A 57,119-nucleotide genomic window follows, 5' to 3' on the forward strand; every position below is an offset into this window, starting at 1 on the left:
AGCTGGCGAGAAGCAAGCTGCCCGCGCCAGACGTGGAGAGTCTGCGGGGCGCGGCGCCCTTCGTGGCACCGAGAGACGCGCTGGAGGTGCAACTGGCGGAGGCCTTCGCGGCGGTGCTGAAGCTGCCGCGCGTCAGCGTCACCGACAGCTTCTTCAGCATGGGCGGCCACTCCCTGCTGGCGACCCAGTTGGTGTTCCGCCTCCGGAATCAACTCAAGGCGGAGGTCCACCTCAAGACGTTGTTCGAGGCGCCCTCCGTCGCGGCGCTGGCCCGGCGCATCGAGTCCACGCCGCGCGAGCCCTTGAGTGTGCTGCCTCCGCTGGTTCGTGCCTCTCGCGGTTCACTCCCGCCGCTGTCCTATTCGCAGGAGCGACTGTGGCGGTTGTTCAAGGCGAACCCCACGTCCACGGCCTACAACCAGCCCGCGGCCTACCGGTTCAAGGGCGCGCTGCAGGTGGAGGCGCTCCGGGCCGCGGTCCAGGGGCTGGTGGATCGCCACGCGTCGCTGCGCACCACCTTCACCGAGGAGGACGGCAGGCCCGTGCAGAAGGTCGCCGCGTCGATGCGAATCGACCTCCCGATGGAGGACTTCCGGGGCCGGGAGGACGCGGAGACGGAGCTGCTCAGGCGCATCGCGGAGGATGCTCGCCGGCCCTTCGACCTCACCCGGGGGCCGCTCGTGCGCGGCTCGCTGATACGCCTCGCGGACGACGAACACCTGTTCATCTTCAGCAAGCACCACATCCTCTCGGATGGCTGGTCGGAGAGCATCATCACCCGCGAGGTGGTGCACCTGTACTCGGCCTTCGCGCGCGGGGAGACGCCCTCGCTTCCGCCGCTCCACATCCAGTACCCGGACTACGCGGCCTGGCAGCGTCGCTGGCTCTCCGGCGCGGAGCTGGAGGCTCGGCTGGGCTACTGGCGTGGGGCGCTGGCGAAAGCCCCGAAACTGCTGAACCTCCCCGTCGACAAGCCCCGTCCGACCACGCGCACGTTCAACGGCACGTCGATCTCCGTCGCGCTCGGGCGCGCGCGCAGTGATGCCCTCAACCTGCTCTGCCAGAAGGAGCGGGTGACGCCGTTCATGGCGCTGCTGTCGCTCTTCGGCACCTTGCTCTGCCACCGGGCGCGCCAGGAAGAAATCGTCATCGGCTCGCCCATCGCCAACCGGGCGCTCCCGGAGCTGGAGTCGCTCATCGGCCTCTTCGTCAACACCGTGGCGCTGCACGTGGACCTGCGGGGCAACCCGAGCTTCCGACAGCTCCTGTCACGGGTTCGCGATGTCACGTTGGGCGCCTACGCGCACCAGGAGGTGCCGGTCGACCAGGTGGTGGATGCCCTCGTCCCCCAGCGACAGCCGGATCGAGCGCCGCTCTTCCAGGTGATGTTCGTCCTCCAGAACACGCCCATGGAAGCGCTGGTGCTCCCGGAGCTGACCCTGGTCCCCATGCCCGCGGACCGGGGCGCGTCCATCTATGAGCTGACCTTGTCCTTGCAGGAGCGGGGGGATGGCTTCTCCGGCCTGCTGGAGTTCAACACCGACCTCTTCGAGCCGGACACTCCGCGACGTCTCCGCGACGCCTTCGTCGTGCTCCTCGAGCGCGTGCTGGCGTCGCCGGACCTGGCGGTAGGAATCGATGCGGTCGTCCCCGGATTCGAAGTGCAGGAGTGAGCCGTCATGGAACTCAAGAATCGCTATCGCAACACGGAGTCGATGATTGGCCACGGCAATCCCTCCTTCACCGCCGCCAAGGAGGCGGGGTTGTTGGACTTGTCCGTGCACAACACCGGGCACGGCTCGCTGTCGCTGCCGGATGGACGTGAGTTCTTCAACACCTGCTCGTGCTCCTACCTGGGACTCGACTCGCACCCGGACGTGCTCCAGGGCGCCATCGAGGTCCTCCAGCGAGAGCGGACGATGACCATGTCCATCTCCCGCCTGCGCGTGCGGCTGGCGGACCTGGATGCGCTGGAGGAGGAGCTGACCGCGCTCTGGCGCGCCAAGACGGTCGTCACCAACTCCGCCAGCTCCGCGAGCGCGGGCCTGTTGCCCCTCATCGCCTCCGGGCACCTGCTGCCGGATGGCCAGAAGCCCATCCTCGTCTTCGACAAGTCCGCGCACTTCTCGATGAACCTCATCAAGCCCATCTGCGCCGATGAGACGCACGTCATCACCGCGCCACACAACGACCTGGACTTCCTCGAGGACCTCTGCCGCAAGCACGCGCGCGTCGCCTACGTCGCGGACGGGTTCTACTCGATGGGCGGCGTGGCCATCGTGAAGGACCTGTTCGCCCTCCAGGACAAGTACGGGCTGTTCCTCTACTTCGATGACTCCCACTCGCTTTCCATCTACGGCGGCGCGGGAGAGGGCTACGTGCGCGCGATGATGGGCGGGGAGGTCAACCCGCGCACCATCATCATCGGCTCGCTGGGCAAGGGCTTTGGCACCGCGGGTGGCGCCATCATGCTCGGCCCGGGGCAGCACGCGGACCTCGTGGGCCGCTTCGCGGGACCGCTCGGCTGGTCGCAGAGCCTGGCGATTCCAGCCATCGGCGCGAGCCTGGCCTCCGCGCGCATCCATGGCGGGCCGGAGCTGGCCGCGCGTCAGCAGACCCTGCGCGCCAACGTGCGCTACTTCGACGAGCGCGTTCCCACGCGAACCGCCGGCGAGGACTTCCCCATCAAGATCATCGACGTGGGACCCGAGACGGCCGCGGTGGAGCGCTCGCGGAAGTTGATGGAGCGGGGGTTCTACGCGTCCGCGGTGTTCTTCCCCATCGTCCCGAAGGGACGGGCGGGGCTGCGCATCATGCTGCGCTCCAACATCTCCCCCGAGGACCTCCAGCGGCTCTGCGATGCCGTGGTGGAGCTGTCCTCGCCTGAGTCCTGAGCGATGGAGCCAAGCGCATCATGACCATGCCATTGCAGTGCAGGTCCTTCCTGGTGACGCCCGCCATCGACCCCATGCGCTTCGACAAAGCGGTGGAGGTGGGGGCGGACCTGGGATTGCTGGACCTGGAGGACGGTGTCCCGGAGACCCTCAAGTCCGAGGCGCGTCGACTGGCCATCTCCTATCTGTCCTCGTCGAGGCCCCGCGGCCCCCTGTGCCTGCGCATCAACAGCCTTCGCACCGAGGCGGGTCTTCGCGACGTGCTCGCCCTCCTGGACTCCAACGCCCGGCTGGACGCCTTGCTGCTGCCGAAGGTGGAGTCCCCGTCGGAGCTCCACCAGGTGGAGGCGCTGCTGGGGGATCGCTTCCCGGAGCTGGCGCTGCTGGCCATTATCGAAACGGCGCGCGGCGTGGAAGCGGTGGACGCCATCGCCATGGCCACCCCCCGGTTGCGGGGCCTCATCTTCGGCGCCGCGGACCTGTCCGCGCAGCTGGGGGTGCCCCTGGCCTGGGAGCCGCTGCTCTACGCGCGCTCACGCATCGCCATGGCGGCGGCCATCGCCGGGGTGAATGCCATCGACTCGCCGTTCTTCGACCTGGAGGACCTGGCGGAGCTGGAGGACGAGACGCGCCGGGTCTGCGCGCTGGGCTTCACCGGGAAGATCGTCATCCACCCGGACCAGGTGGGCGTCGTCCACGCGGCGCTGCGGCCCACCGCGCAGATGGTGGCCCACGCGCGTCGCGTGCTGGCGCAGGCGGGGGATGGAAAAGGCGGCATCCACGTCGTCGGAGGGAGCATGATTGGTCCTCCGCTGGTGACGGTGGCTCGGCGCGTGCTGGCCAGCGTCCAGCTCGAGGAGGCTCTGGCACCCGTCCAACTCCGGGCGGGTTCCAGGAGTGGAGACTCATGAAGAAATTGGTGGCTGCCCACAAGAAGGTGGGCAAGCAGCGCTACCGGGAGACCCACGGCCTCTTCTACGAGGACTTCGAGGTGGGGGATGTCTTCGAGCACCGTCCGGGTAGAACCATCACCGACGTGGACAACATGTGGCAGTCCCTGCTGAGCCTGAACACGCACCCGCTCCACATCGACGCCGTCTACGCCAGCAAGACGGAGTGGAAGCAGCCGCTCATCTCCAGCCTCGTCACCCTGGCCATCGTCGGGGGGATGAGTCTCAACAGCACCAGTGCCAAGGGCGTGGCGAACCTCGGGTGGGATCGCATCCGGTTGACGGCCCCCGTCTTCGTGGGGGACACCCTCTACGCGGAGAGCCGGGTGCTGGCGAAGCGAAGGTCCCGCTCTCGCGCGAAACAGGGAGTCGTCACCGTGGAGACGAAGGGCCTCAAGGCGGACGGCACCGTCGTGATGACCTTCGAGCGCTCCTTCCTCGTGCCCTTGCGGCGCCATGGCGTGGACGTGGATGCGAACTACTGAAGTGATGACGGCGGTGGTGGTGCGGCGTCCAGGCGGTCCGGAGCAGCTTCATCTGGCGGAACTTCCTCGCCCGGTTCCGGGCCCTCACCAGCTCCTCGTCAGGGTGCGCGCCTCCGCCCTCAACCGGACGGACACCACGCAGCGCGCCGGGGGCTACGCGCTGCCTCCGGATGTCACCAGTCCGTTGCTCGGGGTGGAGGTCTCCGGTGTCGTGGAGGCCGTGGGAGTGGCAGTTCGTTCCTTCGCGCCCGGCCAGCGGGTCTTCGGGCTGGTGGACGGCGGCGGCTATGCGGAGGCGTGCCTGATGGAAGAGGGCATGGCGGTCCTCATGCCGGAGGGCTGGTCCTTCGTCGAAGCCGCGGCCACGCCAGAGGCGTACTGCACCGCGCATGAGTCCCTGCTGGAGCTGGGCGGTCTGGGCCCGGGCCAGTCCGTGCTCGTCCACGCGGGGGGCAGCGGGATTGGCACCGCCTGCATCCAGGTGGCGCGCGCGGTGGGCGCACGCGTATTCGTCACCGTGGGCAGCGAGGAGAAGAAGCGCCGGTGTCTCGAACTCGGCGCCGACGCGGGCGTGGTGCGCACCCAGGAGGACTTCGCGCCGGTGCTCGCGCGGTGGACGGACGGGCGCGGCGTGGACCTGGTGGAGGACTTCGTTGGCGGCGCGGCGCTGGAGCGCAACCTCGCTTCGCTGCGCCTGGGCGGATGCCTGCTGCTGGTGGGGCTGATGGATGGGATGCGCGGAGACGTGGACCTGAAGCAGGTGGTGCTGCGCCGGCTTCAAATCAAGGGCATGGCCCTGCGCCCGTTGCCGCTCGAGGCCAAGGCGGCCGTCACGCGGCGCTTCCAGGCGCGGTGGCTGCCGGAGTTGGTCGCCGGCAGGGTCCGCCCCATCATCGACTCCACCTTCCCGCTGGCGCGCGTGGCGGAGGCTCACCGCCACATGGAGTCCAACGCGAGCTTCGGGAAGATCGTCCTGGAGGTCTGAGGCTCAGCTCCCCGTGGCGCGGCGGAGGTCGCGCACCGGCGCGGCGTCCGGCTCGCGCAGCAGGGCGTAGGGGTCCAACGCGTCGCCGCCGACCGTCTCCAGGCCCACGGACGTGCCCAGCCCCAGCCGCTCCGCGTGCCGCAGCATCAGCGCGGTGACGACCTGGTCCTCCAGCGCGTAGCCCGTGGAGTCGAACACGGTGGAGCGCTGCCGCCACGACTCGTACACGTCCGGGTTCTTCACCAGGGTGGTGAGGTCCGGGCCCACCTGCTCGGGGCGAATCTGCTGGCACTCGCCCTCCACCAGGCACTGCACGAGGAAGTCCGGGCACACCAGGCTGCTCTCGAGCAGCTCCTTCGGCAGCTCCGTCTTGCCGGGCAGGTCCGAGCCCACGGCGTTGATGTGGACGTGCGGCTTGAGCGCCTTGCCGGAGATGACCGGCCCGCCTCCCACGGCGACGGAGGTCGCGGTGCAGATGATGTCCGAGCGCTCCTCCAGCTCCGCCAGCGTCACGACCTTCACGTCCAGCCCCAGGAACGCCGTGCGGCGCGCGAGCGACTGCTGCGCCTCCGGATTCGTGTCGAAGGCCAGCACCTCGTTGATGGGGAACACGCGTCGGATGGCGTGCAGCTGCGTGACAGCCTGGGCCCCGCAGCCAACCAGGCCGATGACGCGGCTGTCCGGCGAGGCCAGCGCGCGCGTGGCCACCGCGGAGGCCGCGCCCGTGCGCAGCGCCGTGGCGAAGACGCCGTCCATCAATGCAATCAGATGGCCGGTGTTCACGTCGTAGAGGCTGTTGGTCGCGATGATGGTCGGCAGCCCGTGAGCCTCGGGGTTGAACGGGCTGTAGCTCACCATCTTCACCGTCACCGCGCTGCCCCGCTGCATCACCGGCATCCACTCCAGGCAGCCTGGTTGACGCGGGTGATCCAACAGGAAACCGTCACGCTTGCGCACTTCCGTGAGCTCGCCGTCAAACGTGCGCAGCGCTTCGGTCAGTGCACGGATGAGCTCGTCCATCAGCGCGTCCGCGCCCAGCTCCTCCACGATGCAGCGCAGGTCGGACCGAGTCACCAACAGTGTCCGTGTCGCGTCGCTCTTCACTCGTAATACCCCTGGGCTGATTCACTGTTTCAGCAGTTGGCGAGCGAAACAGGGCCTGCTGATAACACAGGTCTGTAGTGGGAGCGCAAACTAGCAGGGCTTTCATGTTCGCGACCAGGGGGTGCCCAAACCGGCGGAAACTGGCGTGTTTGCCGCGGTTCCATCCAACGGCTCGTGGTTTCGGAGGATGCGTCACTTTTCTGGAACACGGACGAGACATCGGAATCCGATGTGTGTGGTTCCACTGTCCACGGCTTGCGGAGAACGTGCGGCGGGTCGGTAGCGCAAGCAGTAGTTGGACGCGCACAGGTGGCTTCCGCCCTTGAGGACGCGGCGCGGAATCTTCACCTGTGGCGTGCAGGGGTCCAGGCTCTTGCCGCTCGACGGAGGGCCCCGTGGATTGACGGGGATGCAGCACGCCTTGCCCCCGTTGCCCTGGTGCCGCTCCTGGAACCAGTCCGTGGTCCACTCCCAGACGTTGCCCGCCATGTCGAACAGGCCGTACCCGTTGGGTGGGAAGGTCCCCACTGGCGAGGTCCCCTCGAAACCATCGGTGTTCAGGTTTTGCCAGGGGAACTCTCCCTGCCAGATGTTGGCCATGTGCTGGCCTCCAGGGGAGAACTCGTCGCCCCAGACGTAGACCTTGCGGTCCAGTCCCGCGCGGGCCGCGCGCTCCCACTCCGCTTCGCTGGGCAGGGCCTTTCCGACCCAGGCGGCATAGGCCTCCGCGTCCTCGTAGGCGACGTGGAGCACGGGATGCGACTCGAGGCCCTTCCAGGTGCTGCCGTGTCCCTCCGGCTGCTTCCAGCAGGCGCCGGGGGTATAGGCCCACCACTGGGACAGGTCCTTCAGGTCCACGCGTTGGGCCGCCTTGCGAAACACGAGCGAGCCGGGCACGAGCAGCTCCGGGGCCGCGCCCGGGAAGTCGTCCGGATTCAGCGGACGCTCGGCCACGGTGAGGTAACCCGTTGCCTCCACGAAGCGCGCGAAGTCGGCGTTCGTCACCGTGTGGCGGTCCATCCAGAAGCCGCTCACCGTCACCTGATGCGCGGGCCGCTCCTCCGGATAGTGGTGGTCCGAGCCCATCCAGTACGTGCCACCGGGGATCCACGCCATGCCCGGGAACGGTGCGTCTCCGGGCGCCGCATCCGTGACGACCTCGTTGCCGGCGCGCGAGACGCGCGCCTCCAGGGGCGTGGCATCACCAACGACCTCCGTGCCGCTCATTCGTCGCCTCGCTCCTTGGAACCCCGCCAGGAGGGAACGTGTCCGGTCCCCATGGGGCAAGCTGGGTGGCGCCGTTCCGGACGACAAGCCGGCCCTCCAGGGCGGGGCTCGCGACGTGCCGCCGCGGTCGAGCACCCGGACCTGCGAGCGCCCGGCGCGAGTCCTCGCGTGGATTGGCGGCCTGTACACGCGTGGACAAAGTCCTCTCGCCAACGTGGTTCGACCCGAACCGACAGCACCCAAGCCGGTGGGGCGTCGCAGGAGCGAGACGGATATGAGCACGGAGACGACGACCGAGACGCAGACGGGCGCCCCACGGGACGCGGATGCCCCCGACACGCAAGAGCTCCGCAAGCTCAGTCCGTTCGAGCTGAAGGACACGCTTATCGAGCTGGCGGATGAATCCGCGAAGACGCGAGCGGCGGTGATGCTCAACGCGGGCCGCGGCAACCCCAACTGGATTGCCACCACGCCCCGCGAGGCGTTCTTCCTGATGGGACAGTTCGCGCTGCGCGAGTCCCGCCGCACGTGGAACGAGCCGGACGTGGGGCTCGCCGGCATGCCGAAGTCCCCGGGCATCGCCGCGCGGCTGCGCAAGTTCCTCGACGAGAGCGAGGACAGCGCGGGCATCCGTCTCTTGCGCGACGCGCTCGACTACGGCGTCTCCACGCTGGGCTTCGATGCGGACAAGTTCGTCTGGGAGCTGACCGACGCGGCCATCGGCGACAACTATCCGGTGCCGGACCGGATGCTCGTCCACTGCGAGCGCATCGTGCGGGCCTACCTGGCCAAGGAGATGTGTGACAGCCGTCCGCCGCCGGGGCGGTTCGACCTGTTCGCCGTCGAGGGTGGCACCGCGGCCATGACGTACATCTTCCGGTCGCTGATGGTGAACGGCCTGCTCCAGAAGGGCGACACCATTGCCCTGGGCACGCCCATCTTCACGCCCTACCTGGAGATTCCGCGCCTGGAGGAGTTCGGCCTGCGCACGGTGGACATCCGCCAGAGCGCGATGACGGAGGAAGGCCGCCACGCGTGGCAGTACCCGGATTCGGAGCTGCGCAAGCTGGAGGATCCGCGCATCAAGGCGTTCTTCGTCGTGCATCCGGGCAACCCCGGTGCGACGGCCATGCGGCGTGAGTCGATGGACCTGCTCGTGGACCTGGTCCGGAAGAAGCGGCCCGACCTGCTGATCCTCACCGACGACGTGTACGGCACCTTCGTCGAGGGCTTCCGCTCCCTGGCGGCGGAGCTGCCGCACAACACGCTCCTGGTCTACTCCTACTCCAAGCACTTCGGCTGCACGGGGTGGCGCCTGGGTGTCGTCGCGCTCCACGAGGACAACATCGTCGACGCGATGATCGCCCGGCTGCCCGAGGCCCAGCGGGAGATGCTCAACGAGCGGTATGGCTCCATCTTGCTGGAACCGGAGCGCCTGAAGTTCATCGACCGGATGGTGGCCGACAGTCGTGCCGTCGCGCTGAACCACACCGCGGGACTGTCCCTGCCGCAGCAGCTCCAGATGTCGCTCTTCTCGCTGTTCGCCTTGCTGGACAAGGACGACACGTACAAGAAGCGCTGTCGGAAGATCTGCCGGGACAGGCTCGCGGCGCTGTATCAGGGGCTGGACATCGACCTGCCCGACGATCCGCTGCGCACGTCGTACTACCAGACGCTCGACCTGGACGTGTGGGCGCGCAAGCACGTGGGGCAGGCCTTCGTCGAGTACGCGGAGTCGCGGCACGATCCGCTCGACATCGTGCTCGCCCTGGCGCGCCAGCATGGCGTGGTGCTGCTCAACGGCAGCGGCTTCGAGGGGCCGGAGTGGTCGGCGCGCGTGTCGCTCGCGAACCTGGATGACGACGACTATCCGCGCATTGGCCAGAGCCTCAAGGACATCGTCATCCGCGCCATCCAGGAGTGGAAGGGCACCCGCCTGGACTCCTGAGCTTCCGTGACGCCAACCCCCAATCGAGGTCCACCATGAACGGTTCCAAGAACACGGTGCGAGGGCTGCTGGCCGCGCTGGGCTTGCTGCTGACAGGCGCGGGAATCGCCGCGCAGGAGGGGCGGCCGCCGACGAACTCCAGCGAGTCGCAGGGCACGTCGGGCTCGAGCGGTGCCCAGGCGACGCCAGGGAAGGCCCCCAAGGAACTGGCGTCCGTGCGCATCCTCGCCACCGGCGGCACCATCGCCGGGGCGCAGGCCAATCCGCAGGGGTATGGCTACAAGTCCGGAGCCTTCAAGGTCGAGGACCTCATCAAGGCCGTCCCCAACCTGGACAAGGTGGCGAAGCTGACGGGTGAGCAGGTGGCGAACATCGGCAGCCAGGACATGAACGACTCGGTGTGGCTGAAGCTCGCGAAGCGCACCAACGAGCTGCTCGCTTCGCCGGACGTGGACGCCGTCGTCGTCACGCACGGCACCGACACGCTGGAGGAGACGGCGTACTTCCTGGACCTGGTCGTCAAGAGCGACAAGCCCGTGGTGCTCGTGGGCTCCATGCGTCCGGCCACGGCCATCAGCGCGGACGGGCCGGGCAACCTCTACAACGCGGTGGCGGTGGCCGCGTCCCCGGAGGCGAAGGGGCGCGGGGTGCTGATTGTCATCAACGACGAAATCCACACCGCCCGCAACGTCACCAAGACGAACACCACCAACGTGGAGACCTTCCGCAGCCCGAACCGGGGCCCCGCGGGGGTCGTCAACACCGGTGACGTCCACTGGTTCGAGAGGATGGACAAGAAGCACACCGTCGACTCCGAGTTCTCCGTCACCGGCAAGGACACGCTCCCCCGCGTCGACATCCTCTACGCCCACGCCAACATGAGCCCGGACCTCATCGACTCCGCCGTGAAGAATGGAGCCAAGGGGCTGGTCATCGCGGGCGTGGGGGATGGGAACATGACCCAGCCGGCGCTCGACACGCTGGCCAAGCACGTGAAGAGGGGCCTGGTGGTGGTGCGCAGCACGCGGCTGCCCAGCGGACTCGTCCTCCGCAACAATGAAATCAACGACGACCAGAAGGGCTTCGTGGCCTCCGGAGAGCTGAACCCGGCGAAGTCGCGCGTGCTGCTGCAGCTGGCCCTGCTGGAGACGAAGGACCCGACCAAGGTGCAGCGGATGTTCGAGGAGTACTGAGGACCGGGGATTGAGCCTCCGGCCCCATTCATCATGGCCGACTCCCACACACTTCCCGACTTCTCCCTGGTGAGGGGTGGGCCGTTCTTCGAACTGGAGCGCGGCCTGCGCATCATCAGGCCGCCGGGGTTCAACGCCGTTTGGGCCGCGGTCTCCGTCACGTTGGTGACGTGGGTGCCCCTGATGCTGCTCGCGCTGCTCCAGGGGCCGGAGAGCACCCGCCTGCTGTTCTCCGAGCTCCAGGTGCATGCGGAGCTCCTGCTGTCGCTGCCCGTCATCGTCGCGGCCGAGCCATACATCGATGGCCGCGTCTGTGTGGCGGCGCGTCAGTTCCTCCGCGCCAACCTGGTGGAGGACCGGAGCCGTGAGTCGTTCGAGGCCTGTGCCCGGAGCCTGACACGCTGGCGCGACGCTCGCAGCATCGAGCTGATGCTGCTGGGCATCGTCATCGCGCTCGCGATCGTGTCCCCGCCGGACCCGGCGCGGGAGTGGTTCTTCGTGTCGGACCCCACGCCCAGGCTTTCCCTCCCGGGAGGGTGGTACCAGTGCGTGAGCCAGCCCCTGGTGCGCTTTCTCGCGTTCCGGTGGGCGTGGCGCGCCATCGTATGGGGCGTCTTCCTCTTGAGGGTCTCACGGCTCCCGCTCCGGCTGGTTCCCACCCACCCGGACCAGTCGGGCGGGCTGGGGTTCCTCTCCATCTGCCAGGGCAGCTTCGCGCCGGTGGTCTTCGCGGTGGCGGTCCCTGTCGCGGCGTATTCGTTCCGGACGAATGCCTCGGCCATCACCCAGACTCCGCTGGAATACATCATGCCGCAGGTCCTCTACGCCGTCCTCGCGTGCATCGCAGTGTTCGCGCCCCTGGGGTTCTTCTCCTGGCAACTGGTGCACGCCAAGCGGCAGGGAGACCCGTGGTTCTCGGCGGTCGCCGCGCACCACTCGCGACGGTTCGAGGATAAGTGGTTCCGTCGGGCGCCGGACGCAGACCCTCTGGGCTCACCGGACTTCTCCTCCCTGGCGGACCTGGGCACGTCCTTCATGGTCGCCCGGAGGATGAAGCTGTTCCCGTGGGACCAGCGCTCGCTCCTCTCGGTGGCCGTGGCGGCGACGGCGCCGCTCATCATCCTGCTGATTTTCGATCGCCAGTTCCTCGCGGTGGTGCACCAGCTCCGTCAGAGCGTGAGCTGAGCGGTCGCGGGCCGGGGCAGGCGCCCGGGTGCCCGGGTGCCCTGGACTCCCTCGACGGGGCAGGGGTGGAGATACCTGTGCGGGGGCCCAGTCACGCGCCGCCCGCAGAGGAGGCGAGCATGCTCAGGTCCGTGGTCGCATTCGTGCTGGGCAACATCGTGACCCTCTTCATGTTCACCGAGGGACTGGCGCGCCGTCCCGGAGAGATTCGACACGTCCTGGAGCGCCCCGCGCTCTACGTGCGCTCCCTGCTGGTGGTGCTGCTGGTCGTGCCCCTTGTCGCCCTGGCGGTGGTGGAGGTCTTCCGACTTCCGACGGTGGTGGCCAGCGCCATCCTGTTGATGGCGGTCTGTCCAGGCGCGCCGCTGCAGGTGAATCAGGCGAAGGCCCTGGGCGCGAATCCCTCAACGTCCATCAACCTGCTGCTCCTGCTCAGCGTGTTCGCGCTCATCTCGGTGCCCGCGTGGGTCCTGGGCGTGGACCGCCTGCTCGGCGTCGAGTTCAAGGCGAACCCGGAGCTGGTGTTCCGCCTGCTGGCGGTGAAGATCCTCCCGCCGCTCGCGGTGGGCATCGCCGTGCGGTACTACGCTCCGAACGTGGCCAAGGCCCTGGCTCCGTGGTGCAGCCGGGTGTTCAGCGTGCTGTTGCTCTGCGTGGCCGTGGTCCTGCTCTTCATCGTCGGACCCCGGCTCATCCACATCGCGTGGCTCGCCATCCTCGCGCTGGTGGTGCTCGTCTCCATCTCCATCGTGCTCGGACACTGGGCCGGGGGACCCCGGCTGGAGGACCGCAAGGCGGTGGCCCTGGCCACGGCCTTCGCGCACCCGGTGCTGGCGATGACCATCATCATCCAGAGCTATCCGAACTACCGGGCCCTGGAGGTCGCGGGCGTGGTGGGGGCCTACATCGTCATCCGCCTGCTCGCGCTGACGCCCTACAAGTTCTGGGTGAAGCGACAGCGAGACACGGAGTCCTCGCGGCGCGTGCCCCCGGGCGGCGTCCCAGCCTGAAGTGTCCCTTCAGCGCTTGATCCGCGCGGAGTCCTTGGGGTTGATGCTCACCTTCGCCCAGATGAAGCCCAGGTTGCCCCAGTCCTGGACCTCCTTGACGGTGACGTGCTGCCCGACGCCGAGGGCGCCCAGGGGCTTGCCGTACGCCGCCGGCTCTCCCGTCGCGGGCTCGTCCCTCAGGAGCGAGGGGACGGTGCTCTCCAGCGTGCTGCCCACGAACTGCTGCGGCGACAAGGACCACTCCGTCTGGGAGGGCTTGCAGTAGAAGCAGGTGCGCCACGTGTTGGAGCCGGGCAGGTACTGGCCCAGGTAGACCCACGCGTCCTTGCGGCCATCCCCCAGGCTGGTGGCGAGGTCCGGTGCGCTCGCGTCGACCTGGGAGAAGACCTGCACGGCCGGGGCGTCGGGATTGTAGAGGCGAGCGGTGCCTTGTCGCTGCAGGGAGACCTGGTCCTCGACGAGCTGTCGGGTGATCTCCGCGGCGAGCTTCCTCGCGAGCGGGTCCTTCAGCTTCTCCATCAACGGATGGGCGTGGATGGCGACGGGGTCCTGGATGGCCCCGAACGCGACGGTGCGCTGCGTCTGGGCCGCGCCCCGGAGGTTCTTGATGTGGCTGGCGATGAGGTTGCTCGCGCTCTCTTCCTGCCAGAGGAACTGGCCCAGCAGGCGCCCCTTGTCCTTGGGCCCCAGGGCCCAGGCTGTCATCACCTCGTCCTGGTTCTCCTCCACGCACTCGCGCTGTGCCTTGCTCGCGTCCTCCGACAGCCGCACGTCCCCGTAGTTGTAGCGGGTCTGCATCATGGGGACCTGCTTGCTCGCGAGGAGGCGACCTATCTCCGCCTTCTGGTAGTCGGCCATGTCGCGCGCGAAGGCATGGCTGGCGCGCGAGAGGGCGGACAGTGGGGTGCCGATGGCATCCACGGAGGCCTCGCGCTCGTCCAGCGACGGCGGCTTCGCGCCCGAGTCGATCTCCACGAAGAGGACGCCGCGGTCCGTGAGCTGCGTGAAGAGCTGGTCGATGGCGGCCCGCGCGGCGGGGTTCGTCTTCCAGCGCTCCGGGTCGGTGAGCCCCCGCAGCAGCAGGACGAAGGTGTCCAGCCCGGTGTTGTCGAAGACGCCGCCGTCGATGAGCGGCTCGCGGTGCTCCTGGGCGTCAACGACCTCCGGAAGGTCGACGACGAAGGGGAAGTTCGCGGAGGCGCGGACCGCGTCGGCGAGCGCGATGTCTCCCGTCGTCGTCAACTCGCTCGTGGATCGCGCCTGGGCCTCCGGCTGGGTGCCGTCACTCACCAGCCGGCCGGGCAGGGGCGGCTTGCCCGTGACGATGCGGCCTCCGGTCCGAGCGCTGGCCGTGTTGATGAAGAGCAGGGGGACGCTGCCGTCGTCGGGGAGGCTCGCGGGCCAGCCCAGGTAGTCCGACCAGAAGGACGCGAGCCCTCCGCCACGGCTCACCCCCGGCATCACCACGCCGCGCAGCAGGGGCGCGTTGAAGTCCACGAACATGTCATCCAGGGTGTCGCTGCTCAGCGGCCACAGGCGCTCCGCCTTCAGGCCACACGCCCCGTTCATCAGGTGGGAGGCGAGCTCCTCGCGAGGCGCGTGCTTGAGCGGAACGTCCGCGGGAACGGTCGCCCCCAGGGTGCCCGCGGCCAGTCGGTGGGAGAAGTGCGCGCTGGCGACGCTGCCACCGGAGACGCTGCTGATGAAGAGGACATGGTCGGCCAGGGACTGCGCGCGGCAGCGCTCCGTGGTGGCGTCGGGGGCCTTCACCTGCATCCGGCTCAGGCTCTCCAGCGTGAGCATGGCGAAGATGGCCGCTCGCGAGCCGCCTCCCGCGGCGGAGACGAAGACGACGGGGCCGTCGCACATCAAGTCGAGTCTTCGATTCGCCGTGTCGACCCACCGGGTGAAGAGGGCGTCCTCACTCATGGACTTGCCTTCGGCCAGGGGCAGGGGCTGGAGGGATTCCTGCCGGTCCAGCAGCCCCACGACGACGACTCCGGAGCCCAACAGCGCGAGGGCGAGCACGGCGCGTTGGACCACGTTCTCCACCAGGTCGAGCGCGCGCGCCGCGCACAGAATCACGAAGAGCAGATGGTAGATGGCCCAGATGGTGTAGAGCCGGAAGCTGGCCTCGGGAATCGTCGGGATGAAGAAGCCCCAGAGCAGCTCCGCCAGGAAGTACGAGCCCAGCGACATCACCAGTCCCCGCGTGACGACCTCCGCCAGGACGCGAAGCGAGGGCCTCCAAGCGAGGATCCTCGGGCCGAGCAGCCCGAGCAGGCCCACCGCCACCGTGAGCGCGGCCACGAGGCCCGGCCCCGAGTCACGCGCCTTCCACGGCGCCGGCAGCAGCCCTAGAAAGCCCACGAGTCCCAGCGCGAGGCCCGCCACGACAAAGCCGCCGTACAGCAGGGCTCGCGGCGTCCGGCGCTCCGGGGCGGGGAACGCCAGGGGGAAGCGGGCCCACGCCACCAGCCTCCGACACAGCGCGAGCGTCGCCCGGCTGACGAGGTTCCGGTGCTCCATCCACCGGGGAAAGCCCTCGCGCGGAACGAAGACCCACATCGCGCTCAGGAAGAAGAAGGCGCCGAGCAGCACGACATACGCCCAGAACGTCACGGCCATCAGCGCGGAGCCGCCCGCCCGCAGTGACGCCATGCCCGGCAACTGGAGCACGATGTTGTGGACCTGCGGCAGGTTGGTCAGCGCGAGGCCCGCCGCCAGCAGCGCGATGACCGTCGCGAGCCGCTTCTCGAGATAGGTGACCCACGCGGGGGCGCGCGGTGCGTCTCGCGTCACGCCCGGCACCGTGAGCAGGACGTCGTTGGTTCCGGCGGCGGCACCCGAGGGCAGGGCGGCCCCGGCTCGTTGCTTCATCGCGTTTTGACTGCGCTGGCTCGGGCGTCGCTTGCTCATGGGCCCCCTCGGTGGACAGGCCGGGCCGTCCGATGAGTTCTGGCTAGTACGACCTGTCCAGAATATCACCGTTGCGTCTGGGAATGCGTCCCAGGGGGCGGCCGTGAGGAGGGCGGGCGACTACTCGCGTGACGATGAGCCGTCGTCAATCCGAGCCAGCTTCTGGCGCAGCGCTTCCAGCCGTCGCCGGTCGCCGTCTTCCTCGGCTGCGGGGATGGCCTCTTCCACCAGGGCATTCAACCGATGGAGGCCGTCTCGCACGAGCGACCATTCGGCCTTCGCGTGGTGGGTCCGATGTGACAGGTACTCCACGACGCCGTTCAAGGTCTGCGGGTGGATGTTCTTCGCGCCGATGTGCTCCGTCACGCCGGTCCGGTCCAGCATGCGCTGGGTGGGCCCGAGTACGCGGGAGAGCATCAGCGTGATTTCGCGGTGCTCGAGTGATTCCTTCAGCGCGGCGAGCATGTCCGCGCCGGGCACGTCGAGGTCCGCGGTGACTTCCAGGTCCAGCAGCACGGCGTGAACGGGCGAGGTCGCGCTGTCCACCCGGCCGATGATGGCGTCCCGGAGGGACGTGGCGTTGGCGAAGAAGATGCCCTCGTTGGGGCGAATCATCAGCAGCCCGGGCACGGTGAGCGGGGCGGGGTCACGCCGCACGTCCGCGAAGTCCAGCGTGCCCGGCGCGCGTCCCAGCTCGCTGACGCGGGGCTGGCTGGCGCGCCAGACGAGGAGCGCCACGGAGAGGCCCACGGAGACCAGCAGGCCTGGCAGCACCTCGAGCACGAGTACGCTGAGGAGCGCGCCCGCCGCGAGGAAGAAGTCCGTGCGGCGCAGCTTGAAGAGGCGGCGCATCTCCTTGACGTCCATCATCCCCACGGTGGCCAGCACGACGATGGCGGCCAGGGTGGCCTCCGGCAGCGTGCGGAACAGCGGCGTGAAGAAGAGCGCCACCAGCGCGAGGATGGCGGCCGCGAGCAGGCTGGACATCTGCGTGAGCGCCCCCGCCGCGTCATTGGCGGCGGACTTGGACAGGCTGCATCCCACGGACAGACCGCGGAAGAGGCCGGCGCCCAGGTTCGCCGCGCCCAGGCCGATGAGCTCCTGGTTCGGGTCCACTTCATAACGGTGCTTCGACGCGAGCACCCGGGCGGGTCCAATGGCCTCCGCGAACGCCACCAGCGCGATGCCGAACGCACCGGGCATCAGCTTCAAGAGGTCTCCCAGGCCCACGTCTGGAATGGAGGGGCCCGACAGGCCGGAGGGAATGTCGCCCACCACCTTCACGCCCCGCCCTTGAAGGCCGAGCACCCCGACGACCACGGTGCCCAGCACCAGCACGACGAGGGACGCGGGCAGGCGCGGCAGCAGCTTGCCCAGGAGGACCAACACCGCGAGGCTCGCCACGCCGACGACGAGCGTGAGCGGGTGTGTCTGGCCCAGGTGGGTCACCAGGTTCCACAGCCGCTCGAAGAAGTTGCCGCTCCCGGCTTCGAGGCCGAGCAGCTTGGGCACCTGTTTGATGGCGATGACCAGGGCGAGACCGAAGACGAAGCCGGTGAGGACCGACTCCGAGAAGAACTGCGCGATTCGCCCGAGCTTCAGCACGCCGGCGAGGATGGAGATGAGGCCCGCGAGCATGGCCAGCGCGGCGGTGAGCGCGATGAAGCGGGGCGTACCGGAAGGCGCGAGCGCGGCCACCGTGGACGCGGAGAGCACGGCGACGGTGGCGGAGATGGCGACCACGAGCTGGCGTGACGTGCCCAGCAGGGCATAGAGTACCAGGGCCACCGGGCCCGCGTAGAAGGCCGCCTGCGGTGGCACTCCCGCGAGCTCCGCGTAGGCCATGGCCTCTGGAATCTGGAGCGCGGTGATGGTCAGCGCCGCCGCGACGTCCCGCTTGAGCGAGCTCGGCCGCCACTTGGGAAGCCAGGATAGGAATGGCAGGAAGCGTGCGACGGAGTGGGCTGCGGCGCTGTGAGGATGATGGCTCTCCGGCATGCGTGGCGCTCCGGCTGTCGTGTCCCGCACACGTTGCTGAGCGTCGGGGTGTCTGACAATCGAGGCGGGGGAAATCGAAGGATTCGATGAGGTCGACAGTCCTGTCCTTCGAGGCCGGGCGAGGGGACGAGCAAGCCTCTCGATTCGGGGCGGGTGGGGCTGGACCAGTCGTCCGCAGCGGGCGCCTTGCCACCGGTCCTCTTGGACTGTTGCGTGCGAATCAGCCCCGGCCCAGGTTGCCGGACGTGAGCCAGCCGCGCGGGCGAGGGCGCTGACCTCGTCACGCCAGGAGAGGTGCCATCATGTTGGAGTCATCGACGTCGGGACTGACGCCCCAGGAGATCCAGGACCTCGCGCGCGACGCCTATGTCTTCGGCCTGCCCCTGGTGGAGCATTACCGCCTGTTCGCCCTGGGCTTCCTGCCGGACTCACCGCAGGTCCGGCCGGCCAATCGCTTCCTGCACTTCGCTCGGCTGTTCACTCCGAAGGACCGCGACGTCGTCTCCCCGAACAACGACACGCTGTACTCGGAAGCGAACCTGGATTTGCGCGGTGAGCCCGTGGTGCTGGACACGCCCGAGCTGAGCGGACGCTACTTCTGCGTCCAGTTGGTCGACATCACGACGAACAATCTGCCGTACATCGGGACGCGGGCCACGGGGACGGACCCTCGGCGCTTCGTCATCGCGGGACCGGACTGGGACGGTGTGTTGCCCGACTCGCTGCGCGACGCGCTCGTCATCCGGTCCGCCTCGATGTTCGTGGCGGCGCTGCTGCGCATCGGCGTCAGTGGACCCGAGGACCTGTCCTCGGCGGTCGCGCTCCAGCAGCGGTTCCGGCTGACGCCGCTCCATGAACTCACGAAGCAGGCGGCGCCGAAGCTGCCCGCCGTGGCGTGGCCTCCATACTTCGACGACAAGGCGGACGCATCGCTGAAGGCGTTCGAGTACGTCAACTTCATGATGCAGTGGCACCGGTTCACGGAGGCGGAGCAGTCCTTGCTGGCGCGCTTCGCGCGACTCGGGGTGCGGCCCGGGGCACGCATGAATGCACAGGGGCTCTCGCCAGCCGTGCGTGACGCGATGCTGGAGGGGGTGAAGGAGGCACGCCGCGCCATCCAGCAGCGCCCCGTGCTTCATCGCGGCTGGGAGTTGCCCGACCCGAAGGTGGGCGCGTTCGGCGACGACTACCTGCTGCGGGCGCGCGTCGCCTGGAACTACATCTACGCGAACTCGGCCGAGGAGGCCGTCTATCCCATCACCCACCTGGATGGTGAGGACCGCCTGCTGGACGGAAGCCGGAGCCGGTACGTGCTTCGCTTCACCGCGGACGCGCTGCCTCCCGCGCGGTTCTTCTGGTCGCTCACGGCGTACGACAGTGAGACTCGCATGCTGGTGGAGAATCCCATCCAGCGGTACTCGATGGGGGACAGGTCTCGTGACTTGAAGAAGTCGAGCGATGGCTCGATTTCCTTCTTCCTCCAGCACGAAGCGCCCGAGCCCCACCGCGTGGCCAACTGGCTGCCCATCCCTGATGGGCGCTTCTATGTCCTCCTGCGCATCTACGGCCCCACCGAGTCGGCGATGCGAGGTGCGTATGTCCCGCCCGCGATCGATGCGCTGAGCGACTGAGCGCGTCGCCTTCCCGGCGAGGGTTGCCAACGCACGGTCCAAAGCGGTGCGCATGCCCCGTGGGGAGGCTTCCATTGCCGGGCCGCCCACCGATGAACATCCCCTTCGGTGCCATTCCTGGCACGGGGCGGGGGCACATGCGAGCACCGAGGGCGGGTCGAGGCGGGGCGTTGGCCGTGATGCTGCTGCTGTCGGCCCCACTGCTTTCGTCCGCGGAGGAGCAGCAGCCTCCCTCGCCGCCAGGAGGAGATGCGGATCAGCAGGAGCTGGCCAAGGCGGTGCAGAACCCGGTGGCCTTGCTCATCAGCGTGCCCCTCCAGAACAACCTGGACCTGGGGGTGGACCCTGGGGACCGGGTCCGCAACACGCTCAACATCCAGCCGGTGGTGCCGTTGCCGCTGACGCACGACTTCAACGTCATCGTGCGCCTCATCGTGCCCATTCTCTATCAACCGGACCTGGCGGAGGGGAGTGGGGGGACGTTCGGTCTGGGTGACACGTCGGCCACGTTCTTCGTGGCGCCGAAGGAGCCAGGCCTCTTCATCTGGGGGATCGGCCCGGCATTCCTGCTGCCCACGGGGACGGCGGATGCGCTGGGCACGGGGAAGTGGAGTGTCGGGCCGTCCGTGGTGGCGCTGGTTCAGCCCTCTCCCTGGTCCATTGGAGTGCTGGCGAACAACGTGTTCTCCGTGTTCGGTGACGAGGAGCGGGAGACGGTCAACCAACTGCTGCTCCAGTACTTCATCAGCTACAACCTTCCGAAGGGTTGGTATGTGACGTCCGCGCCCATCCTCACTGCGAACTGGGAGGCGCCCTCGGGAGAGCAGTGGACCATTCCCTTCGGCCTGGGGGCGGGCAAGGTCTTCACCGTGGGCAAGCAGGCCCTGAATGGCTCCGTGTCGGCGTACTACAACGCCATTCGGCCCGACCTGCCGGGCGCGGCCGAGTGGCAGCTGCGCGTCCAGCTCTCGTTTCTCTTCCCGCTGAACAAGAAGCACTGACGTCGAGTGGACGCGTGCTGGCATGCTCCCGGACGGGCGAGCCTTGACCCACATGCTCCGTCAGCCCTGGGGAAACACCTGGTTCCAGTCCGAGCGCATGCTCACCACCGTCCACCCGTCCTTCCCCGCGACATCCAGTGCCCGGTCCAGTCGTCCCGTCTTCGCCTCGCGGTCATACGCGTACTCCCGCTCCGCGTCGTCGTGGTGGAGCAGCAACCGCAGCCGAGGTCCATCTCCCGAGCCCGCGTACTGCAGCATCTGGAGATCCCCGTCCGAGTTGCCGAACGCCAGCACCGGCCGCTTCCCGATGTGCAGGTGGATGTTGATGGGCTTGCCCTCGCCATCGTCGAGGCTGGTGAGGCCAGGCAGCTTCACCAGCACGGGCTGGCCGTCCCGCAGGTCGAAGTGTGTCTTCCCGCTGCTCCCAATCACATGCGACGAGGGGATGCCGTACGTCTCCTCGCTGAAAGCCCGCAGGAAGTCGATGCCACCACCCGAGACGATGTGCAGGTCGAACCCATGCGTCCGCAGGAGCTCCAACAGCTCCAGCATCGGCTGGTAGATGCAGTGGGTGAAGGGCCGCTGGAAGCGCGGATGCTTCGCGGTCGCCAGCCACGCCTTCGCCGTCCGGGAGAACTCCCCCGTGGTCATCCCCGCATGGGTGGCCGCGACGAGCGCCGCGGCGTCATGCTCCGTGAGCTTGCGCAGCGCCTCTTCGTCCCCCTCGATGAGCGCCTGGAAGGGTTGCTGCTTGCGCCACTCCGGATGTGCGGGCACCAGCTCCCGGACCCGGTCCACGACGAAGTGGGCCTGCACGTACATGGGCTGCTCCGACCAGAGCGTGCCGTCGTTGTCGAAGACTGCGACCCGGTCCTCCGGCCGAACGAAGCTGGACGCCCCGTCCGTGGTCACCGCATCGACGAAGTCCAGCAGCGCCCTGCGCGCCGCGCCGTCATTCCAGGAGGGAAGGGGAGCGCTCATGGCGTTCTCTCAGCCCATCAGGGCGAACATGTAACAGATGAGGGTGAGCAGCAGGTTCGAGATGGCGAACGTCACCGGATAGCCGATCGCCGGGACGATGCTCTTCGACGCCTCCTGTGCGGCCCTCATGCCGGCGCTGTTGCAGCGCGCTCCGGCGATGGCGCCCATCAACACGGCGCTGTTCATCTTGAAGATGTACTGGCCCACCATCCACCCGATGATGGGAGGAACGAAGGCCGCGATGGAGCCGATGACGAGCGTGGGCACCAGCAGACCGCCCGCGATGGCGTGCGCCACGCCTGCTCCCGAGTTCAACCCCAGGATGGCGATGAAGACGTTCAGCCCGACATCCTCGAGCAGCTGACGCGCGGACTCCGGGAACGGACCGCCGAGCGCCGGGTTGTGCGTTCGCAAGATGCTCAACCCGATGCTGACGACGAGCAGCCCCACCGCGGAGCCCAGGCTGAACTGGATGCCGAACATGGGGACCGTGATGGCGCCCAGCAGCGCACCCGCGGCGAGCCCCAGGCCCAGCGTGATGATGTCCGTGGACAGGCTGGGCTTCACCGGCGGCCCCAGCACCTTGCCCAGCTCCGCCACCCGCTTGGGGCTGCCGGTGATGCGCAGCACGTCACCCTTGTTGACCGCCTGGTCCTGGCTCACCGGAAGCTGGTCACCCGCCCGGAAGAGCGCGTTGAGGTAGATGCCTTGGCCCATCCGCAGCGCCAGCTCCCCCAGCGTCTTCCCGATGACGTCCTTGTTGTGGACGATGAACTCCACCGTGTCGAACTTCACGTTCCGCAGCTTCGAGTCGTCCACCTCCGGCCCGATGCGCGGCCCGCCCGCCAGGAGCAGCGAGACGGGGCCGAGCATCGCCACCTCGTCACCGCGACTGAGCACCAGGTCCGGCGGCGGGTTGTAGACGCGCCCCTTGTGGTAGATGCGCTCGATGGCGACCCGCGGATGCGCATGGTCCAGGTCCGCCACCGTGCGCCCCTCCAGCGCCGGGTTCTCCACCCGGAAGACCCGCAGGTCCAACGGCATGTAGCCCCGGATGAACGAGTCCGCGGTGCCCGGCAGCGGCGCGGAGTCCTCGCCCGCCAGCTCCTTCTCCATCGCCTTGCCGTCCGCCACCGCGTCCTTGCCGAACATCTTCGGCATCACCGACATCAACACGGTGAAGACAACCATGCTGATGCAGTAGAGGAACGCGTAGGACGTGGTGAGGTTGCCCGGTGCCTGGCGCGCGGCTTCCCCGGACAGGGCCGCGGAGCCACTGGCCAGCGCCGCCTGCGCCGCGCCGAAACCCGGGGTGGCCGTGTTCGCACCCGAGAGGATACCCGCCAGCAACCCCGGCGCCAGGTGCGTGAAGAAGCGCGACGCGTAGACGAGCGCCGACGACAGCAGCGGTACCAGCAGCGCCAGGATGATGAGGTGCTTGCCCTCCCGGTGGATACCGCCGAGGAACTGGGGCCCCACCTTCATGCCGATGGCGAAGATGAAGAGATTGAAGAACACCGTGCTGGTGAACTCCGGCAGGGTGTACTCGATGTTGTAGGCCTGGAAGGCCCAGAAGCTGACGATGAGGGCGAGCAGCAAGGTCGCGGCCGTGGAGCCCATGCCCACGCCCTTCACCTTCACCTCACCGAGCGCGTAACCCGCGGCCACGACGAGGAACAGCAGGATGAAGGGCTGACGGCGCAGGTAGTCCAGGATGGCGCCGAAGACGCCGTGGGGATGCGGCTGCATGGCAGGCGGCGGCTGTCCCTGTGCGAAGGCGATGACAGCCAGCCCGACGACGGCGGCTCCTGCGAGAATGGCGGCATGGCGCGCTTGGCTTCTCATGCGAGCGTCCCTCCAGATATCAATCCAGGGTAGTGCGTGGCCCTCCTCTCAGGAGGAGCCCCGCGGGGGGAGGCGGGCGTGGAATCGTGCGCCCGCCCCGGGAGGCCGCCGGGGACGCCGGGGCCTCCGGGGCGTCATGGCGCGGGCCTCAGAAGCGGACGCCCAGGTTGATGGGCAGGTACTGGCCGTTCGCCCGTCGCGAGCCCGTCGGCGTGTCGTACTCAGGGCCGAAGATGTAGTGGTAGCGCGCTTCCAGATAGACGCGCATCGGGCCGTAGACGCGATAGGAGACGCCCACACCGCCGTTCAACCCGAAGTCCGTCGTGCTGCGCGAGCCGATGACGGTGTCCACCGGGACGACGTCGCTGGTGCAGTAGAGCAACCACGGGTCGCAGACCGGGACGAGCGCCGCGCCCGCGAACTGGGTGAGCTCCACCTTGCGGTAGTACAGGCCCGGGCCACCGGTGATGTAGAGACCGAACCGTCCTTTCGGCGCGACGCCGATGAGCAGGTTGAGATCTCCGTACTGCATGATGTGGTCGCCGGAGAGGCTGGTGTCCGCCAGCAGGCCCTCTTTCACGTCGTAGTCGCTGTACTGGTATTCCGCGTGGAGGCTGACGCGCTCGGTGAGGTGGTAGCCCGCGCCGAGCAGGAATCCCCAGCCCTCCTTGAACCGGCTGTGGGTTTCAAAGAGTGGGAAGACGACGCCCACGCCCAGGTTGAACGTGAAGCTGCCAGCCACGGGTGGCTCCTGTTCGATGAAGTCCTCCTTGGATTCGGCCGCCTGTCTCAACGCACCTCCCAGGGCGGGCGGAGCGGTGAGCAGCGTGGTCAGCATCAGGGACATGACGAAGAACCGAGACATGAGACGTCCTCCTGACTGAGTCGGATGAAGCTGGGGACGTGGCCACGCGCGGGCCCGGAGCGCTTCGGGCTCGTCGCTCCCTTACGTGGGGCTTGTCCGTCGTCCTTCGAGCAGAAGCCCCGCCGGGCGCCTGCCCCTCCCCGGAAGCCCATGCGGACGATTCACGGGCGACGCACCGTCAGAGCGCGGGTTCCCACCGGAGCGAGACGAGACGATGAAGCTCACGGCGACAGACGGATGGCGAAGCGCGCGGCGGTTCGTTCCGGGACTGAGCTGGGTGCGGGGCTATCAGAAGTCCTGGCTGCGTCCGGACCTGCTCTCCGCGCTGACCATTGGCGCCATGCTGGTGCCACAAGGGCTGGCCTACGCGCAGATCGTCGGCGTCAGGCCTGTCGCCGGGTTGTACGCGGGCGCCATCGCCATGCTGGCCTATGCGCTGTTCGGGCCCTCCCGACACATGCTGCTCGGACCGGAGGCGGGTGCCGCCATCATCGCCGCGAGCGCGCTGGCGGGTGTCGCGGGCACGGACCCCGCCCGCTACGCCTCGCTCGCCGCGCTCCTGGCGTTGATGGTGGGCCTCATCAGCCTGGCGGCCGGGCTGTTCAAGACGGGCGCGCTCGCGGACTTCCTCTCCAAACCCATCCTCATCGGCTACACCAACGGCGCGGCGCTCATCATCATCGGCAGCCAGCTGGCGCGGATGTTCGGCCTGGAGCGCAAGGCCAACGACTTTCCGGGGCAGGTGCTGGAGGTGGGGCAGAACCTGGGAAAGACGCATCTGCCCACGCTGCTGCTCGGGCTGGGAATCATCGTCGTCCTCGTGCTCCTGCGGCGCTTCCTGCCGAAGCTGCCCGGGCCGCTGATCCTCGTGGTGCTCACCACCGTGGCCGCGGAGGTGTTCCAGCTCCATCACGGAGGGGTGAAGGTCGTCGGGCCCGTCGCCGCCGCACCGCCGTCCCTGGGCCTGCCCTCGGTGGGCTTCTCCGATGTCCGGGTCCTGCTCCCGGCAGCGCTGAGCCTCGCGCTGGTCAACTACGCCGGCTCCGTGCTCACCGGCCGCCTCTACGCGGACAAGCACCGGTACCACCTGGACGGCAACCAGGAGTTCCTCGGGCAGGCGGCCGCGAACCTGGCCAATGCCTTCACGCAGGGGTTCCCGGTGACAGGGAGCGACTCGCGCACCGCGGTCAATGACGCCATGGGCGGCAAGTCACAGCTGGTGGGGGTCGTCGCCGCCGTGCTGGTCACCGTGTTCGCGCTCTTCCTCACGCCGCTGCTCAAGAACCTCCCGCTGGTGACGCTCGGGGGCATCGTCATCGTCGCGGCGGTGTACCTGATGGATGTGGCCGCCGTCGTCGCGCTGTGGCGGGTGCGGCGCGTGGAAGCGGTGCTCGCGGTGGTGACGACGCTCGGCGTGTTGGTACTGGGCATCCTCCAGGGCATCCTCATCGCCGTGGCGCTGGCCCTGGGCGACCTCATCCGTCGCGCGGCGCACCCGCACGACGCCGTCCTGGGCGAGCGTGAAGGCGTGCCCGGCTGGCACGACGTCAGCCGACACACGGGCACGCACACGATTCCGGGCCTCCTCGTCTATCGCTTCGACGCGCCCATGTTCTTCGCCAATGCCCGCCACCTCCGGGAGCAGCTTCGCGCGCTGGTCGCTCGGGCGAAGCCCCCCGTGCAGGAAGTCGTGTTGGACGCGAGCGCGGTGTTCGACCTGGACGTCACCGCCGCCGACGGCCTGGAGAAGCTGCGCCGCGAGTTGGAGGCCCAGGGCATCGTCCTGGTCATCGCGGATGCGAACGCGCCGCTGCGCGGGATGCTGCGTCGCACGGGGATGATGGAGCGGCTGGGCGAGGAGAACGTCTATCTCACCGTCGAGGCCGCCGTGGCCCGCTTCCAGAAACGCGGACCAGGCACGAGCCCCGAGTCCGAGCCACCTTCGCCCCCCGCCTCCCACTGACGCGCGGCTCAGCGGGGCCTTGGTTGGCTGCCCGCCTGGCGCGCGCTGAAGGGCTGCCCGCCTGGCCCGGGGCTTCTTATCTAGAAGAGGGCATGTGGACTCCTCCCTCCCATCCCGCCTTCCCCCTGCGTGAGAAGCACCCGGCGCAACAGGGCGACGGACGCGGCGGACTGCCTCCTCGACGTGAGCAGTTGCTGCAGGCCCGCATCAAGGACCTGTCGCTGCGACTGGCGGGGACGCCGCTGGAGCGGCACATCGACCAGCTCTACGCGGAGCTGGAGTCGCGAGGCATCTCCTTCAAGCCCCAGTGCTACCTGTCCGACGAGTGGGGCTGTCCTTCCGGCGTGCCCGTCATCGGCGTGCCGTTCTACCTGGCGGACCCGGACCTGCACTCCATCGAGGCGGAGCTGGGCGGCGGCGTGGAGACGGAAGGGGAGATCCTCATGTACCTGCGCCACGAGGCCGGGCACGCCTTCAACTACGCCCACCAGCTCTACGAGACGGAGGAGTGGCGCAAGCAGTTCGGCGACTACTCGCGACCGTACCGCGACGACTACAAGGCGCGGCCCTTCTCGCGGCGCTACGTCCACCACATCGCGGGCTGGTACGCGCAGAAGCACCCGGACGAGGACTTCGCGGAGACCTTCGCGGTGTGGCTCACGCCGGACAGCGACTGGCGCAAGCGCTACCAGGGCTGGGGCGCGCTGCGAAAGCTCCAGTACGTGGAGGACACGGTGGGGCGGCTGGGCCGTACGCCACCGCGAGTCCAGTTGGCCCAGCCGGACCTGACGACGGAGGAGATGGAGGGCACGGTCCTCGACCACTATCGGCAGCGGGAGCTGGACCAGAAGGTGGACCTGGAGCTGCGCGACGCGTTCGACCAGTTCCTGGAGGATATCTTCGAGGGGCCCGGCGTGGCGCCGGTGCGCGCGGAGACGTTGGTTCGCGCCGAGCGGCAGCGGCTCTTGTCGAGCGTGAGCCACTACACGGGGGTCAGTCCCAGCGTGGTGCGGGCGCTGCTGGACCACCTGGGGGACAGGACCGCGTCGCTGGGGCTCACGCTGCACCCGGATGACAGCAGGGAGGCGGCGCTGCGCATCGCCTCGCTCGTGACGGCCCTGGCGATGAATCACCTCTACACCGACCGCTTCTTCGAGGAGTGAACATGGCCCCGGGCCCCTGGCGCATCGCGGTCCTCCACTATCAGCCGAAGGGCGAGCCGGCGGACGCTGTCATGGGGCAGGTCCGCTCGGCGCTCGAGGAGGGCGGACACGAGACCGTGGCCATTGGCGTGGACGAGAGCGTGTCCGACCTGGTCCGCATGGTGGGCCGCAGTCGCGCCGACCTGGTCTTCAACATCTGCGAGACGTTCGCCGACGACTACCGGCTGGAGGTCAACGTCGCCGCGATGTTGGAGCTGGCGCGGGTGCCCTTCACGGGCTCTGGGACGGCGGGGCTGCTGCTGGCGCAGGACAAGATCCTCACCAAGCAGCTCCTCCAGTACCACGGGGTGCTCACGCCCCGGTTCGCCACCTTCGATGGGGCGTCCCTGCAGACGAGCGGCGATTTGCGCTTCCCGGTGGTGGTGAAGCCGGCCCGCTCGGATGCGTCGCTGGGGCTGGGCGTGGAGAAGGACCTGGAGGGGCTGGCGCGGCGCGTGCGGAAGATTCGAGAAGAGTTCGGTGACGAGGCGCTCGCGGAGGAGTTCATCGAAGGGCGCGAGCTGTACGTGGGCGTGCTGGGCGACCCCTCGCGGCCGGAAGTGCTGCCGGTGGTGGAGCTGGACTTCGGCGCGAAGTGGGGCCGCAAGCGGATGAAGATCGCCAACCGCGAGGTGAAGTTCGGCCCGGAGACCGCGGGCAGCCCGAGGCTGGTGCTGCCCACGGATTTGTCGGATGAGCTGCTGGGGCGCGTCTCCCGCGCCGCCATCACCGCGTTCCGGGCGCTCAAGCTGCGCGACTACGCTCGCATCGACTTCAGGCTCTCCAGTGGGACGAAGGACCCCTATCTCCTGGAGGTGAATCCGAATCCCTACCTGGAGGCGCAGTGCGAGGTGGCGCTCGGCGCGCGGGAGCGGGGGCTGTCGTATCCCGCGCTCATCCGTCATATCGCCGACACCGCGATGCAGCGGCAGGTGTCCCCGCGCATGAAGGCCGTGCCCGTGACGGAGGCGCAGTCCGTGCCGCGGGTGTGAGGGGGGAATCTCCGGGGGCCAGAGGACGTTGAAGCCGGAGGGGCGAGGCGCTATAGACCTCGCCGTCCGTTGTTCCCAGGGAGGGGACGGCGGGCCCGGACGAGGTGCGCCGTACCCGGTCACGACAAGACGACGCTCATCTCAGGAGTCGTACGTCATGGCGTGGATCATTCTCCTCATCGCGGGGCTGCTCGAGGTGTGCTGGGCCGTGGGCCTCAAGTACACCGAGGGCTTCACCCGTCTTGTCCCCAGCGTCCTCACGGGCGTGGCCATCGTCGCCAGCATGTTCCTGCTGTCCACGGCGGCGAAGACCCTGCCCATCGGCACGGCCTACGCGGTGTGGGTGGGCATCGGAGCGCTCGGTGCGGCGGTGCTGGGCGTGGTGCTCTTCCACGAGCCCATCTCCCCGCTGCGCATCCTCTTCCTCTCCATGCTCCTGGTCGCCATCATCGGACTGAAGGCCACCAGCGGCGCGGGGCACTGAGGTCCGTTCGCGAGCAGCAGTTGCGTGTGGTATCCAGTTTTTCCATGATTAGAGAGCCTGAGGCGCGTGGCGCGGTGTGGCTTGCCGCGTCCGCGCTGGTGCTTGTTGCGTGCGGTTCGGCCACGGTGGGTTCAGTGGGGCCTCCTGCTTCCGCGAAGTGGACGGGGCCGGCCGTGCCAAGCCCCGACGGCGGTCACGTGACGACGAGCATCTATTACGGCCCATGGAGCTGCAGCGCGGACTTCATGACGCGTTGTGAGCGGCGTTGCGCCGCTGCGGGACGCTTGCTTCAAGGCTGCATCTGGCTGGCCGACATCAAGGGGGATTGGAGCGGACGTTTCCTCGGGCTTCCCGCCGCGGCCGGTGGACGTCTGGCTATCACTCACTGCTGTTGCGACTACCCCGAAACGGATGGCGCCGCGTCGAGGCGTATCTGGAACAACGCGCGACGCGGATTTCGCAACCAGTGGGCCGAGGAGTTCGGGGCCTGGCCTCGGGTGCCAGGCGGGGACATGTGGCCAGGGCACCACATCCACGACCTGCTCCATGGAGGCGACCCGGTTGCACGAGCCAACCTCCTGCCCGTCCCGCCAGAAATCCACGAGACGATCAATACCGTGTACCCCCAGTGCTATGCGGGTGACGTGCGGTGGCGCACCATTGGCCCGGACCGGCCATACTCGGATTAGCGCATGCGCCATCTCCTCGATGAAATCTCAGCCCGCCACTTTCCCAACGCCCCCGCGACGCCGGCGCAACTTGCCGCGTTCGAGCTGCGTACGGGATGGCATCTGGATGCGGACCTGCGGGAGTTCTATTCGTGGTGCGATGGCGCGACGCTGTTCCACCCTCGGCCGGATGAGAACTTCCGGATTCTGCCGCTGGCGGAGATTCAGCGTGCGCGCGTCGCGATGCGCGGGAAGGATGATGATTCGATGGGTTCCCCCGCGTGGTGGACGCTCGTCTATTTGGGGGACTCCGATTACTGCCTGGTGGACGTTGCCCCAGAGCATGCAGACCGATTTCCCATCCTCGACGCCTTCCATGAGTCGTATCCTCGGAAGGTGGTTCGAATTGCGCCACGCTTCGCGGATTGGCTCGAGCGCACACTGCGCGGCAACAATCAGCTCTGGTGGTTGCCGGGTTGACGACTGAGGTCCGTGCTCACCAGACGTAGCGAAGGATGAGTTCTCCGTAGGACAAGGAGGGCTCGCCGGATTCGAGGGTGCGGCCTCTCGCACCCAGGCCCGGGTGCGGTTCGGCGTTGAAGGTCCTCACCGCGCCCAGGCCGAGTTGGAGGTTGGCTCGGCCGGAGTAGTAGATGCCCAGCGCCGCCGTGCTGTCCTTCAGGGTCCGGTCATCCTGGCCCACCCGCTCCTGGAACCCCGTGCGGAAGACGTACTCGCCCATCACCGCCAGCGGCACCGCCGTCACCGGGTAGATGTCCAGCGTCGCGGCCAGCGAGAGGGAGACGCGAAGCGCGTGGGTGTTCTGCTCGAACCGCCCTCCCGCGACACTGTCGAACGGGCGGCGCGTCTGCCACGCATACTCCGCCGCCCCGGAGGCCTGGAGCGAGAACACCCGTCCGAAAGACTGCGCCACGTAGAGGCCGCCCTTGGTGCTGGATTCCTTCCGGGGCACGAAGAGCAGCTGACCCAGGTCTCCATCGATGATGCCCCCCACCGTTACCCCGGGCGAATCCACGATGGCGCTGATGAGCGGGAGCAGGGTGATCTCCCGACCCCGGTTGTAGCCGTAGTTCGCTCGGAACGAGAGCTGCGTTCCACTCGTGTCGCTGCGCAGAATCCGCACGACGCCCCCAAGCTGTCCGACGAGGTCGACCGAGGCGCCCGAGGCCAGCAGCCCATCCGCGTTGGAGCCGGTGATGATGGTCGCCCTGCCAAAGCCCGTGAAGCCGAGCCAGTCCGTGATGCCCAGGCTCAGGTCCAGCGTCTGCTGGATACCGGTGAGCAGGACGTCCCGCGGCTCGAGTTCGTTCACCGGGACATCCGGGACGTCATAGCGCGCGAGACCTTCCCGGATGCCCACGTTGGTGGTGACGAACGCACTTCCCTGAAGCATGGGGAAGAGGAACGTGTGGTCCTTGAGCTGGCGAGAGCGCGCGCCGCATGGCTCGGTGCAGGCCTCGTCCTTCTTGGACTTTCCCAGCGCGGGACTCGCGCCGAGGCTCAACAACACTCCCAGACTCAAGATGGCGGTCTTCATCTACGGCAACGTGGGGAACACAGCCACCCAAGACCATTGCCCCGCGCGCCCGGTCTGCGTCGCGGCGAGGACAGCGAACCGACGCCTGACGGCAAGCCCGTTGGTCCACGGACATTGAAGGCAACGCTTCGTGTGCCTGTCGCTCTCCGTCCGCCAGGCGAGGGGCATCTTCCCGCCGCTATCGGGGAGGATGTGGAATGGAAGTGACTGAGACCTTGCAACGGACCGAGCCCACGCACGCCTGGCGTCCCGACCTGACGCTCGCGCACGAGCAGCTCGCTCCACGGTTGGAGGCGTTCTATCGGGATCTGCACGCGCACCCAGAGCTGTCCATGCAGGAGCAGCAGACGGCGGCGAAGGTGGCGAGGTGGCTGCGGCACAGCGGCTATGAAGTGACCGAGGAGGTGGGCCGTCACGGCGTCGTGGGCGTGCTGCGCAACGGCCCGGGGCCCACCGTGCTGCTGCGCGCGGACATGGACGCGCTGCCGGTGGAGGAGAAGACGGGCCGCCCGGATGCGAGCCGCGTGCGGGTGAAGGACTCGCACGGCGGCACGGTGCCGGTGATGCACGCGTGCGGACATGACGTCCACATCACCTGTCTGATGGGGGTGGCGGAGCTGCTCGCCCACTCACAGCATCATTGGCGCGGCACGCTGATGATGGTCGCCCAGCCCGCGGAGGAGACGCTCGAGGGCGCGCGGGCGATGCTGCGCGACGGACTCTATGAGCGCTTCGGCAAGCCCGACGTCGCGCTCGCCCAGCACGTGGGCCCGCTCCAGGTGGGAATCGTGGGGCACCATCCGGGCGCCAGCATGATGGCCTCCGCCAACGTGCGGGTGCGCATCTTCGGCAAGGGCGGCCACGGCTCACAGCCACACCTGACGGTGGACCCCGTCGTCATCGCCGCCTACCTGGTGACGAGGCTGCAGACCATCGTCTCCCGCGAGGTGGACATCACCCGCGGCGGCGCGGTGATCTCCGTGGGGAGCCTTCACGCGGGCTCCCGCTCCAACGTGATTCCGGACGAGGCGGTGCTGGAGCTGACGGTGCGCACGCCGACCGATGACCTCCAGGGGCAGTTGCTCGAGGCCATCTCCCGCATGGCGAAGGCGGAGTGCGAAGCGGGGCGCTCCCCCAAGCCGCCGGAAATCGAGGTGATGCACCACACGCGGGTGATGGTGAATGACGACTCCTACTTCACCCGGGTTCGCTCCGCGCACGCGGCCTGGTTCGGAGAGGACCGCATCATCGACACCGGCATGCAGAGTGGCAGCGAGGACTTTCCCTACTTCGACGGGCGCGTGTCCGGCGAGAGCCACGGCGCCACGGTGCCGCTCGTCTACTGGTACTTCGGGGGCACGTCCCACGAGGCGTGGAAACGGGCCGCGGGCAAGACGCTCTGGGAGAAGCTCCGGAACCTGCCGCCGAACCACTCGTCGCGCTTCGACCCCTCGGTCGACAGCCTGCGCTTCGGCTGTGAGTCCATGCTGCTGGCGGCCCTTGCCTGCCTGGATGAAGAGCCGAAGAAGGGAGCCGAGCCCCGGGGCCTGCACTGAAAATCACGGGGGCGCTGACTGATGTTTCTACAGGGACGCAAGAAGTCCTGGCGCCAACCGTCCGGTTTTCCTCAAAGGTGGGGGGGCACGCGGCCTGCTCTATGCCACCACCGCCATGAAGTCTCAGCGGAACACCCATCGACCCTACACCGTGGAAATCGCCGCGGCGGCCTGGAGCCAGGTCGCTCGGCTCTCCCAGGAACGCTACCGCGACATCCAAGCCCGGTTGGAGGGCGTGGCGGCCCTGGCGACACCCACGCCGGAGCCGGCCACATTCCAGGTGGAGGAGCTGACGGTCCACTACGTCGTGGACGCACGGCGCCGGCTGGTGACGCTGCTGGATATCACCCGCGAGCGAAGCGCCTCCGCGAAGGGCGCCTCGCGGCCTCCGACGACGCGCTCCCCGGGTTGAGGGCCTTCGCTCAGAGCGTGCCGTGCCCGGTCGGCGCGGGCGCGGACGCCTCGATGAAGCCGCGCAGCTCCCTCGCGGTGCGAGCGGCGTCTTCCTCCATGGGGACGTGCCCCAATTCCGGATAGACGATGAGCCGCGCGCCAGGAATGGCCCGGGCGATGCGCTGGCCGTGCTCCAGCGGAATCCACGCGTCCTTCGCGCCCCAGAGGATGAGCGTGGGCATGCGCAGCTCCCCCAACTGCTTCCAGCGCGCGTCGTCTCCGCCGGCCCGCATCCGTTCGCGAGTGGCGGTCCGGTTGCCTTCTCGCAGCAGGAGCGCGTGGTACTGCTCCACCAAAGCCTCCGTCACGCGCGAGGGTTCTCCGTAGACGGCCCGCAGGTTCCGGTCGATGACCCAGCGCGGGGAGAAGAGTGACAGCACCTCTCCCACGACGGGCGCGCGCATGAGCCGGAAGACGAGCGGCGCGGGCGTGTCGCGCGGAAAACCCGCCGTGTCCACCAGCACCAGCCGCGTCACCCGCCGCGGATGGAGCAGGGCATAGCGCCAGGAGATGGAGCCACCCATGGAGTTGCCTCCCAGGACGAACTGCTCCAACCCCAGGCGCGCGCGAAACGCCTCCACCACCTCCACCATGGCGTCCGCGGTGTATCGCCCCCGCGCGTCCGGCCCGGTGAGTCCGTGCCCTGGAAGGTCCAGGGTGATGACGCGGTAGTTTTCGGACAGCTCACGCACCCAGCCCTCCCAGGTGAAAAGAGAGGCATTGGAGCCATGGAGCAGCAGCAGCGTGGGTCCCTGGCCCTGGTCCCGGTAGTGGATGCGCAACCCATCCACCTCCACGAAGCGGGAAGGCGCTGTCGCGTAGCGCGCCTCCAGCTCCTGGGGAGAAACGTCCAGACGAAGACTGGCCGCGAGAACCCCCGCGAGGAGCACGAGCACGGTGATGAGGACCTTGCGACGAAGCTTCATGGTGCAATTTTCTCCTGGAGCGGCGAGCCGCCGCGAAAGATAGACGGCGAGTCAGGCACCGGCGAGCACGGATTGGGGTGCCGACGGACCCTTGCTTCAATGTGTGTCTTCATGAAACGGCGGGTGGGGTTGCGCCATTGCCAGTCACGCGTCCACAATGGCCGCGCCGCGTTCGCCCTGCATTCCCTCGTGCTCGGATGCGATTCACTCTCTCTCAAAAAATCATCCTCGCGCCGCTCGTCGTGGCGCTGTTCTTCGCCCTGCTTTCGGTGGGGTACACGATTCCGCGCCTTCGCGAGGCCTTCGAGGAGCAAGGCCATTCGATGAGCGCGGCGGTGCCGACGGCGCTTGCCGCGGCGATGGCGGACCTGCTGCGCAATCGCGAGCAGGGAGAGGTGCAGCCCACGCTGGACGCGGTGGCTCAGGAGGGCGCGCTGGCGTACGTGGCGCTGGTGGACGCGAAGGGCGCGCTGGTGGGCGTGTCGGGGCGCCACGCGCAGATGTTGCGCGACCACGTCTCCGAGCTGGCCGCGACGAAGGAGGGCACGCCGCTGCGAGCCGAGGACGTGGAGCTGCTGGACATGGCGGCGCCGGTGCCCGGCGGTCTGGGCACCGTGCACGTGGGCTTCAATCGCACGGAGGCCCGGGGCCACATCAACGGCATCGTGGGCAACCTGCGAATCGTGCTGCTGGCCGCGCTGGTGGTGCTGATGGGGTTGGCGTGGGTGATCAGCCGCCGCATTGTCGCGCCGCTCATCGCGCTCACCGGGGCCGTGCGGCGCATCGCCGAGCACGGCGATTTGCGAGAGCCGGTGCATGTCTCGACCCAGGACGAGGTCGGCGACCTGGCGCGCGCGGTGGGGTTGCTGGTGGGCAAGCTGAAGGACCTCTTGCATCAGCTCCACTCGTCGACGGAGCTGCTCAGCGACTCGGTGATGGGGCTGAACGAGTCCGCGACCGAGCAGAACCAGATGGTCACCCGTCAGGCCGCCGCGCTCCAGGAGACGCAGGTGACGGCGCAGGAGATCCGCCAGACGGCGTTGCTGGCCTCCAGCTCCGCGCAGTCCGTCATCGAGGTCGCCGAACGCGCGGAGGCGCTGGGGAAGTCTGGCGAGGACGCCGTCTCCGCGAGCATCGAAGGCATGGTGGACCTGCGCTCCCAGGTGGAGCAGATCACCCTGCGCATCATGTCGCTGAGCGAGCGCACGCAGCAGATTGGCGGAATCACCGAGACGGTGAAGGACCTGGCGGACCAGTCGCACCTGCTGGCGGTGAACGCGGCCATCGAGGCGGCGCGCTCGGGCGAGCATGGCAAGGGCTTCGCGGTGGTGGCGCGGGAGATTCGCGCCCTGGCGGACCAGTCCATCCGCGCGACGAACCAGGTGCGGAAGATCCTCTCCGACATCGGCGAGGCCATCGCCGGCACGGTGCAGATCACCGCCGAGGGAACCCAGCGGATGGAGGCGGGGCTGACGCAGGCGCGCGCATCCGGAGACACGCTGCGCCAGCTCAGCACCATCGTCCAGGACAGCACCGCCGCCGCGCGGCAGATTGCGCAGACGGTGAGCCAGCAGGCCACGGGCATCGAGCAGATCTTCACCGCCGTCAACGAGCTGAACTCGCTGATGGGGGATACCGTGACGCGCATCTCCGCCACCAATGAATCCGCGGTGTCCCTGAAGCTGCTCTCCGAGCGTGTGGCCGAGGTGGTGCGGGCCTATCGCGTCTGAGCAGCGACGGGTGCGCGGCATGAGGCTCAGCCCGGGCGGTGACTCCCGGTGCTCGGCGGGGCCAGCACGCGGGAGGCGCGTGTTCGAGGCAACAGCCGGGACACGAGCGCGCCCATCGACGTCACGGGGTGGGCGCCGGGCTCCGGGAGGCGCGCGGCGAGCAGGCCCGCGGCGAGCCGGGCCACCGAGGACACGACGAAGAGGACGTGCAGGTTCACCCAGGGCTTGCCGCCGAGGATGAACGTCTCGGGCAGGGCGGAGGCAATGGCGCCTCCCAGCGCGGCGGCGACGGAGTAGGCCAGTCCTCCGGCCGTGGCGAAGGCGGCGAGATAGAAGGGCCGACCCTTGCGCGGCGCGACGCTGAGCGGCAGCGCGAAGATGGCCAGGCCGTGGCCGCTCCACAGCGCGCCGGCGAGCAGCACGTCGAAGAGCAGGGGCCACAGCGTCCCCGCCGAGGGCAGCAACCACAGCGCGGGGATGACGCCGATGCCCAGCGAGCACGCCATCAGCACGGGCTGCGCGCCGACCTTGTCGATCATCTTCCCCCACAGCGGCGCGGTGAGGATGCGCACCCCCGCGACGGCCGCGGCGTGCAGCGCCATGATGACGAAGGTCATCTTGAGGTTCTGGAGGCTGTGCAGCGCGAAGAACGGCGCGGACACGCCCACCGCCGCGTTCCAGGCGACCTGGTAGGTCAGCACGCGCCGCGCCAGTGGGTCCTTCAGCGGCACCAGCGCGCCCTTGAGCTCCAGCCGGGGCGTGGTGCCCGGTGGCGCGGGGTCATGCTGGCTGGCCATGAGCAGCGTCGTCACCACGCCCATGACGCAGGCGCCGAGCGCCAGCAGGGGCAGCGCCACGCCCAGGCCCTCGCTGGGCCGCAGGCGGTCCATCAACAGGCCCGCACAGAGCGAGGCCAGGGTGCCCGCCAGGGTGGTGAGCGCCGTGCGCCGTCCGAAGAAGCGTCCCCGCACCGCGCGAGGCACCAGCTCCCCCATCCACGCCACCCACGCGTTGTTGCCCACCACGCCCAGCAGCGCGGACGCCCCGGCCACGACAAGCAGCACGTGCTGCCGCGCCGCGAGCTCCAGCTCCAGCCAGGGGAGAATCGCCAGCGGGAACATCACCAGCCGCGACAGGCACACCGCCGTCAGGGCCACGCGCCGGTGACCGAACGCGGACGTCAGCCACGCCGCCGGGAACTGCACGAACTGGGCAAGAAAGGGCAGGGCGGTCATCACGCCCACCAGCAGGGGCCCCAGCTTCAAGGCGATGGCCCACGCCGTCAGCACGGTGGCACCCGCGCACGCGGTGAAGACCTCCGTGAACATGCCCTCCACCACGGAGGCGCCCAGCGTCGCGCGCAACCTTCGAGCGGGGGTGTGCGAGAGGCCGTCCGGACTGTCCGCCGGGGGCGCGCCCATGAGTGGCGCGGCCGACCCGGGCAGTGACGAGCCCGGCCGGAAGAGGGGAACGGCGGAGGCGAGCGAGGCGAAGCTGCTCAGGACGTAGCGACGAAAGGCAGCGGGGGGGCTCAACGCGGTCCTTGCAACGAGGGAGCGGGGGCCCTCCGTCTGTCGCACGGCTCGGCCAGGCGCCTCAATCCGACCCCGTCTCCCCCTGGGTCGCCCGCTCGGACCCCGAGCGACTTCAGCCGCCTGCCCCCCTGGCCGGAGGGGACGCTGGAATCAGGTGCAGTTCAAGCGGTCTTGAACTATATGAACGTCCGAGGAGAACGGCGCACATGGAACTGGCTCGGGAGCTCACGGACTTTCTGGCGGCGGTGGAGCAGCGGCTCAACGGCATGCTGGTGGATGGCAACGCCGGTCCCGACGTGAAGGGCGACACGCTGATGGAAGCGGCCCGGCACCTGTGCGTGGGCACGGGTGGCAAGCGCGCGCGTCCCATGCTGGTGCGGCTGTTTGGCGGCGCGGTGGGTGTCGCGCCGGAGCGGCTGGTGGACGTGGCGGTCGCCGCGGAGCTCATCCATTCGGCCAGCCTGCTGCATGACGACGTGGTGGACGCGGGCATGTTCCGCCGGGGCCGCCCGACGGTGAACGCGCGCTGGGGCAACATCGTGGCGGTGATGAGCGGAGACCTCATCCTGTCCACCGGCCTGCACCACCTGGCGCAGCTCGACTCCCGGCTGACCTTGTCCGCGCTGTCGGTCGTCTCCGAGATGACCCGCGCGGCCATCGCGGAGGTGGAGGCGCGCGGCGACCTGGACCTGCCGCTCAACCGGCTGCGCTTCATCGCCGAGGGCAAGACGGGCTCGCTGTTCGGCTGGTGCGGGCATGCGGCGGCGACGCTGGCCAACCTGCCGGAGGCGGTGGACCGCTTCGACGGGTTCGGCCGTCACCTGGGCGTGGCGTTCCAGATCGCCGACGACATCCGCGACATCCTGGGCACGGATGTGGGCAAGCCGCGGTACGCGGACGTGCACTCGCGTACGCCATCGATGCCCATCCTGTTGGCGGTGGCCAAGGACGAGAGCCTGCGTCGCAAGCTGAAGGACGCGTGGGCCTTCTCCACGATCACGCCCGACCGGACGAAGGAGATTGGCTCGGCGATCGAGGCCACCGGCGCGGTGGAAGCGTCCATGGCGCGGATGAACGTGGAGATTGAAGCGGCGCTGGACAAGCTGGGCCACTTCGCCCACGAGCCCGCGGGCGCGGAGCTGGTGGGCTGGGCGCGCAAGCTGTCGGCGGGAATCGCCGAGCAAGTCCAGGGGCGGGCCGCATGAAGGGCTACCTGTGGACGGGGGGACACGGGAGCCCGGGCAGCCCAGACGCGCCGGTCATCGAGGGCCGGCTGGCGCCGTGGGAAGCCATCGCGGTGGACGCGGTGGGCAATGTCATCGAATTCTGGGGGTTCAAGCGCAACCAGGGCCGGGTGTGGGCGCTCTTGTACTTGCGGGGCGAGCCGCTGACGGCGGGCGAAATCGAGCGCGAGCTCGACTTGTCCAAGGGCGGCGTCTCCATGCTGCTCCGAGACTTGGAGCGCTGGGGTGTCATCCAGCGGGTGCGGCTGCCGCAGGACACCGTCTGGCGCTACGGCGCGGAGACGGACCTGGTGCGGATGGTCCGGCACGTCATCGAGGAGCGCGAGGCGGGCTTCGTGGCGCGCATCCGCGCGGACCTCTCCGAGGCACGGCGGCTGGCGGAGATGGCGGGCGAAGTTCCGAGCGAGCGGCTGGAGCGGCTGGAGAAGATGGCCACGCTGGCCGAGCACGTGGAGCGGGCGCTGCGGTTGTTCATCAAGACGTCGCGGCTGGACGTGTCCGGGGTGTTGGCGGTGTTCCGGGACGGCGCGTCGCGCCGGAACGAGCGGTAGAGGGGACACACATGGATTCGCATTACGACCAGGTGATGAAGGCTCGCGAGGGCGCGGACCCGAACGCGAAGCGGCTGTACTTCGCGTATTCGACCATCCTGGACCGGGCCGCGTTCGACGAGTGGAAGCAGCAGCACTCGTACGGGTTCTTCGAGTTGCCGGAAGGGCGGCTGGCGGAGGCGGTGGACGTGGACCTGGTCTACGACTTCCCGTCGCGCTGGTGGGGCGGCCGGGTGGCGGGGCTGGCGGATGCGACGGGAGGCCAGGTGTTCGGGCGCCTGTTCGAGATTCGCGGCCAGGACTGGCCCATCGTCCAGCACAAGGAAGGCTTCGTGACGGGCATGTGCGTCGAGCGCGCGGTGAAGGTGCTCGTGGACGGGCAGGAGGTGGAGGCCACGGCCTTCGTCACCAACCCGAGGCGTGCCGCGCAGGACGGCTCGGTGAGCCCTCGCTTCGTGGAAGCCCTGGTGCGGGGCGCGCAGGCGGCCGGGCTCCCGGCGGACTACGTGGAGCGGCTGAAGCGCGGCGGGGCCTGAGGGCGGCCGGACGCGAGGGGAGGATGGGCACCGTGCCATTCCGGGCGGCGGTGCCTAGGTTCTTTCCCGCGTCCATGTTCTTCTTCTTCTCGAACCGACTGGGCTGTCTGGGCAGCATCCTCGTTTCCGTGGTGCTGAGCGCGTTGCTGTATTTCCTCTTCATGCGCGCTTGAGCTCGCCAGACGCTCGCCAATCACCAGGGGCTGGTGAAGGCCAGGCGGTCACGGTTTTCCGCGCCAGAGGTCGTCCTCGTCCTCGTTCTCGAGCGGGTGGACGGTGACCATCGTTCCATCCTTGTCCGGGGTGCTCCGGGTGGCCTCGGATTCAGCCGGGGTGTGTGGCGCACGCTCGGAGAAGCTGTCGCCCTGAAGCTGTCGCTGGCGTTGCTCGCTGGTGCCGCCATATCCCTCGGCGATCTTCTTTCGGGCCATCGTGCGTTCCTCTCGCTGGGGTGTCGTCCCATACGCTGGGGGCGACCAAGCGGGTCCGCAATGCATGGCCGCGTCATGGCGCCTGCCCTGGCTCGGGTGGCCTGGAGGGGGACCGGGCGCCGGGCCTCGCCGCTCAGATCACGCTCCGATCTCAAGACCCATGCCTACATGAACACGAGGACAGTGGTTTCCAGCCCCTGGCTCCGCCCGGATTGTCGAGGAATCATCAGGAGTTGAGGTCTCCTTGGCGTGAAATCGGGAGCTTGCGGGGGACCTGAACATATAAACAGTGGGTCCGAAGTTCCTCCGCAAGCCGAAGCCAGCCGATCACGTCGTGATCGGCGGCACGAAAATTCTCGTGCCTACATGCTCTGATGATCAGTGGTTTTCGCCCCACTGCTCAGGCCTTTCACGCCCAAGCGAGGGCTCGGTCGAATGGCCGTGCCTACATGCCTGGATGTTCAGGGATTTCCCAGGGCCGCCACGCTCGACGCCATGAAACAAAAGTCAATCACAGACATGGTGCGCGTGTCTGCGATTGACTTGTTTGTAGTTGAATGTCTGTCTTTATCCCGGCGTGAACCACAAGACAGACAGCGGGGGCAGGGTGAGCAACGCGGAAGCCGGCTGTCCATCCCAGCCCGTGGCCTCCGTGTGGAGCTGCCCCATGTTGCCCGTGTTGGAGCCGCCGTACTCGCCCGCGTCGGAGTTGAGCACCTCGACGTAGTTGGCCTGGAGTGGGAAGCCGACGCGGTATTTCTCGCGCACCGTGGGGGACAGGTTGGCCACGCACACCACGTGACGGCCGGGCTGTCGCGAGCGGCGGACGAAGGCCAGCACGTTCGACGACGCCGAGTCCGGCTGGAGCCACTGGAAGCCCACGGGCTCGCTGTCCGCGTCGTACAGCGCCGGCAGCTCCTTGTAGATGCGGTTCAGCCTCGCGACGAGGCGCTGGATGCCCTGATGCCCCGGGTCCTGCGTCAGGTGCCAGTCCAGGCTCTTGTCGTGGTTCCACTCGGCCGGCTGGCCGAACTCGCCGCCCATGAAGAGCAGCTTCTTGCCCGGGTGCGCCCACATCCACGCGAACAACGAGCGCAGGTTGGCGCGCTTCTGCCACGGGTCTCCCGGCATGCGCCCGTACAGGCTGCCCTTGCCGTGCACCACCTCGTCATGGCTCAGCGGCAACATGAAGTGCTCGCTGAAGGCGTACAGCAGGCCGAACGTCAGCTGGTTGTGGTGGTACTGCCGGTAGATGGGGTCCTTGGAGAAGTACGACAGCGTGTCGTGCATCCACCCCATGTTCCACTTGAAGTGGAAGCCCAGTCCGCCCTCGCTGACGGGGGAGGAGACCTTGGGCCACGCGGTGGACTCCTCGGCGATGACCACGACGCCCGGGTGCTTGCGGCGCACGGTGTCGTTGAGTTCGCGCAGGAACTGGATGGCCTCTTCGTTCTCCCGGCCGCCCCAGCGGTTGGGGATCCATTCGCCCTGCTTGCGGCTGTAGTCGAGGTAGAGCATCGAGGCCACCGCGTCCACGCGCAGACCATCGATGTGGTACTCCTCAATCCAGAACAGCGCGTTGGCGATGAGGAAGTTGCGCACCTCGTTGCGGCCGAAGTTGAAGACCAGCGTGCCCCAGTCCGGCTGCGCGCCCTTGCGCGGATCCGCGTGCTCGTACAACGCCGTGCCGTCGAACTCGCCCAACGCGTGCGCGTCCCGGGGGAAGTGGCCGGGCACCCAGTCGACGATGACGCCGATGCCCTCCTGGTGCAGGTGGTCGACCATGAAGCGGAAGTCGTCGGGGTGGCCGAAGCGCGCGGTGGGCGCGTAGTAGCCACTGACCTGGTAGCCCCACGAGCCTCCGTAGGGATGCTCCGACACGGGCAGCAGCTCCACGTGCGTGAAGCCCATGTGCTTGACGTACTCAGCCAGCGCGGGCGCCAGCTCCCGGTACGTCATGGGGCGGTCCCCGTCCTCCACCACCCGGCGCCAGCTGCCCAGGTGGACCTCGTAGACGCTCCAAGGCTGGTGCGCGACGTCGGACTTCTGGGTGCGCGACTCCAGCCACGAGCCATCTCCCCACCCGTACCGTCCCAGGTCATGCACCACGGACGCGGTGGCCGGAGGCACCTCGGCGCGGAAGGCGAACGGGTCCGACTTCAGCACGCGCGGCCCACCCTGGCCGGGGCGAATCTCGAACTTGTAGCGCGCGCCTTCTCCGACCTCCGGAACGAACAGCTCCCAGATGCCCGACGCGCCCATGCGCCGCATCGAGTGCAGCCGTCCATCCCAGCTGTTGAAGTCACCGACGACGGAGACGCCCGCCGCCGTGGGGGCCCACACCGCGAAGGACACGCCGCGCGTGCCGTTGTGGTGGATGAGGTGCGCGCCCATGCGCTCCCAGAGCCGCTCGTGGCGCCCCTCACCGGCGTAGTACAGGTCCATCTCCCCCAGCGTGGGCAGGAAGCTGTACGAGTCCCGCAGGGTGAAGACGCGCTTGCCGGGGTACTCCACCTCCAGCAGATAGCCGAAGGTCTTGTCGCGTCCGTTGACGCGAGCCTCGAAGACGCCGTCCTGACGGTGCGTCATCGGGACACGGCCTCCGAACTCCGGGAGGACGTGGATGGCCACGGCGTCCGGGCGGAAGGCGCGAATCACCACGCCGTCGCCGTCCGGGTGGATGCCCAGCACGGAGTGGGGCTCCGGGTGCCGCAGCTCCACCACGCGCCGAAGCTCCGCGTCGACCTGTGCCTTGTCCGCCGGCTTCCTCACTGGGCCTCCTCCATCCTCAAGAGGGCCTCGACGGGGATGCGCACCCAGTCAGGCCGGTTCTGCATCTCATACCTCACTTCGTACAGGAGCTTCTCCAGCTCGAACGCGCGCAACATCGTCTCGAATGCCGCCGTGTCCGTGGGCAGGAAGGTCGCTCCCTGGGTCGCCTTGCGATAACCCTCCAGGAATGCCTCCCGGCTGGGGCCCACGCGTCCTCGCGGCGCGCCTCCCTCCAGCGCCACCGTGGCCTCCGCGTAGTCGAACGAGCGGAGCATCCCCGCCACGTCCCGCAGCGGGCTGTACTTCTCGCGCCGCGACGTGAAGCTGCGCGCCGGCTCCCCCTCGAAGTCGAAGATGAGCCACTGCTCGTTGGCCCGCAGCACCTGACCCAGGTGCAAATCCCCGTGGATGCGAATCTTCTGTCCGGAGGGCGCCACGTGGGCCAGCCGCCTCGCGTATTCGATGAGGCCCTCGCGGCGCCCCTCCAGGTCCGGGTGCAGCCGGCCGGCCTCGGCCAGCGTCACGCCCAGCTCTCCGACGATGGACGCGCTCCAGCGCTGCAGGTCCTCCTGAAGTAACGGCTCCGGAGCGAAGGCCGCGTCGTCCATGGGCGCGGAGCCGAAGGCCTGGTGCAGGTCTCCCAGTCGCCCACCCAGTTCCTCCATCTCGCTGAGAAAGCGCTCGCCCAGGGGGCGCTCCTGGCGCAGCCGGTCCAACGTGTACTTCCACCCATCCACCGCGTCGGGGACGAAGCGATGTGCCAGCGCGAGCGTGGCGCTGGCGGCGCCCTCCAGTCGCAGCGCCCCCAGCAGCGCGGGCGTGGCCCGGAACGTCGTCCGCGTGGCGAGGAAGCGCCCGACCTCGTGCTCCGGGTTCACCCCCGCCTCCAACTTGCGGATGACCTTCACGATGACCTTCTCACCCAGCACGATGGAGGTGTTGCTCTGCTCCACCATCAACCGGCGCACCGAGAGCGGGGAGGGGAGGCCCAGCAGGCCCTCCGGCCCTCCAATCCATTCCCCCACCACGCGGCCCGACGCGGAGGGGAGCTGGGCGCCGTCGCGGATGAGGTCGAACAGGGCGCGCAGACAGCCATCGTCCTCCAGCGCGTCCTTGACGCCCTCCGCGGAGGGCTTCACCGGCAGGAGGTAGCGCTCGGGTTGGCCCAGCTCGTAGACGACCTCCACCACGGCGAGCGACAGACTGCACGGCGTGGCGTCCAGGTTCGCGTGGTCCACCACGCTGACCTGCTTGATGGGCCAGGCCTTGCCGGCGAACCAACGCTGGCTCTTGAGGTACTCCGGCAGCTTCGTCAGGTCCAAGGTCGTCATGCGCGGCTTCCTCCTCCCGGCAGCGGCTGGTCCAGCCGAAACCACAAGAACATGTAGGGGCCCATCGACAGCTGGTAGGGCAGGTCGCTGATCCGCGGGAAGGGCGTTTCGCCAATCATCTCCACGGGCACCTTGCCTTCCCAGTCACGCAGGTCCATCACGGCGGGCTGCGCGAAGCGTGACAGGTTGCACACCACCAGCACCGTCTGGCCTTCCCACTCCCGTACGAAGGCCATCACCTTGCGGTTCTCCATGGGCAAGAAGCGCAGCGTCCCCAGGGAGAACACGGGGTAGCGCTGGCGGATGCGAATCATCCGCTTCACCCAGTGCAGGAGGCTGGACTTCACCCGCTCCTGCGCCTCCACGTTGATGGACTGGTAGCCATAGACGGGGTCCGCGATGACGGGCGCGTACAGGCGCGCGTAGTCCGCCCGGCTGAAGCCCGCGTTGCGGTCTCCCGTCCACTGCATGGGCGTGCGCACGCCGTTGCGGTCGCCCAGGTAGATGTTGTCCCCCATGCCAATCTCGTCGCCGTAGTAGAGGACCGGCGTGCCGGGCAGGGTGAACAGCAGGCTGTGCATCAGCTCGATGCGCCGGCGCCCGTTGTCCATCAGCGGCGCGAGCCTGCGGCGGATGCCCAGGTTGATGCGCATCCGAGGGTCCGTGGCGTACTCCCGGTACATGTAGTCCCGGTCCTCGTCCGTCACCATCTCCAGCGTCAGCTCGTCGTGGTTGCGCAGGAAGAGGGCCCACTGACACGACTCCGGGATGTCCGGCGTCTGCTGCATGATTTCGACGATGGGCGTGCGGTCCTCGCGGCGGATGGCCATGAACAGGCGCGGCATCACCGGGAAGTGGAAGCCCATGTTGAACTCGTCGCCGTCGCCGAAATAGACGCGCACGTCGGCGGGCCACTGGTTGGCCTCCGCGAGCAGCATCTTCCCGGGGTACTCGGCGTCGATGGTCTTCCGCAGGCGCTTGAGGAAGGCGTGCGTCTCCGGAAGGTTCTCGCAGTTGGTGCCCTCGCGCTCGAACAGGTAGGGCACCGCGTCGCAGCGGAAGCCGTCCACGCCCATGTTGAGCCAGAAGCGCATCGCGTCCAGCATCGCTTCCTGAACTTGAGGATTGTCGTAGTTCAGGTCCGGCTGGTGGCTGAAGAAGCGGTGCCAGAAGTACTGCTTGGCCACCGGATCCCACGTCCAGTTGGAGCGCTCGGTGTCCGTGAAGATGATGCGCGCGCCCTTGTACTTCTCATCCGTGTCGCTCCAGACGTACCAGTCGCGCTTGGGGCTCTTCGGGTCGCTGCGCGCCTCCTGGAACCAGGGGTGCTGGTCGCTGGTGTGGTTGACCACCAGCTCGGTGATGATGCGGATGCCGCGCTTGTGCGCCTCCTCCACCATCCGCTGGAAGTCGGCGAGCGTGCCATAGTCCGGGTGGACGCCGTAGTAGTCCGCGATGTCGTAGCCGTCATCGCGCAGCGGAGAAGGGTAGTGGGGGAGGATCCACAGGCAGTCGATGCCCAGGTCCTGGAGGTACGGGAGCTTCTCGATGAGGCCCGGGATGTCGCCATGCCCGTCGCCGTTGGAGTCGTGGAATGCTCGGAGGTGCAGCTCGTAGATGAGGGCCTTCTTGTACCAGAGGGGATCCAGGTCCATACGCCTCTCGGGTTGTCACTCGTAGTAGTCGAACGCGTGCTCGGTACGGCGGAAGCGGTAGACGGCCCAGACGGCCGCGGGCTGTTCGGGCGTCAGGCGCACCTGCACGTCCGAGCCTTGCCACAGGGAGCGCTGATCCGTCATCAGCTCGTGCACCTGATAGGTCTCGTCCGCGTTCGCGCCAAGCCATTCCAGCGGAAGTCGCAACAGCGCCTCCTGCGGCGCGTACGGATCCAGGCTCACCGCGACCAGCACGGTGCTGGTGCCGTCCGGGGTGCGCTTTCCGTAGAAGAGGACCCGCTCGTTGTCGGACTCGAAGAAGCGCAAGCTGTCGTAGGTGTGCAGCGCTGGCTGCGTCAGGCGCGCGTTGTTGAGCCGCGCAATCCAGTCCCGGATGTTGCCTGGCCGGTCCGCGTCCCACGCGACGAGCTGGTACTTCTCCGAGTCCAGGTACTCCTCCTTGCCAGGCAGCGGGCGGCCCTCGCACAGCTCGAAGCCGCAATACATCCCGTAGACCGAGGAGAGCGTCGCGGCAAGCGCCGCGCGCAACCGGAACGCACCGGGCCCCGCGTTCTGCAACAGCTCCGGCAAGATGTCCGGCGTGTTGGGCCAGAGGTTGCCGCGGAAGTAGTCGGATACGGGCGGCTGGGTGATCTCCTCCAGGTACTCCTGGAGCTCGCCCTTGAAGTTGCGCCACGTGAAGTACGTGTACGACTGGGTGAAGCCCACCTTCGCCAGGGCCTTCATCACCTTGGGCCGGGTGAAGGCCTCGGAGAGGAAGAGCACATCGGGGTGGCGCTCCTGCACGCGGCGGATGAGCCACTCCCAGAACTGGATGGGCTTGGTGTGCGGATTGTCCACGCGGAAGGTCCGCACGCCCTGCTGCACCCAGTGCAGTACGACGGACTCCAGCTCCGTCCACAGCGACTCGCGCGCGGGGCCCATCCAGTCGAAGTTGACGATGTCCTCGTAGCGCTTGGGCGGGTTCTCCGCCGTCTTGATGGTGCCGTCCGGACGGCGCTGGAACCACTCCGGATGCTCCTTCACATAAGGGTGGTCCGGAGAGCACTGGTACGCGAGGTCCAACGCCACCTCGATGCCGTACGACTGCGCGGCCTGCACGAAGTGACGGAAGTCCGCCAGCGTGCCCAGGCTCGGGTGCACCGCCTTGTGGCCCCCCTCCGCCGCGCCGATGGCCCACGGACTGCCTACGTCCTCCGGGCCCGCCTTGAGGCTGTTGTTCTTCCCCTTGCGCGCGGTGCGGCCAATGGGGTGGATGGGCGGCAGGTAGATGACGTCGAAGCCCAGGCCCTGGATGTACGGCAGCCAGGCCTCTGAATCCTGGAACGTCCCATGCGTGCGCCCATCGCGCTTCGCCGAGCGCGGGAAGAACTCGTACCAGGCCCCGAAGCGCGCCTTGAGCCGGTCCGCGAACACCTCCAGCTCCGGCTCGTGCCGCCGCGCCAGCGCGCGGTCGGGATACGTGGACGCCACCGTGGCCAGCTCCGGCGCCAGCGCCACGGCCACCAGGTCCGGTGTCGGGGGCTGACGCATCCGCACCGCGGCCTCGGTGAGCACCCGCGCGTCGGCCGCGTCCACCGTGCGCGCTCGGGCCGCCGCGCCTTCCAGCAGGGCCGCGCCCTCCAACAGCTCGCTGCGCACGTCCCGGCCCGCATCGACCTTGCGCTTCAGCTCCGACGTCCAGGTCCGGAAGAGATCCGGCCAGGCTTCAATCGTGTACTGGTAGCGGCCATTGCGAGCCAGGGGGAACTCCGCCTCCCAGGCGTCGTTGCCGAGCGGGCGCATGGGCACTTCGCGCCAGTCGGTCTGCTGTTCGTGGGGAGAGGCCTGTCGCCAGCGGACGACGGCGACGAGGACGTCATGGCCCTCCTTGAAGATGTCGGCGCGGACGGTGAGGCTCTCCCCGGCGACACGCTTGACGGCGTGGCGGCCGCCGTCGAGCTGGGGCTTGACTCCCTCGATGAACACGCTCCCGATTCGATCTTTCATATCGGCTCGCGGCCCTTATAGGTCTGAGGTGGGGTGAAGCTGGGCGGCGTGTCGCGGGGTGCGTTGATGAAGGACGACTGGCGCGTCGGCCGCGTTGGCTCGTGAACGTTAGGGACGGGGTCTGGGGACGCCCACCCGTTGGCTTCAAAGGGGCTGACTGCCCGGCTGCCCATACTTGAAGCTGGGATCCGCACCTCGGGTTGCGGTATCCGGGAAATACATGGCGCTTCCTCCACCCTCCGCTCAGCGGGCGAGCGACCCCGCCGCCGACAGGGCCCTGCTCCAGCAGGTCGCCCTGGGCAGCGGCGTGGCCATGCGGGAGGTCTACGCGCGCTGCGGAGCCCGGGCCTTCGCGGTGATGCTGCGGCTGTTGCCTTCCCGAGCGGACGCGGAGGAGGTGCTCCAGGAGGCCTTCCTCGAGGTCTGGCGGCGCGCCCGTGACTTCGACCCGGACCGCGGCGGGCTGGAGACCTGGGTGGCGACCATTGCTCGCACGCGCGCCATCGACCGGCTGCGCTCCATGGGCACCGCCGCCCGGGTCGCCGAGGGCTCCGCCCATGAGCCGCCTCCGATGAGCGCGACGCCTCCCGCTCCGGACGACGCGACGTCACAGGGCCAGGACCGCGTGCGGGTGCGCAGGGCGATGATGACGCTGCCCCCCGAGCAGCGCGAAGTGGTGGAGTTGGCCTACTTCGAGGGCCTGTCTCAGCGGGAGATCTCCGAGCGCACTGGAGACCCCCTGGGCACGGTGAAGACCCGGGCGCGGCTGGCCCTGGAGAAGCTCGCGGACCTGCTCCGGGACGAGCGCGGCCCGGCGGACTGAGGCGCGGCCGGCTCCCGTTAAGGGAGTCTTAAGGTCCTCGGTATACCGTGGGCGTTCATTCATCCATTCATGACGGCACCGTGGTGACCGGGTGGGAGGAGGCGAGCGGGACATGGGGGAGCGAATCCTGCTGGTGGAGGACGACGCTCGGCTCGGCGCGCAGATTGTCGAGCAGCTGAGGGGCGCGGGCTTCGAGCCGCTGTGGTGGACGGAAGGCCGCGCGCTGCTGCCCGGGGAGCTTCCCGACGTGGGCCTGGTGGTGCTGGACCTGATGCTGCCGGGGACGTACGGCCTGGACATGCTCAAGGCGCTCCGGAGCTTCTCGGAGGTGCCGGTGCTCATCCTGAGCGCGCGCAACGACACGCTGGACAAGGTGCGTGCGCTGAAGCTCGGCGCGGATGACTACCTGACGAAGCCCTTCTGGCCGGAGGAGCTCATCGAGCGGGTGCGCGCGCGGCTGCGCCGGCCGGTGCTCCAGAAGGCGGACGCGGTGCTGGAGTTGGGGCTGTTGCGCGTCGACTTCCAGGCGCGGGAGGTCCGCGTGGAGGGGCGGGTGGTGGAGTTGACGCGGGTGGAGTTCGAGGTGCTCGCGGCGTTGGCCCGCAGGCCTCGCGAGGCGGTGACGCGGCAGTGGCTGGTGGAGCACGTGTTGGATCCGGAGCGCGAGGGGACGGAGCGGACGCTGGACGTGCACGTCTCGCGGCTGCGGCGAAAGCTGGCGCCGGCGCAGAGTGTGGAGACGGTGTGGGGCGTGGGTTATCGACTGGTCGCGGGAGACGGTTCGTGAAGCTCCGCTTGCGCCTGGCGCTCACGGCGATGGCGGCGGTGCTGCCTGTCGTGGTGGCGATGGCGTACTTCCAGCAATCGCTCCGGGAACGCTCGCAGGAGGAAGTGCTCGAAGCCTCCACGCTGGCGCAGATGCAGGTGGAGCGCACGCGCTGCGAGGCCTCGCCCGAGACGTGGCGACCTCACCCGTTCGAGCGACCCGCGCCGCCCGGGCGTCCGCCGCCGGATGGCCTGGGGCCTCGAGGTGGAGTTGACGACGGACGACCACCACCGCCTCCGAGGAGGGCTGGGGACGATGATGCGCTGCCACCGCGCGGGGAATCGCCGGGTGCATCAGGGAGGGATGAGGCACTCCCGTCTCGTGGGGAGCCGGTGCCGAGAGCCACGGGGCTCGACGAGGCACGTCCACTCGACGAGGAGCCTCCCCCGACAAGGCCCCCAGGCCGACCGCCGCGTCCAAGCGGCAGCGACGCCTTCGATGGACCGCCGCCTCGTCCAGGAGGCAGCGACGCCTTCGAGGGATCACCGCCTCGTCCGGGAGGAAGCGACGCCTTCGATGGACCACCGCCTCGTCCGGGAGGAAGCGACGCCTTCGATGGGCCACCACCGCCTGGAAGGGAAGGGCGGGCCCCTCCTCGGGTGCTCTATTTTCCCTATGACGCTCAGCTCACTTCCCGGCACCCTCGGGCGCCCGCGCTGACAGCGGAGGTCCGTGAGGACGCGCTCGAAGGGGCGACGGTCGCCTGGCGCTCGGAGCTGGATGGGCGGCGGGTCCTCGACCTGCTGGTGCGCATGTCCTGGGACGAAGGTCCGTGCGCCTTCGTCCTCGCCCGTCGTGTGGAGCCTCCGGGGCCTTCGCCGTTCTTCCTCCCACCGCTCAAGGACTGGAGCCTGCTCGTGTCCATTGTCGTCGCGGCGGTGGTGCTGGCCCTGGGCCCGGTGGTGCGCCGCATCCGCATGCTCACCGAAGACGTGCGTGCGTCCGCGCGCAGTGGCTACGAGCAGCCCGTGTCCGTGCGCGGCCATGATGAGATCGCCGACCTCGCCCGGGCCTTCCAGGAGGCTCGCGCGGAAATCCAGGCGCGGATGGCGCAACAGGAAGCACGCGAGCAAGGCCTGCGGGACTTCCTCGCCAACACGACCCACGACGTGATGACGCCGCTCACCGTGCTCCAGGGCACCCTTTCCGCGATGCAGCAGCACCTCTCCCGAGGCGAGCCCGTGAACGCGGCCGAGGTGTCCTCCGCCATGAGCGAGGCGCACTACATGGCCTCGCTGGTCCACAACCTCACCGCGGCGACGCGATTGGAGGCTGGCGCGCCGCACGTCCAGCGCGCGCCCGTGGACCTCAACGACGTGATTGCTCGAGTCCTCGGTCGCCATCAGCCCATCGCCCGGCAACAGCGCATCTCCCTGGAGAGCGGTGTCCCCGCGACGCCCGTTCGAGTGCTCGGCGACGTGACGCTCATCGAGCAGGCCATCAGCAACGTCGTGGGCAACGGCGTGCGCTACGGCCGCGAGGAGGGGCACGTGGCCGTCGTGCTGGAGAGCACCCGTGAGGGACGCTTCGTGCTCCGCGTCATCGACGACGGGCCCGGCATCTCCGAAGAGGAGCGAGCGCGAATCCTCGAGCGAGGCGTCCGAGGAAACGTCGCGCGCACCCGGGCCCCGGAAGGACAGGGGCTGGGCCTGCACATCGCCCACCACGTCGCGCAGGTCCACGGCTGGGCCCTGACGTTGAACCCGTCCGAGTATGGCGGGCTCGAGGTGTGCTTCTCGGGGGAGATGCTGGCTCCTGACAAGGACTCGGCGCCGCGCGCTCCGCACGCCTGAGGGGACGCGGCGTCAGGAGCTGAGCAGGTCGTCACTGTCGCTGCGGACGTACCAGCGCTTGTCGCGAAGCCGCTTCAGGTAGTCGGCGAGGTAATCCTCCAGCGAGGGTGCCTTCGCCTCATCGAGGGGCCCCGCGTATTCGGACCAGCGCAGCACCTGTCCGCGCCGACCGGCCGGGCCCGGGGTGAGGTCCACGCAGAGCGCCTCGCCGTGGTCGTTCTTCGCGAACGGAATCCAACCCGCGCTCCACCACGTCCGGGTGAGCTCCTTCTGGCCCTTGGTGAGATCCAAGGGCTTGGACTTCGCGAACGCTCCGCTCTCACGTTGGGTCTCCAGCTGTGTCCAGAGGTCGGTGATCTCCTTCACGCTCAGCACCTGATACGTGAAGAAGGACAGGCCCTGCTTCTTGTCCGGTGCGCCCCCGCCGAAGCGGAGCAGGAACGCCTGGAGGCCCGCGGGCAGCTCCGCCCCCACGCTCTTGTCCAGCGCGTCCACCTGCTGCTGGGATGCGGATTTCGTGCGGGCGAAGCGCTGTGCATAGGGCGCGTGGTGCTCCTCGTACCAGGCTCCCAGTTGGTTCGAGAGCGCCTCCACGCGCTCGGCGGCGGTGCCCTCCCTTGGCGGCTCGGGAGCCGTCACGGGAGCAGCAGAGGTCGCGCTGGCCTCGGGCTCGTCCGGCTCCTCGTCGCCGTACAGTTCGATGCGTCCGGTCTCGAGTCCCTCCAGGTAGTGCTCGAAGAATGCGTCCATGGACGGGGCATAGGGGCTCAGGGGGCCGCCGCGAATCTCCCAGCCGATGACCTGTCCACGCTTTCCTTCCGGGCCGGGGTCCAGGTCCACGCACTTGAGGTTGCCCCCACCGTCCTGCGCGAAAGGCACCCAGCCGGGGTGCCACCAGGTCCACTTCACGTCCTTCTGGGACTTGGACAGTTCATGGGGCTCGGCCTTCTTGAAGGTGCCTTTCTCCACCAGCTTCCGAAGCCCCTTCCAGGTGCTCAGAATCTGGTCGACGGGAAGCACTTCGTACTCGGAGACGGACAGGCCGGGCGTTCCCGCCGGTGCACCGCCTCCGAAGCGGAGGAGGAACGCGCGGAAGTCCAGGGGCAGCGGGGTCCCAAGCGCCTTCTCCAGGGCAACGACGCGTGCCTCGGTCGAGGGGCGCGTACTCGCGAGTTGCTCGGCGTAGGTCGGGTTGCGTCTGGCGGCCCACGCGCCAATGCGCTTCCAGACGCTCTCCGCGCGAAGCGAAGCCGCCTGCTCCAGCGTGGGGCTTCCCGCGGCGAGCAGGCGCTTCTCCACCCGCGTATTCCCCCGGCCGTTCGCGGTATCGATGGGGTAGTAGCCCCCCGCGTTCGCGGCCTTCGGGTCCGCTCCCGCTTCGAGCAGCAGCGTGGTGAACTTCACGTCCTCGAGGCTGGCCGCGTAATGGAGGGCGTACCAGCCGCGCGCGTTGGGCTGGTTCGGCTTCGCTCCCGCGCGGAGCAGCGCGCCCAGCACCACCAGGGATGGATCTCCGAAGATCTCATCCAGATCGAGCGCCATCGTCAGCGCCGTGTTGCCATCGCTATCCGTCGTCCTGACGTTGACGTCGACGCCCTTGGAGATGAGCCGCTCGGCCACCGGGACGTTCCCGTAGCGGACGGCCTGCATCAGCACCGACCTGCCGTTGGAGTCGACCGCGTTCACCTGGGCGCCGTGCTCCAGCAGAAGCTCGAACAGCTCGGGTTGTTCCTTGTAGTCGACGGACAACATCAGCGGCGTCTCGCCACGACCGTTGGGAATATTCGGGTTCGCGCCCGCGCGCAGCAGCGTCTTCAGGACCTCCGCGGAGGGCTCCTCGTTGGTCTCCTGGTTGAGCAGGTCGGTGAGCACCGTGGAGCGGGCCTCGTCCTTCCACTGGTGGTTGACGTCGGAGCCCCTGGCGATCAGCAGCTTCACCAGCTCCACGGCGTCGTCACCTGTTTGAGCGGTGGCGAAGCCGAGGGGCGTGGCGGAGTCCGAATCCAGCCCCTTCACATCCGCGCCCGCGTCCAGCAGGAGTCGGGCGACGTCGAGGTTTCCCTCTGCGCACGCCGTATGGAGCACGGGATAACCCTCGTCGTCGCTCACGTTGGGGTCGGCCCCATCCGCCAGGTGCCTGGCCACCGCCTTGGCGTTCGACTTCTTGACGGCGGAGAGCAGCGCGGCGTCTGGCTTCGACAGCTTCTTCTTGGGTGACATGGGGGGCGCTCCAGGGCAGTCGTCCTTCTCAACGCTTCCCCGTCGGAAATGTCGCGGTGGAAACGGCCTCAGGCGAAGCGCGCGAGGAACGCCGCGAGCACGGGCCCTCCACGTCGAGCCTCCTCGGGTGAGCCCGGCCCTCCTTCCCGGAGCTGGGCGCGAAGGTCTTCCATCGCGGGCTTCATGGCCTCGAAGGCCTCCATGGCCTGCTCGGCGTTGTCGAAGAACCGGTGGTGGAGGAGCCACCCCGTGACAGAGCAGGTGATGGCGTGGAAGGAGCGGGAGTCGTCCACTTCGTACGTGAGGCGCAGCTGGCCCTCCTGGTCCTCATCCCGAGCGATGGTGCCGCCCTGGGTGCCCATCCAGCCCAGGGACGTGCCGCCGTCATAGGACGTCCAGGGGGCGCTCGGCTGTGGTGACATCGCTTCTCCTCGGGAGCCTGGGTGGGCACTCCAAGCGAACAGTGTTTCACGAAGGCGCGAGCCGGGGCACATCACCCGAGTGGCCGAGGTGGCGCTTCGCGGGTGCATCGGTGCCCGGTCGGAAGTCCCATCGCTGGCCATCGCAACCCATGCGCGGGTTGCGCGTCTCCCCGCGCCGGCCCACGTTTTCCGTAGGTTCCCCTGGCTGACGCCGTGCCGCCGGAGGGGGCGGGTCTCGCGTTCAGTCCGTCACGAGCGTGAGGCCCCTGGTCGAGTCGAGACGAGGGGGCCCGCGTCATGCCAGTCGAACCGTCCAATCCACCGCGCTCGTCATCGCCCATCCGGTCGCCCGAAAAGCGAGACCGTCAGTGGCATATGCAGGGGCCGGCATGGCGCCGAGCACTCGCCATCCTCTCGGCCATCCTCATCGCGATGGCCGCGGAGCTGTACCTGAGCGTGCTGGTGGGAAGGCGGCTGTCGCTGCTGCTCGTCCTCGCGCTCGTGTGTCTGGTCGGTGGCGTGCTCGTGTTCGGCTACCTCCTCCTCACGGAGCGCGGCGCCTGGGAGATGTCGACCCGGAAAGCGCCTTGGAGGTGGCGGCGCGAGGACGGAATGCGCCCCGAGGAGCGCGCTCTCGAATCGTCGTCACCCGATGGCGGGGACGAGGTACGGGCGGAGCAGATCGCTTCCTCCTCGGAGGAGGACCCACGCTTCTCCACACAGGATGGGGGCGAGGCGTCCTCGATGGCCACGGGCGCGGGCCCCGTGGACACACCATGTCCCCGGAAGCGCGCGCTCATCCTGGTGGGCGGGGGCCTGCGCGCGGCGTGGCAGGCGGGGGCGATTCGAGCGCTGGAGGACGCGGACCTCGGCTTTCATTTCGCGGATGCGACGTCGGCGGGGTCCCTCAACCTGGCGATGCTGTTGTCCGGAGCGTCGCCCGGGGAGGCGTGCGCGCGGTGGAGGACGCTGTCCGTGGAGGACTTCCTCGCCCATGCGGTGCCAAGGAAGACGCTGGACGTGCTTCATGTCGAGCCGCTGGGAGACCCGGAGAAGGTGCTCCGTCGAGTCTTCCCCCAACTGGGAATCGACCTTGGAGCCATCCGCGCCAGCTCCCTCGTGGAAGGCACCTTCCATGTCTGCGACTTCGAGCGGAAGACGGACGTGGCCATTCCCCATCGGGACCTGGACCGGGAGCTGCTGCTGGCGGCCATCTCTCCCCCCATCCTCATGCCACCGGTGGAGCGGGACGGCACGCTCTACACGGATGCCTTGTGGACTCAGGACACCCACCTGCTCGACGCCATCCGCCGGGGCGCGAACGAACTCTGGGTGCTGTGGTGCCTGGGCAACACGCCCGTCTACGACGATGGCCTCTACGAGCAATACGCCTACCTGGTGGAGATGAGCGCCAACGGCGCGCTGTTCGCGCAGCTTCGCGTCATCCAGGAACTCAACGAGCGCATCGACGCAGGGGAGGTCGTGCCAGGCCACCAGCGTCCCATCGCGGTCCACCTCATCAAGCCCGAGCGTCCGCTCGCGCTCGACCCGGACCTCTACGCGGGGCGCGCCACGGCGGCGGCCCTCATCGACATGGGCTACTCGGACACGTGGCGCTACCTCGACGTATGCGGTGAGCAGGGGCTGCCGCTCACGGCGGAGATGACCCGGACCACGGAGCCCTCACCCGACCTCACCTTCGTGGAGTCCCTCACCGGCCTCTTCACGATGGGCGTCACCGACCCCACGCAAGGGGCCCTGCATCCAGGCGCCCAGCCGATGACCATCCACTGCACCATCAGCGTCGGTGACCTGGATGCCTTTGTCAGCGATGTGAAGTGCTCGGCGCGACTGGTGGCGCGGTTGAGCTTCGCGCCGTTCGGCGAGGACCTGCCGGTGCGACGAGGAAGCTTCAACATCTTCCGCCCCTCGGACGCTCCCAGTTCGAGGGTGATGACGTATGGGCTGCGCTTCCCGCATCAAGGGCGCGACTACTTCCTGGAGGGGACGAAGGTCGTCGATGATCGACGGGGCGGGGACGCGTGGAAGGGCTCGACGCGGCTGCACTGCCAGCTCCACGCGGGGATGAACGCCCAGGGGCCCGTGGTGGGGGCCGGCGTCCTGACGCTCGGGGTGGGGCAGCTCCTGTCGCTCATCTCCAGCATGCAGCCTGCTCGGCGCGAGGGCGCGGGGACCACGGCCATGGATCGCTTCGGCCGGTTCTTCCTGGGGCCGCTGTGGGAACGGTACGCACCGCGGGCCCAGTGGGGCAGCACCCGCGAGGTCGTGCTGGAGGCCCACGGGCCAGAGGAGCCACGGGCCCAGGCGTGAGTCAGAGGACATCTTCGACCCAGGTGGGGAAGGGTGCCCGGGAGAAGACACCCGATGGCGGCTTGCGCCATCCGAGGAACAGTGCGGAGCGGCGCGGTTTGTGTGGCGACCGCCAACGGCCTAACCTGCCATGTCCATGAAGGCGATCCTCGTCTCCCTCTTCCTGTTGGGCTCCACTCCCGAAGCCTCCACGCCGGCGCTCCCGCCGGAAGCGCTCGCGGCGCCGCCCATCTCCGACGACTCTCCGACGGCCTGGGCCTGCACCGTCGACACGCTTCGCGAGGGCAAGGAGTGCGTCTTCGAATCGGACGCCGCCGCCAGCGCGTCCGGTGCCGAACAGGCCACCGCGAACCGCAAGCTGCTCAAGGACATCTCCCGCGCCTTGTGCACGGAGGCGGTGGGCAATGCCCGCGAGGGTCGCACCGACGCGACGCTCATCGCGCTCTGTGAGCGCCGCTATGTCGCCGCCGCGGACCAGTGCGGGCTCGCGGGAGGCACGCCCATCGTGGACGCCAAGGGCCGCTTCGCTCCGGGTGCCCGGACCTGCTACCGCGGACTCTCCAGCGTCCTGCAGGAAGTCCAGCTCATGGCCACGGTGGCCGCGCCGTGCTGCGAGTGCGCCGCGCGTCGAGGGTGCCCCGGCACGGGAGACCGGTGCTACGCGGACGTGTCCCAGCAGCAGACCTCGCCCGCGACGCTCGCGTGCCTGAGTGAGCGCTGCGAGGACGTGTGCTCCGTCGTGCTGCCCGCGCCGACCGGCGCTTCTTCCGCCTCGCCCACCGCCCGTGAGCAGCAGCGCTCCTCGCGCTCGGGCTCCGCCTCGCTCTAGGAGTCAGCTCCATGCGCCACCATCCCTGGACTCTTCCGACCTGGGCCCTGTTGGGCT

At 68.6% G+C, this 57,119-nt stretch carries 45 protein-coding genes and 1 riboswitch (1 of these 46 cut by a window edge); of the genes, 28 read left to right on the top strand and 17 right to left on the bottom strand.

Annotated features, from left to right (window positions below; translation table 11 throughout):
• From HUA74_RS17690 to HUA74_RS17710, 5 genes are all read left to right on the top strand, one after another.
• On the top strand, positions 1 to 1,673 hold a 1,673-nt coding region (locus tag HUA74_RS17690), incomplete at its 5' end, for a condensation domain-containing protein (RefSeq protein WP_254625107.1).
• A 6-nt stretch (positions 1,674 to 1,679) separates the two neighbouring features.
• Positions 1,680 to 2,894, top strand: a complete 1,215-nt coding sequence (locus HUA74_RS17695; RefSeq protein WP_174455427.1) for an aminotransferase class I/II-fold pyridoxal phosphate-dependent enzyme — start codon at positions 1,680 to 1,682, stop codon at positions 2,892 to 2,894.
• A 20-nt stretch (positions 2,895 to 2,914) separates the two neighbouring features.
• On the top strand, positions 2,915 to 3,805 hold the full coding sequence (locus HUA74_RS17700; RefSeq protein WP_174455428.1) for an aldolase/citrate lyase family protein: 891 nt from the start codon (positions 2,915 to 2,917) through the stop codon (positions 3,803 to 3,805).
• Positions 3,802 to 4,329: a MaoC/PaaZ C-terminal domain-containing protein gene (locus HUA74_RS17705; RefSeq protein ID WP_141642298.1), complete on the top strand. Its 528-nt coding sequence runs from the start codon at positions 3,802 to 3,804 to the stop codon at positions 4,327 to 4,329. Before HUA74_RS17700 ends, HUA74_RS17705 begins: the two co-directional genes overlap by 4 nt.
• Entirely contained in the window at positions 4,316 to 5,314 is a 999-nt protein-coding gene (locus tag HUA74_RS17710) for an NAD(P)H-quinone oxidoreductase (protein WP_174455429.1), read from the top strand. The genes HUA74_RS17705 and HUA74_RS17710 overlap by 14 nt, the downstream gene beginning before the upstream one ends.
• 3 nt (positions 5,315 to 5,317) lie before the next feature.
• Here the strand turns inward: HUA74_RS17710 and HUA74_RS17715 are convergent, their stop codons facing one another.
• Both HUA74_RS17715 and HUA74_RS17720 read right to left on the bottom strand, forming a co-directional pair.
• Positions 5,318 to 6,388, bottom strand: a complete 1,071-nt coding sequence (locus HUA74_RS17715) for an ornithine cyclodeaminase family protein (RefSeq protein WP_371817253.1) — start codon at positions 6,386 to 6,388, stop codon at positions 5,318 to 5,320.
• Between the two features lie 222 nt (positions 6,389 to 6,610).
• Complete coding sequence (locus tag HUA74_RS17720; RefSeq protein ID WP_174455431.1) at positions 6,611 to 7,645, bottom strand: formylglycine-generating enzyme family protein; 1,035 nt, start codon at positions 7,643 to 7,645, stop codon at positions 6,611 to 6,613.
• A 274-nt stretch (positions 7,646 to 7,919) separates the two neighbouring features.
• On the opposite strand from HUA74_RS17720, the gene aspD reads away from it, so the two are divergent.
• From aspD to HUA74_RS17740, 4 genes are all read left to right on the top strand, one after another.
• On the top strand, positions 7,920 to 9,593 hold the full coding sequence (aspD, locus tag HUA74_RS17725; protein WP_174455432.1) for an aspartate 4-decarboxylase: 1,674 nt from the start codon (positions 7,920 to 7,922) through the stop codon (positions 9,591 to 9,593).
• Positions 9,594 to 9,628: 35 nt separating this feature from the next.
• Positions 9,629 to 10,786 carry a type II asparaginase gene (locus tag HUA74_RS17730; protein WP_174455433.1) on the top strand — a complete coding sequence of 386 codons (1,158 nt, stop codon included), beginning with the start codon at positions 9,629 to 9,631 and terminating at the stop codon, positions 10,784 to 10,786.
• A gap of 33 nt (positions 10,787 to 10,819) precedes the next feature.
• On the top strand, positions 10,820 to 11,971 hold the full coding sequence (locus HUA74_RS17735; RefSeq protein WP_174455434.1) for a hypothetical protein: 1,152 nt from the start codon (positions 10,820 to 10,822) through the stop codon (positions 11,969 to 11,971).
• 119 nt (positions 11,972 to 12,090) lie between these two features.
• Positions 12,091 to 12,981 carry a bile acid:sodium symporter gene (locus HUA74_RS17740; protein WP_174455435.1) on the top strand — a complete coding sequence of 297 codons (891 nt, stop codon included), beginning with the start codon at positions 12,091 to 12,093 and terminating at the stop codon, positions 12,979 to 12,981.
• Positions 12,982 to 12,990: 9 nt separating this feature from the next.
• Here HUA74_RS17740 and HUA74_RS17745 read toward each other — a convergent pair whose 3' ends face one another.
• Together HUA74_RS17745 and HUA74_RS17750 are read right to left on the bottom strand one after the other, a co-directional pair.
• On the bottom strand, positions 12,991 to 15,900 hold the full coding sequence (locus HUA74_RS17745) for a patatin-like phospholipase family protein (protein ID WP_174455436.1): 2,910 nt from the start codon (positions 15,898 to 15,900) through the stop codon (positions 12,991 to 12,993).
• Positions 15,901 to 16,020: 120 nt separating this feature from the next.
• Complete coding sequence (locus HUA74_RS17750; protein ID WP_174455437.1) at positions 16,021 to 17,898, bottom strand: SulP family inorganic anion transporter; 1,878 nt, start codon at positions 17,896 to 17,898, stop codon at positions 16,021 to 16,023.
• Positions 17,899 to 18,200: 302 nt separating this feature from the next.
• Between HUA74_RS17750 and HUA74_RS17755 the strand changes: the two genes are divergently transcribed.
• Both HUA74_RS17755 and HUA74_RS17760 read left to right on the top strand, forming a co-directional pair.
• Positions 18,201 to 19,529: a DUF1254 domain-containing protein gene (locus HUA74_RS17755; protein WP_174455438.1), complete on the top strand. Its 1,329-nt coding sequence runs from the start codon at positions 18,201 to 18,203 to the stop codon at positions 19,527 to 19,529.
• A 179-nt stretch (positions 19,530 to 19,708) separates the two neighbouring features.
• Positions 19,709 to 20,530, top strand: a complete 822-nt coding sequence (locus tag HUA74_RS17760) for a neuromedin U (RefSeq protein ID WP_254625123.1) — start codon at positions 19,709 to 19,711, stop codon at positions 20,528 to 20,530.
• Between the two features lie 60 nt (positions 20,531 to 20,590).
• Here HUA74_RS17760 and HUA74_RS17765 read toward each other — a convergent pair whose 3' ends face one another.
• The 3 genes from HUA74_RS17765 to HUA74_RS17775 form a co-directional block, all read right to left on the bottom strand.
• Positions 20,591 to 21,511, bottom strand: a complete 921-nt coding sequence (locus HUA74_RS17765; RefSeq protein WP_174455440.1) for an HAD family phosphatase — start codon at positions 21,509 to 21,511, stop codon at positions 20,591 to 20,593.
• A gap of 9 nt (positions 21,512 to 21,520) precedes the next feature.
• Entirely contained in the window at positions 21,521 to 23,356 is a 1,836-nt protein-coding gene (locus HUA74_RS17770) for an aspartate:alanine exchanger family transporter (protein ID WP_174455441.1), read from the bottom strand.
• Between the two features lie 148 nt (positions 23,357 to 23,504).
• Entirely contained in the window at positions 23,505 to 24,221 is a 717-nt protein-coding gene (locus tag HUA74_RS17775) for an outer membrane beta-barrel protein (protein ID WP_174455442.1), read from the bottom strand.
• 214 nt (positions 24,222 to 24,435) lie between these two features.
• Between HUA74_RS17775 and HUA74_RS17780 the strand changes: the two genes are divergently transcribed.
• From HUA74_RS17780 to HUA74_RS17800, 5 genes are all read left to right on the top strand, one after another.
• Positions 24,436 to 26,184, top strand: a complete 1,749-nt coding sequence (locus tag HUA74_RS17780) for a SulP family inorganic anion transporter (protein ID WP_174455443.1) — start codon at positions 24,436 to 24,438, stop codon at positions 26,182 to 26,184.
• Between the two features lie 92 nt (positions 26,185 to 26,276).
• Positions 26,277 to 27,347, top strand: coding sequence for a putative zinc-binding metallopeptidase (locus HUA74_RS17785; protein ID WP_141642315.1), 1,071 nt, complete (start codon positions 26,277 to 26,279; stop codon positions 27,345 to 27,347).
• A gap of 2 nt (positions 27,348 to 27,349) precedes the next feature.
• Entirely contained in the window at positions 27,350 to 28,378 is a 1,029-nt protein-coding gene (locus HUA74_RS17790) for an ATP-grasp domain-containing protein (RefSeq protein ID WP_174455444.1), read from the top strand.
• Between the two features lie 69 nt (positions 28,379 to 28,447).
• A riboswitch (guanidine-III (ykkC-III) riboswitch) is annotated at positions 28,448 to 28,517 on the top strand.
• Positions 28,518 to 28,535: 18 nt separating this feature from the next.
• On the top strand, positions 28,536 to 28,862 hold the full coding sequence (sugE, locus tag HUA74_RS17795) for a quaternary ammonium compound efflux SMR transporter SugE (RefSeq protein WP_141642317.1): 327 nt from the start codon (positions 28,536 to 28,538) through the stop codon (positions 28,860 to 28,862).
• 692 nt (positions 28,863 to 29,554) lie between these two features.
• The gene (locus HUA74_RS17800; protein ID WP_174455445.1) at positions 29,555 to 30,010 is read left to right on the top strand and encodes an SMI1/KNR4 family protein; all 456 of its coding nucleotides are present in this window, start codon (positions 29,555 to 29,557) and stop codon (positions 30,008 to 30,010) included.
• A 16-nt stretch (positions 30,011 to 30,026) separates the two neighbouring features.
• On the opposite strand, the gene HUA74_RS17805 is transcribed toward HUA74_RS17800, so the two are convergent.
• Positions 30,027 to 31,088: a hypothetical protein gene (locus HUA74_RS17805; protein ID WP_174455446.1), complete on the bottom strand. Its 1,062-nt coding sequence runs from the start codon at positions 31,086 to 31,088 to the stop codon at positions 30,027 to 30,029.
• A 197-nt stretch (positions 31,089 to 31,285) separates the two neighbouring features.
• Here HUA74_RS17805 and HUA74_RS17810 point away from each other — a divergent pair, with 197 nt between their 5' ends.
• Complete coding sequence (locus HUA74_RS17810) at positions 31,286 to 32,644, top strand: amidohydrolase (protein ID WP_174455447.1); 1,359 nt, start codon at positions 31,286 to 31,288, stop codon at positions 32,642 to 32,644.
• Positions 32,645 to 32,759: 115 nt separating this feature from the next.
• Positions 32,760 to 33,056, top strand: coding sequence for a hypothetical protein (locus tag HUA74_RS17815; RefSeq protein WP_141642322.1), 297 nt, complete (start codon positions 32,760 to 32,762; stop codon positions 33,054 to 33,056).
• Between the two features lie 10 nt (positions 33,057 to 33,066).
• Here HUA74_RS17815 and HUA74_RS17820 read toward each other — a convergent pair whose 3' ends face one another.
• Entirely contained in the window at positions 33,067 to 34,023 is a 957-nt protein-coding gene (locus HUA74_RS17820; RefSeq protein ID WP_174455448.1) for an alpha/beta fold hydrolase, read from the bottom strand.
• A 197-nt stretch (positions 34,024 to 34,220) separates the two neighbouring features.
• Between HUA74_RS17820 and HUA74_RS17825 the strand changes: the two genes are divergently transcribed.
• The gene (locus HUA74_RS17825) at positions 34,221 to 35,753 is read left to right on the top strand and encodes a methyl-accepting chemotaxis protein (protein ID WP_174455449.1); all 1,533 of its coding nucleotides are present in this window, start codon (positions 34,221 to 34,223) and stop codon (positions 35,751 to 35,753) included.
• A gap of 26 nt (positions 35,754 to 35,779) precedes the next feature.
• Here HUA74_RS17825 and HUA74_RS17830 read toward each other — a convergent pair whose 3' ends face one another.
• The gene (locus HUA74_RS17830; protein ID WP_371745619.1) at positions 35,780 to 37,174 is read right to left on the bottom strand and encodes an MFS transporter; all 1,395 of its coding nucleotides are present in this window, start codon (positions 37,172 to 37,174) and stop codon (positions 35,780 to 35,782) included.
• A 320-nt stretch (positions 37,175 to 37,494) separates the two neighbouring features.
• On the opposite strand from HUA74_RS17830, the gene HUA74_RS17835 reads away from it, so the two are divergent.
• Genes HUA74_RS17835 through HUA74_RS17845 form a run of 3 tightly spaced genes read left to right on the top strand, consistent with a single transcriptional unit; the run spans position 37,495 to position 39,619 of the window.
• On the top strand, positions 37,495 to 38,493 hold the full coding sequence (locus HUA74_RS17835; RefSeq protein ID WP_141642326.1) for a polyprenyl synthetase family protein: 999 nt from the start codon (positions 37,495 to 37,497) through the stop codon (positions 38,491 to 38,493).
• On the top strand, positions 38,490 to 39,083 hold the full coding sequence (locus HUA74_RS17840) for a GbsR/MarR family transcriptional regulator (RefSeq protein WP_141642327.1): 594 nt from the start codon (positions 38,490 to 38,492) through the stop codon (positions 39,081 to 39,083). The genes HUA74_RS17835 and HUA74_RS17840 overlap by 4 nt, the downstream gene beginning before the upstream one ends.
• A gap of 11 nt (positions 39,084 to 39,094) precedes the next feature.
• Positions 39,095 to 39,619, top strand: a complete 525-nt coding sequence (locus HUA74_RS17845) for a gamma-glutamylcyclotransferase (RefSeq protein ID WP_174455451.1) — start codon at positions 39,095 to 39,097, stop codon at positions 39,617 to 39,619.
• 221 nt (positions 39,620 to 39,840) lie between these two features.
• Here HUA74_RS17845 and HUA74_RS17850 read toward each other — a convergent pair whose 3' ends face one another.
• From HUA74_RS17850 to HUA74_RS17870, 5 genes are all read right to left on the bottom strand, one after another.
• Positions 39,841 to 40,050, bottom strand: coding sequence for a hypothetical protein (locus tag HUA74_RS17850; RefSeq protein ID WP_141642329.1), 210 nt, complete (start codon positions 40,048 to 40,050; stop codon positions 39,841 to 39,843).
• Positions 40,051 to 40,617: 567 nt separating this feature from the next.
• On the bottom strand, positions 40,618 to 42,822 hold the full coding sequence (glgB, locus tag HUA74_RS17855) for a 1,4-alpha-glucan branching protein GlgB (RefSeq protein ID WP_174455452.1): 2,205 nt from the start codon (positions 42,820 to 42,822) through the stop codon (positions 40,618 to 40,620).
• The gene (locus HUA74_RS17860; protein WP_141642331.1) at positions 42,819 to 44,153 is read right to left on the bottom strand and encodes a phosphotransferase; all 1,335 of its coding nucleotides are present in this window, start codon (positions 44,151 to 44,153) and stop codon (positions 42,819 to 42,821) included. The genes glgB and HUA74_RS17860 overlap by 4 nt, the downstream gene beginning before the upstream one ends.
• Entirely contained in the window at positions 44,150 to 45,808 is a 1,659-nt protein-coding gene (gene treS, locus HUA74_RS17865) for a maltose alpha-D-glucosyltransferase (RefSeq protein ID WP_174455453.1), read from the bottom strand. The genes HUA74_RS17860 and treS overlap by 4 nt, the downstream gene beginning before the upstream one ends.
• A gap of 15 nt (positions 45,809 to 45,823) precedes the next feature.
• Positions 45,824 to 47,818, bottom strand: a complete 1,995-nt coding sequence (locus HUA74_RS17870) for an alpha-1,4-glucan--maltose-1-phosphate maltosyltransferase (RefSeq protein WP_174455454.1) — start codon at positions 47,816 to 47,818, stop codon at positions 45,824 to 45,826.
• Positions 47,819 to 48,038: 220 nt separating this feature from the next.
• Between HUA74_RS17870 and HUA74_RS17875 the strand changes: the two genes are divergently transcribed.
• From HUA74_RS17875 to HUA74_RS17885, 3 genes are all read left to right on the top strand, one after another.
• Complete coding sequence (locus tag HUA74_RS17875) at positions 48,039 to 48,641, top strand: sigma-70 family RNA polymerase sigma factor (RefSeq protein ID WP_174455455.1); 603 nt, start codon at positions 48,039 to 48,041, stop codon at positions 48,639 to 48,641.
• 112 nt (positions 48,642 to 48,753) lie between these two features.
• On the top strand, positions 48,754 to 49,428 hold the full coding sequence (locus tag HUA74_RS17880) for a response regulator transcription factor (protein ID WP_174455456.1): 675 nt from the start codon (positions 48,754 to 48,756) through the stop codon (positions 49,426 to 49,428).
• A complete protein-coding gene (locus HUA74_RS17885; protein WP_371817254.1) occupies positions 49,425 to 51,260 on the top strand; it encodes an ATP-binding protein in 1,836 nt (611 codons plus the stop codon). Before HUA74_RS17880 ends, HUA74_RS17885 begins: the two co-directional genes overlap by 4 nt.
• Before the next feature lie 12 nt (positions 51,261 to 51,272).
• Here the strand turns inward: HUA74_RS17885 and HUA74_RS17890 are convergent, their stop codons facing one another.
• Together HUA74_RS17890 and HUA74_RS17895 are read right to left on the bottom strand one after the other, a co-directional pair.
• On the bottom strand, positions 51,273 to 53,480 hold the full coding sequence (locus HUA74_RS17890) for an SMI1/KNR4 family protein (RefSeq protein WP_174455457.1): 2,208 nt from the start codon (positions 53,478 to 53,480) through the stop codon (positions 51,273 to 51,275).
• Between the two features lie 68 nt (positions 53,481 to 53,548).
• Positions 53,549 to 53,902: a hypothetical protein gene (locus HUA74_RS17895; RefSeq protein ID WP_174455458.1), complete on the bottom strand. Its 354-nt coding sequence runs from the start codon at positions 53,900 to 53,902 to the stop codon at positions 53,549 to 53,551.
• Positions 53,903 to 54,277: 375 nt separating this feature from the next.
• On the opposite strand from HUA74_RS17895, the gene HUA74_RS17900 reads away from it, so the two are divergent.
• From HUA74_RS17900 to HUA74_RS17910, 3 genes are all read left to right on the top strand, one after another.
• Complete coding sequence (locus HUA74_RS17900) at positions 54,278 to 56,233, top strand: patatin-like phospholipase family protein (RefSeq protein WP_174455459.1); 1,956 nt, start codon at positions 54,278 to 54,280, stop codon at positions 56,231 to 56,233.
• Positions 56,234 to 56,363: 130 nt separating this feature from the next.
• Positions 56,364 to 57,062, top strand: a complete 699-nt coding sequence (locus HUA74_RS17905) for a hypothetical protein (RefSeq protein ID WP_141642339.1) — start codon at positions 56,364 to 56,366, stop codon at positions 57,060 to 57,062.
• A gap of 11 nt (positions 57,063 to 57,073) precedes the next feature.
• Positions 57,074 to 57,119, top strand: partial view of a hypothetical protein gene (locus HUA74_RS17910; RefSeq protein ID WP_141642340.1) — the 5' end (the start) only. Its footprint extends 908 nt past the window's final position; only the first 46 of its 954 coding nucleotides appear in the window; its start codon is at positions 57,074 to 57,076; its stop codon lies off the right edge, out of view.

This window comes from Myxococcus sp. CA051A (assembly GCF_013336705.1).
Taxonomy (GTDB): Bacteria; Myxococcota; Myxococcia; order Myxococcales; family Myxococcaceae; genus Myxococcus; species Myxococcus llanfairpwllgwyngyllgogerychwyrndrobwllllantysiliogogogochensis.

Coding starts and splice junctions, on each gene's coding strand:
- HUA74_RS17720 (WP_174455431.1), bottom strand. CDS start 7,645: ATGAGCGGCACGGAGGTCGTTGGTGATGCCACGCCCCTGGAGGCGCGC.
- HUA74_RS17745 (WP_174455436.1), bottom strand. CDS start 15,900: ATGAGCAAGCGACGCCCGAGCCAGCGCAGTCAAAACGCGATGAAGCAA.
- HUA74_RS17840 (WP_141642327.1), top strand. CDS start 38,490: ATGAAGGGCTACCTGTGGACGGGGGGACACGGGAGCCCGGGCAGCCCA.
- HUA74_RS17875 (WP_174455455.1), top strand. CDS start 48,039: ATGGCGCTTCCTCCACCCTCCGCTCAGCGGGCGAGCGACCCCGCCGCC.
- HUA74_RS17760 (WP_254625123.1), top strand. CDS start 19,709: ATGCTGCTGCTGTCGGCCCCACTGCTTTCGTCCGCGGAGGAGCAGCAG.
- HUA74_RS17780 (WP_174455443.1), top strand. CDS start 24,436: ATGAAGCTCACGGCGACAGACGGATGGCGAAGCGCGCGGCGGTTCGTT.
- HUA74_RS17765 (WP_174455440.1), bottom strand. CDS start 21,511: ATGAGCGCTCCCCTTCCCTCCTGGAATGACGGCGCGGCGCGCAGGGCG.
- HUA74_RS17860 (WP_141642331.1), bottom strand. CDS start 44,153: ATGACGACCTTGGACCTGACGAAGCTGCCGGAGTACCTCAAGAGCCAG.
- HUA74_RS17820 (WP_174455448.1), bottom strand. CDS start 34,023: ATGAAGCTTCGTCGCAAGGTCCTCATCACCGTGCTCGTGCTCCTCGCG.
- HUA74_RS17735 (WP_174455434.1), top strand. CDS start 10,820: ATGGCCGACTCCCACACACTTCCCGACTTCTCCCTGGTGAGGGGTGGG.
- HUA74_RS17770 (WP_174455441.1), bottom strand. CDS start 23,356: ATGAGAAGCCAAGCGCGCCATGCCGCCATTCTCGCAGGAGCCGCCGTC.
- HUA74_RS17880 (WP_174455456.1), top strand. CDS start 48,754: ATGGGGGAGCGAATCCTGCTGGTGGAGGACGACGCTCGGCTCGGCGCG.
- HUA74_RS17790 (WP_174455444.1), top strand. CDS start 27,350: ATGGCCCCGGGCCCCTGGCGCATCGCGGTCCTCCACTATCAGCCGAAG.
- HUA74_RS17800 (WP_174455445.1), top strand. CDS start 29,555: ATGCGCCATCTCCTCGATGAAATCTCAGCCCGCCACTTTCCCAACGCC.
- HUA74_RS17805 (WP_174455446.1), bottom strand. CDS start 31,088: ATGAAGACCGCCATCTTGAGTCTGGGAGTGTTGTTGAGCCTCGGCGCG.
- HUA74_RS17845 (WP_174455451.1), top strand. CDS start 39,095: ATGGATTCGCATTACGACCAGGTGATGAAGGCTCGCGAGGGCGCGGAC.
- HUA74_RS17700 (WP_174455428.1), top strand. CDS start 2,915: ATGACCATGCCATTGCAGTGCAGGTCCTTCCTGGTGACGCCCGCCATC.
- aspD (WP_174455432.1), top strand. CDS start 7,920: ATGAGCACGGAGACGACGACCGAGACGCAGACGGGCGCCCCACGGGAC.
- HUA74_RS17775 (WP_174455442.1), bottom strand. CDS start 24,221: ATGTCTCGGTTCTTCGTCATGTCCCTGATGCTGACCACGCTGCTCACC.
- HUA74_RS17890 (WP_174455457.1), bottom strand. CDS start 53,480: ATGTCACCCAAGAAGAAGCTGTCGAAGCCAGACGCCGCGCTGCTCTCC.
- HUA74_RS17825 (WP_174455449.1), top strand. CDS start 34,221: ATGCGATTCACTCTCTCTCAAAAAATCATCCTCGCGCCGCTCGTCGTG.
- HUA74_RS17895 (WP_174455458.1), bottom strand. CDS start 53,902: ATGTCACCACAGCCGAGCGCCCCCTGGACGTCCTATGACGGCGGCACG.
- HUA74_RS17905 (WP_141642339.1), top strand. CDS start 56,364: ATGTCCATGAAGGCGATCCTCGTCTCCCTCTTCCTGTTGGGCTCCACT.
- treS (WP_174455453.1), bottom strand. CDS start 45,808: ATGGACCTGGATCCCCTCTGGTACAAGAAGGCCCTCATCTACGAGCTG.
- HUA74_RS17830 (WP_371745619.1), bottom strand. CDS start 37,174: ATGGGCGCGCCCCCGGCGGACAGTCCGGACGGCCTCTCGCACACCCCC.
- HUA74_RS17740 (WP_174455435.1), top strand. CDS start 12,091: ATGCTCAGGTCCGTGGTCGCATTCGTGCTGGGCAACATCGTGACCCTC.
- HUA74_RS17750 (WP_174455437.1), bottom strand. CDS start 17,898: ATGCCGGAGAGCCATCATCCTCACAGCGCCGCAGCCCACTCCGTCGCA.
- HUA74_RS17815 (WP_141642322.1), top strand. CDS start 32,760: ATGAAGTCTCAGCGGAACACCCATCGACCCTACACCGTGGAAATCGCC.
- HUA74_RS17705 (WP_141642298.1), top strand. CDS start 3,802: ATGAAGAAATTGGTGGCTGCCCACAAGAAGGTGGGCAAGCAGCGCTAC.
- HUA74_RS17835 (WP_141642326.1), top strand. CDS start 37,495: ATGGAACTGGCTCGGGAGCTCACGGACTTTCTGGCGGCGGTGGAGCAG.
- HUA74_RS17785 (WP_141642315.1), top strand. CDS start 26,277: ATGTGGACTCCTCCCTCCCATCCCGCCTTCCCCCTGCGTGAGAAGCAC.
- HUA74_RS17810 (WP_174455447.1), top strand. CDS start 31,286: ATGGAAGTGACTGAGACCTTGCAACGGACCGAGCCCACGCACGCCTGG.
- HUA74_RS17710 (WP_174455429.1), top strand. CDS start 4,316: ATGCGAACTACTGAAGTGATGACGGCGGTGGTGGTGCGGCGTCCAGGC.
- HUA74_RS17730 (WP_174455433.1), top strand. CDS start 9,629: ATGAACGGTTCCAAGAACACGGTGCGAGGGCTGCTGGCCGCGCTGGGC.
- HUA74_RS17900 (WP_174455459.1), top strand. CDS start 54,278: ATGCAGGGGCCGGCATGGCGCCGAGCACTCGCCATCCTCTCGGCCATC.
- HUA74_RS17870 (WP_174455454.1), bottom strand. CDS start 47,818: ATGAAAGATCGAATCGGGAGCGTGTTCATCGAGGGAGTCAAGCCCCAG.
- HUA74_RS17695 (WP_174455427.1), top strand. CDS start 1,680: ATGGAACTCAAGAATCGCTATCGCAACACGGAGTCGATGATTGGCCAC.
- HUA74_RS17755 (WP_174455438.1), top strand. CDS start 18,201: ATGTTGGAGTCATCGACGTCGGGACTGACGCCCCAGGAGATCCAGGAC.
- HUA74_RS17850 (WP_141642329.1), bottom strand. CDS start 40,050: ATGGCCCGAAAGAAGATCGCCGAGGGATATGGCGGCACCAGCGAGCAA.
- sugE (WP_141642317.1), top strand. CDS start 28,536: ATGGCGTGGATCATTCTCCTCATCGCGGGGCTGCTCGAGGTGTGCTGG.